The organism is Micromonospora sp. R311 (assembly GCF_056780015.1).
Map to the genome: position 1 here is coordinate 1 of NZ_JBSWCE010000038.1, position 57,671 is coordinate 57,671.

Annotated in this window: 49 protein-coding genes (1 of these 49 running past the window's edge); 25 read left to right on the forward strand and 24 right to left on the reverse strand. The window is 72.2% G+C overall.

The window, feature by feature from the left end; genetic code table 11:
* The first annotated feature begins 14 nt into the window (after positions 1–14).
* Positions 15–71: a helix-turn-helix domain-containing protein gene (locus AC1WTP_RS27255; protein ID WP_481652164.1), complete on the forward strand. Its 57-nt coding sequence runs from the start codon at positions 15–17 to the stop codon at positions 69–71.
* Positions 68–334, forward strand: a complete 267-nt coding sequence (locus AC1WTP_RS27260; protein WP_481652109.1) for a hypothetical protein — start codon at positions 68–70, stop codon at positions 332–334. The genes AC1WTP_RS27255 and AC1WTP_RS27260 overlap by 4 nt, the downstream gene beginning before the upstream one ends.
* Positions 335–448: 114 nt before the next feature.
* Here the strand turns inward: AC1WTP_RS27260 and AC1WTP_RS27265 are convergent, their stop codons facing one another.
* Complete coding sequence (locus AC1WTP_RS27265; protein ID WP_481652110.1) at positions 449–3,148, reverse strand: replicative DNA helicase; 2,700 nt, start codon at positions 3,146–3,148, stop codon at positions 449–451.
* Between the two features lie 380 nt (positions 3,149–3,528).
* Here AC1WTP_RS27265 and AC1WTP_RS27270 point away from each other — a divergent pair, with 380 nt between their 5' ends.
* Complete coding sequence (locus tag AC1WTP_RS27270) at positions 3,529–5,133, forward strand: hypothetical protein (RefSeq protein ID WP_481652111.1); 1,605 nt, start codon at positions 3,529–3,531, stop codon at positions 5,131–5,133.
* Between the two features lie 72 nt (positions 5,134–5,205).
* Here the strand turns inward: AC1WTP_RS27270 and rplI are convergent, their stop codons facing one another.
* From rplI to rpsF, 4 genes are all read right to left on the reverse strand, one after another.
* Entirely contained in the window at positions 5,206–5,652 is a 447-nt protein-coding gene (rplI, locus tag AC1WTP_RS27275) for a 50S ribosomal protein L9 (RefSeq protein WP_481652112.1), read from the reverse strand.
* Positions 5,653–5,666: 14 nt separating this feature from the next.
* Positions 5,667–5,906, reverse strand: coding sequence for a 30S ribosomal protein S18 (gene rpsR, locus AC1WTP_RS27280; RefSeq protein ID WP_007073789.1), 240 nt, complete (start codon positions 5,904–5,906; stop codon positions 5,667–5,669).
* Between the two features lie 41 nt (positions 5,907–5,947).
* Positions 5,948–6,475 (reverse strand): single-stranded DNA-binding protein, encoded by a 528-nt coding sequence (locus AC1WTP_RS27285; RefSeq protein ID WP_363762577.1) that lies wholly within the window; start codon positions 6,473–6,475, stop codon positions 5,948–5,950.
* A gap of 77 nt (positions 6,476–6,552) precedes the next feature.
* The gene (gene rpsF, locus AC1WTP_RS27290; RefSeq protein WP_076468436.1) at positions 6,553–6,843 is read right to left on the reverse strand and encodes a 30S ribosomal protein S6; all 291 of its coding nucleotides are present in this window, start codon (positions 6,841–6,843) and stop codon (positions 6,553–6,555) included.
* Between the two features lie 641 nt (positions 6,844–7,484).
* Between rpsF and AC1WTP_RS27295 the strand changes: the two genes are divergently transcribed.
* Entirely contained in the window at positions 7,485–8,276 is a 792-nt protein-coding gene (locus AC1WTP_RS27295; protein ID WP_481652113.1) for a deoxyribonuclease IV, read from the forward strand.
* A 395-nt stretch (positions 8,277–8,671) separates the two neighbouring features.
* Positions 8,672–10,639: a hypothetical protein gene (locus tag AC1WTP_RS27300; RefSeq protein WP_481652165.1), complete on the forward strand. Its 1,968-nt coding sequence runs from the start codon at positions 8,672–8,674 to the stop codon at positions 10,637–10,639.
* Between the two features lie 122 nt (positions 10,640–10,761).
* Here the strand turns inward: AC1WTP_RS27300 and AC1WTP_RS27305 are convergent, their stop codons facing one another.
* The 4 genes from AC1WTP_RS27305 to AC1WTP_RS27320 all read right to left on the reverse strand — a co-directional run bounded on the left by AC1WTP_RS27305 (position 10,762) and on the right by AC1WTP_RS27320 (position 18,518).
* Complete coding sequence (locus AC1WTP_RS27305; protein WP_481652114.1) at positions 10,762–12,258, reverse strand: glycosyltransferase family 87 protein; 1,497 nt, start codon at positions 12,256–12,258, stop codon at positions 10,762–10,764.
* Positions 12,259–12,352: 94 nt separating this feature from the next.
* Positions 12,353–14,848 carry a transglycosylase domain-containing protein gene (locus AC1WTP_RS27310; RefSeq protein WP_481652115.1) on the reverse strand — a complete coding sequence of 832 codons (2,496 nt, stop codon included), beginning with the start codon at positions 14,846–14,848 and terminating at the stop codon, positions 12,353–12,355.
* A 116-nt stretch (positions 14,849–14,964) separates the two neighbouring features.
* Positions 14,965–17,853, reverse strand: coding sequence for a transglycosylase domain-containing protein (locus AC1WTP_RS27315; RefSeq protein ID WP_481652116.1), 2,889 nt, complete (start codon positions 17,851–17,853; stop codon positions 14,965–14,967).
* A gap of 197 nt (positions 17,854–18,050) precedes the next feature.
* The gene (locus AC1WTP_RS27320) at positions 18,051–18,518 is read right to left on the reverse strand and encodes a DUF5318 domain-containing protein (protein ID WP_481652117.1); all 468 of its coding nucleotides are present in this window, start codon (positions 18,516–18,518) and stop codon (positions 18,051–18,053) included.
* A 174-nt stretch (positions 18,519–18,692) separates the two neighbouring features.
* Between AC1WTP_RS27320 and AC1WTP_RS27325 the strand changes: the two genes are divergently transcribed.
* Together AC1WTP_RS27325 and AC1WTP_RS27330 are read left to right on the forward strand one after the other, a co-directional pair.
* Positions 18,693–19,331 (forward strand): PadR family transcriptional regulator, encoded by a 639-nt coding sequence (locus AC1WTP_RS27325; RefSeq protein ID WP_481652118.1) that lies wholly within the window; start codon positions 18,693–18,695, stop codon positions 19,329–19,331.
* A 23-nt stretch (positions 19,332–19,354) separates the two neighbouring features.
* Positions 19,355–20,434, forward strand: a complete 1,080-nt coding sequence (locus AC1WTP_RS27330) for an inositol-3-phosphate synthase (protein WP_481652119.1) — start codon at positions 19,355–19,357, stop codon at positions 20,432–20,434.
* Between the two features lie 100 nt (positions 20,435–20,534).
* On the opposite strand, the gene AC1WTP_RS27335 is transcribed toward AC1WTP_RS27330, so the two are convergent.
* A complete protein-coding gene (locus tag AC1WTP_RS27335) occupies positions 20,535–21,014 on the reverse strand; it encodes a methylated-DNA--[protein]-cysteine S-methyltransferase (protein WP_481652120.1) in 480 nt (159 codons plus the stop codon).
* Positions 21,015–21,362: 348 nt separating this feature from the next.
* The gene (locus AC1WTP_RS27340) at positions 21,363–21,767 is read right to left on the reverse strand and encodes a hypothetical protein (protein WP_481652121.1); all 405 of its coding nucleotides are present in this window, start codon (positions 21,765–21,767) and stop codon (positions 21,363–21,365) included.
* Positions 21,768–21,843: 76 nt separating this feature from the next.
* Here AC1WTP_RS27340 and AC1WTP_RS27345 point away from each other — a divergent pair, with 76 nt between their 5' ends.
* Entirely contained in the window at positions 21,844–22,386 is a 543-nt protein-coding gene (locus tag AC1WTP_RS27345; protein WP_481652122.1) for a hypothetical protein, read from the forward strand.
* Between the two features lie 46 nt (positions 22,387–22,432).
* Positions 22,433–23,947, forward strand: a complete 1,515-nt coding sequence (locus tag AC1WTP_RS27350; RefSeq protein WP_481652123.1) for a flotillin family protein — start codon at positions 22,433–22,435, stop codon at positions 23,945–23,947.
* Between the two features lie 60 nt (positions 23,948–24,007).
* On the opposite strand, the gene AC1WTP_RS27355 is transcribed toward AC1WTP_RS27350, so the two are convergent.
* Positions 24,008–25,468 (reverse strand): CCA tRNA nucleotidyltransferase, encoded by a 1,461-nt coding sequence (locus tag AC1WTP_RS27355; RefSeq protein ID WP_481652124.1) that lies wholly within the window; start codon positions 25,466–25,468, stop codon positions 24,008–24,010.
* 127 nt (positions 25,469–25,595) lie between these two features.
* Here AC1WTP_RS27355 and murJ point away from each other — a divergent pair, with 127 nt between their 5' ends.
* The 7 genes from murJ (at position 25,596) to AC1WTP_RS27390 (ending at position 34,118) form a co-directional block, all read left to right on the forward strand.
* Positions 25,596–27,341, forward strand: coding sequence for a murein biosynthesis integral membrane protein MurJ (gene murJ, locus AC1WTP_RS27360; RefSeq protein WP_481652125.1), 1,746 nt, complete (start codon positions 25,596–25,598; stop codon positions 27,339–27,341).
* A 428-nt stretch (positions 27,342–27,769) separates the two neighbouring features.
* Complete coding sequence (locus AC1WTP_RS27365; RefSeq protein WP_481652126.1) at positions 27,770–29,371, forward strand: protein kinase family protein; 1,602 nt, start codon at positions 27,770–27,772, stop codon at positions 29,369–29,371.
* A gap of 37 nt (positions 29,372–29,408) precedes the next feature.
* Positions 29,409–30,194 carry an RNA polymerase sigma factor SigM gene (gene sigM / locus AC1WTP_RS27370; protein ID WP_481652127.1) on the forward strand — a complete coding sequence of 262 codons (786 nt, stop codon included), beginning with the start codon at positions 29,409–29,411 and terminating at the stop codon, positions 30,192–30,194.
* Positions 30,191–31,234, forward strand: coding sequence for a hypothetical protein (locus tag AC1WTP_RS27375; protein WP_481652128.1), 1,044 nt, complete (start codon positions 30,191–30,193; stop codon positions 31,232–31,234). The genes sigM and AC1WTP_RS27375 overlap by 4 nt, the downstream gene beginning before the upstream one ends.
* Before the next feature lie 180 nt (positions 31,235–31,414).
* Complete coding sequence (trxB, locus tag AC1WTP_RS27380; protein WP_481652129.1) at positions 31,415–32,368, forward strand: thioredoxin-disulfide reductase; 954 nt, start codon at positions 31,415–31,417, stop codon at positions 32,366–32,368.
* Positions 32,369–32,401: 33 nt separating this feature from the next.
* Positions 32,402–32,725 (forward strand): thioredoxin, encoded by a 324-nt coding sequence (gene trxA, locus AC1WTP_RS27385; RefSeq protein WP_088996685.1) that lies wholly within the window; start codon positions 32,402–32,404, stop codon positions 32,723–32,725.
* Positions 32,726–32,954: 229 nt separating this feature from the next.
* Positions 32,955–34,118 carry an N-acetylmuramoyl-L-alanine amidase gene (locus AC1WTP_RS27390; protein ID WP_481652130.1) on the forward strand — a complete coding sequence of 388 codons (1,164 nt, stop codon included), beginning with the start codon at positions 32,955–32,957 and terminating at the stop codon, positions 34,116–34,118.
* Positions 34,119–34,205: 87 nt separating this feature from the next.
* On the opposite strand, the gene AC1WTP_RS27395 is transcribed toward AC1WTP_RS27390, so the two are convergent.
* Positions 34,206–34,874, reverse strand: a complete 669-nt coding sequence (locus AC1WTP_RS27395; protein WP_481652131.1) for a GNAT family N-acetyltransferase — start codon at positions 34,872–34,874, stop codon at positions 34,206–34,208.
* 294 nt (positions 34,875–35,168) lie between these two features.
* On the opposite strand from AC1WTP_RS27395, the gene AC1WTP_RS27400 reads away from it, so the two are divergent.
* Positions 35,169–36,482: an aminotransferase-like domain-containing protein gene (locus AC1WTP_RS27400; protein ID WP_481652132.1), complete on the forward strand. Its 1,314-nt coding sequence runs from the start codon at positions 35,169–35,171 to the stop codon at positions 36,480–36,482.
* Between the two features lie 7 nt (positions 36,483–36,489).
* Positions 36,490–37,488: a D-alanine--D-alanine ligase family protein gene (locus AC1WTP_RS27405; protein ID WP_481652133.1), complete on the forward strand. Its 999-nt coding sequence runs from the start codon at positions 36,490–36,492 to the stop codon at positions 37,486–37,488.
* A gap of 410 nt (positions 37,489–37,898) precedes the next feature.
* Here the strand turns inward: AC1WTP_RS27405 and AC1WTP_RS27410 are convergent, their stop codons facing one another.
* The 9 genes from AC1WTP_RS27410 to rpmH all read right to left on the reverse strand — a co-directional run bounded on the left by AC1WTP_RS27410 (position 37,899) and on the right by rpmH (position 47,394).
* Positions 37,899–38,828: a hypothetical protein gene (locus AC1WTP_RS27410; RefSeq protein ID WP_481652134.1), complete on the reverse strand. Its 930-nt coding sequence runs from the start codon at positions 38,826–38,828 to the stop codon at positions 37,899–37,901.
* Between the two features lie 2,381 nt (positions 38,829–41,209).
* Complete coding sequence (locus tag AC1WTP_RS27415) at positions 41,210–42,220, reverse strand: ParB/RepB/Spo0J family partition protein (protein WP_481652135.1); 1,011 nt, start codon at positions 42,218–42,220, stop codon at positions 41,210–41,212.
* A 27-nt stretch (positions 42,221–42,247) separates the two neighbouring features.
* On the reverse strand, positions 42,248–43,534 hold the full coding sequence (locus AC1WTP_RS27420) for a ParA family protein (RefSeq protein ID WP_481652136.1): 1,287 nt from the start codon (positions 43,532–43,534) through the stop codon (positions 42,248–42,250).
* 372 nt (positions 43,535–43,906) lie between these two features.
* Positions 43,907–44,689, reverse strand: coding sequence for a 16S rRNA (guanine(527)-N(7))-methyltransferase RsmG (gene rsmG, locus AC1WTP_RS27425; RefSeq protein WP_481652166.1), 783 nt, complete (start codon positions 44,687–44,689; stop codon positions 43,907–43,909).
* 34 nt (positions 44,690–44,723) lie between these two features.
* The gene (locus AC1WTP_RS27430; protein ID WP_481652137.1) at positions 44,724–45,314 is read right to left on the reverse strand and encodes a Jag family protein; all 591 of its coding nucleotides are present in this window, start codon (positions 45,312–45,314) and stop codon (positions 44,724–44,726) included.
* A gap of 212 nt (positions 45,315–45,526) precedes the next feature.
* Entirely contained in the window at positions 45,527–46,516 is a 990-nt protein-coding gene (yidC, locus tag AC1WTP_RS27435; protein ID WP_481652138.1) for a membrane protein insertase YidC, read from the reverse strand.
* Positions 46,517–46,519: 3 nt separating this feature from the next.
* The gene (gene yidD, locus AC1WTP_RS27440; RefSeq protein WP_481652139.1) at positions 46,520–46,759 is read right to left on the reverse strand and encodes a membrane protein insertion efficiency factor YidD; all 240 of its coding nucleotides are present in this window, start codon (positions 46,757–46,759) and stop codon (positions 46,520–46,522) included.
* A 44-nt stretch (positions 46,760–46,803) separates the two neighbouring features.
* Positions 46,804–47,220: a ribonuclease P protein component gene (gene rnpA / locus AC1WTP_RS27445; protein WP_481652140.1), complete on the reverse strand. Its 417-nt coding sequence runs from the start codon at positions 47,218–47,220 to the stop codon at positions 46,804–46,806.
* Positions 47,221–47,256: 36 nt separating this feature from the next.
* A complete protein-coding gene (gene rpmH / locus AC1WTP_RS27450) occupies positions 47,257–47,394 on the reverse strand; it encodes a 50S ribosomal protein L34 (protein ID WP_007073824.1) in 138 nt (45 codons plus the stop codon).
* 623 nt (positions 47,395–48,017) lie between these two features.
* Here rpmH and dnaA point away from each other — a divergent pair.
* The 5 genes from dnaA (at position 48,018) to AC1WTP_RS27475 (ending at position 54,483) form a co-directional block, all read left to right on the forward strand.
* A complete protein-coding gene (gene dnaA / locus AC1WTP_RS27455; RefSeq protein WP_481652141.1) occupies positions 48,018–49,865 on the forward strand; it encodes a chromosomal replication initiator protein DnaA in 1,848 nt (615 codons plus the stop codon).
* An 835-nt stretch (positions 49,866–50,700) separates the two neighbouring features.
* Positions 50,701–51,834: a DNA polymerase III subunit beta gene (dnaN, locus tag AC1WTP_RS27460; protein WP_481652142.1), complete on the forward strand. Its 1,134-nt coding sequence runs from the start codon at positions 50,701–50,703 to the stop codon at positions 51,832–51,834.
* A 46-nt stretch (positions 51,835–51,880) separates the two neighbouring features.
* Entirely contained in the window at positions 51,881–52,753 is an 873-nt protein-coding gene (gene gnd / locus AC1WTP_RS27465; protein WP_481652143.1) for a phosphogluconate dehydrogenase (NAD(+)-dependent, decarboxylating), read from the forward strand.
* A 16-nt stretch (positions 52,754–52,769) separates the two neighbouring features.
* A complete protein-coding gene (gene recF / locus AC1WTP_RS27470; protein ID WP_481652144.1) occupies positions 52,770–53,903 on the forward strand; it encodes a DNA replication/repair protein RecF in 1,134 nt (377 codons plus the stop codon).
* Positions 53,893–54,483, forward strand: coding sequence for a DciA family protein (locus AC1WTP_RS27475; protein WP_481652145.1), 591 nt, complete (start codon positions 53,893–53,895; stop codon positions 54,481–54,483). The genes recF and AC1WTP_RS27475 overlap by 11 nt, the downstream gene beginning before the upstream one ends.
* A gap of 2 nt (positions 54,484–54,485) precedes the next feature.
* Here the strand turns inward: AC1WTP_RS27475 and AC1WTP_RS27480 are convergent, their stop codons facing one another.
* Positions 54,486–54,713, reverse strand: a complete 228-nt coding sequence (locus AC1WTP_RS27480; protein WP_481652146.1) for a hypothetical protein — start codon at positions 54,711–54,713, stop codon at positions 54,486–54,488.
* 96 nt (positions 54,714–54,809) lie between these two features.
* Here AC1WTP_RS27480 and AC1WTP_RS27485 point away from each other — a divergent pair, with 96 nt between their 5' ends.
* Entirely contained in the window at positions 54,810–55,295 is a 486-nt protein-coding gene (locus tag AC1WTP_RS27485) for a MarR family winged helix-turn-helix transcriptional regulator (protein WP_481652147.1), read from the forward strand.
* Here AC1WTP_RS27485 and AC1WTP_RS27490 read toward each other — a convergent pair.
* Positions 55,280–55,834 carry a hypothetical protein gene (locus AC1WTP_RS27490; protein WP_481652148.1) on the reverse strand — a complete coding sequence of 185 codons (555 nt, stop codon included), beginning with the start codon at positions 55,832–55,834 and terminating at the stop codon, positions 55,280–55,282. The two genes, AC1WTP_RS27485 and AC1WTP_RS27490, sit on opposite strands and share 16 nt — an antisense overlap.
* A gap of 516 nt (positions 55,835–56,350) precedes the next feature.
* Here AC1WTP_RS27490 and gyrB point away from each other — a divergent pair.
* On the forward strand, positions 56,351–57,671 hold the 5' portion of the coding sequence (gene gyrB, locus AC1WTP_RS27495; RefSeq protein WP_481652149.1) for a DNA topoisomerase (ATP-hydrolyzing) subunit B. 626 nt of this gene lie beyond the right edge of the window; only the first 1,321 of its 1,947 coding nucleotides appear in the window; it begins with the start codon at positions 56,351–56,353; the stop codon falls past the right edge of the window.

The following is a 57,671-nucleotide window of genomic DNA, read 5'->3' on the forward strand; positions in this document are numbered from 1 at the left end:
GCACCCTGGAAGCCATGTGCCGGGTGCTCGACTGCCAACCCGGCGACCTGCTCGAGTGGGTCGACGAATGAACCACCACGACGACCCGCCCCGCACCGACCACGTCGACCAGGTCGACCCGCCCACCGGCACGATCGACGGCGGGGTTCGGCCGCCGAAGGGAGATCCCATGAAGTACGTCATCGCCGTCGCCGCCATCCTCGCCGTCGCGCTCGGCGTCGCCGGCGTCGTGTACGGGGAGGCCGACGACTCGCCGGGCCTCCAGCTCATCGGCGTCGCGCTCGTCGTCGGGGCGGTCGTGTTCGGCGTGCGGGCTGTGCGGCGCAGCAGGTAGCGGCACCCGGGGTTCCGCTCGGGGACCGGCGCGCGGCCGCGAATGCTCAGCCAGGGACACCGGCCCGGGCTGCGAAGTCGTCGCGCTGCTCGCGTCGAGCGTGGTGGAGACCCCTCAGACGATTGCCATGTCGACAAACCGGGAGAGGTGCAGCTGCGCCGCGACGGTGACCGTATCCGTCGGCCCGTTCCGGTGTTTCGCGACGATGAAGTCCGCCTCACCGGCCCGCGGCGACTCCTTGTCGTAGTAGTCGTCCCGATGCAGCAGGATCACCACGTCAGCATCCTGCTCGATCGAGTTGTGGGTTGCGATGCCGTTCGCGATGAAGTTGTGCGTCCCCATTACGGTCGCGTCGAAGACCTCTCGCAAACCGAGCGACTCAATCGAGACGATCTCGTCCCAGAAGATGTCATTCGTGGCATGCAGGTCAAGGTCGGCGGCATCGAGGACAGATGCGATCTTGGCGAGCCTGGACCGACTAGGTGCGTGCTTCCACAGCGTGCTGCCGCAGAATTGGGTACCGATCGCAGCAGCGAAGTCGCGATGACTCATGCTCTGCTCGGCGAGGATCTGCCGAACTCTGGTCCACACCTCGCGGGGCACCGTATCGACGTTGGCGTTACTCTCCATCACCTCCAGCGAAGCGAGCAGGTCGACGCAGTTGCGTGACCTCTCGCCGTGCACACCGACCTCACGCAGGAAACGCAACTGGTCGTCCCGCCCCGAGATGTCGAGCGTGTACTGCGGCCGATGACGCGCTACAGGTACGGCCTTCAGGCGTGCGGTGATGCCATACCTGAGTAGAAGGCGGGAGATGTCCTCGAGCATCCTGCGGCTCGTCGAGGAGAAGTACACCCGCCCACCGCGGCCCGACTTGTTGACGGTCACCGAGCCATCCGTTGCCCACAGGTGCCGCAGAAAGCTGGTTACCTGCGCCTTCGGCAGGCTGAAGACCCCCTGCGGAATGAACTTCTCATGCGGCCTGAGACCGAACAGGCCCAGGCCGTCCAACCACTCAGCGATCGGGTTGCGCCGACCACGGGCCAAGCGGTAAGGAGCGGGCAGGCGAAGCGTCGTGACTCTGGCGGCTTCGTAGTCGTCACGTACGGCGGAGACGCCGAAGTGCTTCGCCGCCTCCGAGACCGCGTCAAGGTTCGCCTCGTCCCGGCTGGCGTACCGGATCGGCTGCCGACGCACGAAAGAGCCGTCGCCGAGCAGGTGCGCCAGCAGCACGACCTCCGCCTCCGCCCAGGATCGGACGGCGAGAGGTGGTGGCACGTGCCGCGGCGTGGCGAGCCGAGTCCCGGGGGCTAGTTCGGCGAGCGGCATCCAGCCGCCGAAGGTGAGGAACGGGTGATTGGCCGTCGCGTCGATCTGCTTGCCGGACGCCAGCGTCATCCGGAAGACCTCCCGAATGCCGCTGGGGAAGGCATGGGTCATGGTGCGCGGCGTGTATCGAAGGCTCTCGTCGAGTGCCCACACGGGGATGTCCCTCGCTCCGGACGTGAGCAGCTCACCGAGGGTGACCTCTGAGTTGTCGTCAGCCCGAATCAGCCGCGTCTCAGCGGTCAGGCATCCCGACTCGCGCAGGTCGGACAGCTGAGGGCGCTTGTCGGTGCGCTGTTCCGGGCCACGGTTCAGCTGACTCACCGCGATGACCGGGCACTCGACCTCCTTGGCCAGCAGCTTCAGGCCACGGGAGAGGTCCGCGACCTCCTGCTGCCGGCTCTCCGTCCGCTTCGGCGAGGTCATCAGCTGGAGGTAGTCGACCACGATCATCTTCAGGTCGTGCCGCTGCTTGAGCCGCCGCGCCTTGGCCCGGATCTCCATCAGGTTCATGCTCGGCGTGTCGTCGACGAAGAGCGGCGCCTCGCTGATCTCACCCATGCACCGGGCCAGCTTAGTCCAGTCGTCGTCGGAGAGCTGCCCGCTGCGCAGCACGTGCAGCGGCACCCGGGCCTCTGCCGAGAGCAGTCGCATGACGATCTCGACCTTGCTCATTTCCAGGGAGAAGATGGCGGCAGCCTGGTTGGCGCGGATAGCGGCATTTCGAGCGAAGTCCATACTCGCGGTCGACTTGCCCAGGCCAGGCCTTCCGGCCACGATGATCAGTTGCCCCGGGTGCAAGCCGTTGAGCAGCCGGTCCAGGTCGGTGAATCCGGTCGGCACGCCGGTCATCACCCCGCCCTGGGCGCCCACCGCCTCGATCTCGTCGAGGGTCGGCTGGAGCATGTCGGCGAGGACGGCGAAGTCCTCGCTGACCCGGCGCTCGGTGACGTCGTAGACGGCCTGCTGGGCGAGGTCGACGATGTCGTCGACATCCCGGCTGCCACCGTTGGCGGTGCCGTAGCCGAGCTGCACGATTTTGGTGCCGGCCTCGACCAGCCGCCGCAGCACCGCCCGCTCGCTGACGATCCGTGCGTAGTACGCGGCGTTCGCCGCCGTCGGCACGCTCGCGATCAGGGTGTGCAGGTAGGGAGCGCCGCCCACCCGGACCAGGTCGCCCGAGTCGGCCAGCGCCGCCGCCACGGTGATCGAGTCGGCCGGCTCGCCCCGGCCGTAGATCTCCAGGATGGTGTCGAAGATGGTGGCGTGGATCGGCCGGTAGAAGTCGTTGCTCTTGAGGATCTCGACGACGTCGGCGATCGCGTCCTTGGAGAGCAGCATGCCGCCCAGCACGCACTGCTCGGCGGCGACGTCCTGCGGCGGCGTGCGGTCGTACTGCCCGTCGGGCTGCCCCGGGGCCGGCGGCGGCCCTCCGGAGCGCGACTCCGACCGCATGTCATCGGTGACCGACACCGGGCCCCCCTCCACTGCGTCGGATCCTCATCCAGCTCTACCGCCGGGGTACGACAATCTCCGACCGGCCGGGTCGATCGGGGGTCATCGGGCGGTCGGTCGGGGGGTAACCATACGGAAGCGGAGGTCAGGCACTCAACCGCGCCGGTGGACGAGCCTCGGGACAACCTGTGGACGCCGGTGGACGAGCATGTGCGCAGGGTGTGCACAGGCTGTGGACAATGGTTGGGGAATTCTCGGCCACACCGCTCTGAGCTGCGGAAACACGATCCCCACCCTGTGGAGGAGAAGTTTTCGGTCGAACCGTGGGGTCGATCGTCCCGTACTATCTCCAGCGAACGGCTACACCTGGACAGCGGATTGCGCTATCGGTTGAGAAGGGTCACGCTCCGGCCGTGAGTTACCGGGACTGGGGACGCGGAGAGGACGGTCCGCGCGAGCGACGGTCGGTCGCCCGCTGGGACGACCCCGCCGACCCGCTCCCGGCCGATCCCTACTCGTCCGGCGTCGACGGCTACCGGACGCCGAGCCGCCGCCGGGCCATCGAACGCGGCCAGCAGGAGCCGGTCGAGACGTACCTTCCGCGCTGGGCGCTGGAGTCCGGCGTGGGCAGCCCCGACGGCGGTGGCCGGCACGCCGCCCCGGACGACGACGACCTCGACCCACCCTCCTCCAGCGGCTGGCGGACGGCCGACGCCACGGGTGACTGGCGGGCGACCGGATCCGCGGCCGACTGGCAGGCGGGCGACGCCGCGAGCGACTGGCGGTCCACCGGGTCCTCGGACGACCGGCGGGCGACGGAGAGCACGAGCGGCTGGCGCCGCGTCGCCGAGACCAGCTGGCGCGAGGTGCCGGCGATCGCCGCCGCACCCGAGTCGGACCACACCCGCGAGTGGACCTTCGACCGCCCGCAGGAGCAGGGCTACGTGGGGAGCCGGCGTGCCGAGGACGAGCCGATCTCCGGAGCCGCGCCGCAGAGCCGTCCCCGCCGCACGCCGTCCCGCCGTCCACAGGTGATTTGGTCCGGCGGTGCGGAGGAGACCGGGGCTGCCGAGCCCGAGGTGGAGCGGCCGACCCGACGCGGCCGGGCGGCGTCGGCGGAGTCCTGGGCCCGGCCGGCCGTCGACCCGTGGGAGCGGGACGCGGCACCGGACGAGGCGGCCTACCGCCCGGCGGTGGATCCGTGGGACGCCTCGGGGATGCACGCCTGGCAGCCGGCCCCCGGCCCGGACCGTTCGGACCGCACCTCCGGCGGCGCCCGGTGGGAGGAGCCGGACAGCACCGGCCAGTGGCACCAGCCCGACAGCACCGGCCAGTGGGACCGGTACGCCGACGGCGGTTGGGACCGGACGGAGCCACCGCGGTCGGGCGGCGCCGCGGGGGCGTGGCCGTGGCCGGGGCAGGAGGGGCCGGAGGAGGGTTTCTGGTCCGGCACCCGGCTCGCCGGCGACGACCCCCGCTGGGTTGATCCGCCGGTGTCGGCGCCGCGCTCACCGGTGGTCGCGTACACCGCGCCGCGCCCGCGCTCCGCGCCGCGCCGGCGCGTCGATCCGGTCGCCACTCCGGGCGGAGCGGCCGTGCGGCGGCGGGTCGACCCGGTCGGCGGGGGGACCTGGGCCCGGCGGATCGAGGACGACCTGCTCGACCCGGATCAGGGCGGATCGCTGCGGTCGCTGCTCTACACCGCGGCCTGCTACCTGCTGCCGGCGGCGATGGTGTTCGTCTGGTTGCTGACCCTCGACGGTCAGGCACCGGCCGGTTGTGTCACCGACATCAGCGGTGGCGGCTGCGACTCGCCGCGTTCGCGCGCGCTCGGTTCGATGCTGGAGGGCATGCCGCGCTTCGGGCTGGCGTTGGCCAGCAGCCTGGTGGTCGCGCTGCTGCTGCGCCGGGTGGGGACCACCTGGCGGTCGACCACGGTGGCGCTCGCCGCGGCGGTGGTCGGCGGCGGCCTCTCCACGGTGATGATCAGCGCGATAACCGGCCAGCCGATCGGCTGACGTTTCCCGACGACGCGGCAGGGCCCGCACCGGTTACCACCGGTGCGGGCCCTGCCGTGTTGCTGGTGGGTGTCAGCCCTGGACGACGTTGAGGTCGAACTTGGCGGTCACCTCGGGGTGCAGCTTGATCCGCACCGGGTAGGAGCCGGTCGACTTGATGTGACCGGGCAACTCCAGCCGACGCCGGTCGAGGACCGGACCGCCGGCCGCCTTGACGGCGTCGACGATCTCGGCCGGGGTGACCGAGCCGAAGAGGCGGCCACCGTCGCCGGCACGGGCCTTCAGGTTGACCTTGAGGCCCTCGAGCTGGCCCTTGACCTCGTTGGCGTGACCGAGGTCGCGGATCTCCCGGGCGGAGCGGGCGCGCTTGATGAGCGTCACCTGCTTCTCCGCACCCTTGGTCCAGGCGATCGCGAAGCCCTGCGGCAGCAGGTAGTTACGGCCGTAGCCGTCCTTGACCTCCACGATGTCGCCCGGGGCACCGAGGCCGGACACCTCCTGAGTAAGGATGATCTTCATGTCGGTGCCCCCTCTCAGCGCGCCGTCGCGGTGTACGGCAGGAGCGCCATCTCACGGGCGTTCTTGACCGCACGGGCGATCTGCCGCTGCTGCTGCGAGGTGACGCCGGTCACCCGCCGAGCGCGGATCTTGCCGCGGTCGGAGATGAACTTGCGCAGCAGCGCGGTGTCCTTGTAATCGATGTAGGTGATCCCGTCCTTGTCGAGCGGGTTCACCTTCTTCTTCGGCTTGCGCAGTGCCGCAGCCTTGGCCATTGCTCTTGCTCCTGGTTTGCGATCGCGGGCGCTCGGCGCCATTAGAACGGGGGCTCCTCGTCGAAGTTTCCGCCGCCCGAACCGGAACGGGAGGGCGCGGGGGCAGCCGAGGCCCAGGGGTCGTCGAAGTTGCCTCCGCCGCCCTGGCCACCACCGCCACCGAAGCCGCCGCCACCGCCGCCGGAGCGGGACATCTTCTGCACCTTCGCCGTGGCGTAGCGCAGCGACGGGCCGATCTCGTCGACCTCGAGCTCGATGACGGTGCGCTTCTCACCCTCGCGGGTCTCGTAGGACCGCTGACGCAGCCGGCCGGACACGATCACGCGGGCGCCGCGCTGAAGCGACTCCGCGACGTGCTCGGCGGCCTGCCGCCAGACCGTGCACGAGAGGAACAACGGCTCGCCGTCCTTCCACTCGCCGGACGCCTTGTCCATGAACCGGGGCGTCGAGGCGACCCGGAACTTGGCGACCGCGGCACCGGAGGGGGTGAACCGCAACTCGGGGTCATCGGTCAGGTTGCCGATGACCGTGATGGTGGTGTCTCCTGCCATGACCATCTCCTCGCGCACTCATCTGTTCTGCCGTACAGGTTCTCAGAACCCTCCGACAGGCCGATGAGGCTGATCCGGGCGTTACCGGGGAATGCTCAGCGCATCTCCGGCCGGATGACCTTGGTGCGCAGCACCGACTCGTTGAGTCGCAGCTGACGGTCCAGCTCGGCCACCGCCGCAGGCGTCGCCTGCAGGTCGATGACGGCGTAGATGCCCTCGGCCTTCTTGTTGATCTCGTACGCGAGGCGCCGGCGGCCCCACACGTCGGTCTTCTCCACCGAGCCACCCGCGGTCCGGATCACGTTCAGGTACGTGTCGAGCGACGGGGCGACGGTGCGCTCCTCGAGGCTGGGGTCGAGGATCACCATGATCTCGTAATGACGCAAGACGTGCTCACCTCCTGTGGGCTAAGCGGCCACGGTCCTTCCGTGGCAGGAGGTCGTGCGTCGTGGCCCGCTCCGAGGTTGGGGGAACCCACCCGGACGCGGACAACCGGACCAGGATACCCGGTCCGGACGATCATGCCCGGGCAGGTCGCGACGGCCGGCCCGGACGCGGTGACGGGGACCCGCTGCGACATCACTGTCGTGGCGGGCCCCCGTCACCGAGGCCGCGGGGCGTCCCGTCCGCATTCCTTGGGTGGGACCTGGGGAGGAACGACCACACCGATGAGGTTGGACCGGAGACGCCCCGCGGAGCTTTATCGTGTTGTTACCCGACGATACGTCGGAAGTTGGCGCTAGTCGGGGTAAATGGCTGAATCTCCGACAATTCTTTTGGGAGGGCCTCCGGCGGTGCCGGCGGCCGGTGGGGCGGGCCCCCGTCGCGCCGGGCCGCGCAACGGGGGTGCCCCCGCTCTGGCGACGGCCCGCGGTGGCGGGCGGTGCGGGTGTGCCGCGACCTGCCGGAGAGCCGACCGTCGATCCCACTCGCCTCAACGAGCGCCGACCCGTCCGGTAACGCGGACGGCCCGAATCGACGGCGGGCGTCACCCCGGCTGTCAGGGACGCGACGTAGGCTCCCCTGCATGCGTATCGGAGCCCACGTCGATCCGGCCGACCCGCTGGCGGAGGCGACCGCCCGAGCGGCCGAGGCGGTGCAGTTCTTCCTCGCCGACCCGCAGGGGTGGAAGGCCCCCAAGCCCCGGGAGGACGCGGAGCGGCTGCGCGCCGCCGACGTCGACCTCTACGTGCACGCGCCCTACGTCATCAACGTCGCCACCCTGAACAACCGGATCCGGATCCCCAGCCGCAAGCTCCTGCTCGGGCACGCGCAGGCAGCCACGGCGATCGGTGCGAAGGGGCTCATCGTGCACGGCGGGCACGTCAACGCCGGCGACGACATCGCGGTCGGGTTCGACAACTGGCGCAAGACCTTCGCGTACGCGGCCGAGTCGGGGGGCTTCGGCGTGCCGGTCCTGATCGAGAACACGGCCGGCGGCGACAACGCCTGCGCCCGCCGGCTGGACGCGCTCGCCCGGCTCTGGGACGCCGTCGGCGACTACGGCGTGGGGTTCTGCCTGGACACCTGCCACGCCCACGCCGGCGGCGAGGAGCTGCTCGGGCTGGTCGACCGGGTCAAGGCGATCACCGGCCGGATCGACCTGGTGCACGCCAACAACTCCAAGGGCGCGTTCGGCTCCGGCCAGGACCGGCACGACAACCTCGACGGCGGCACGATCGACCCGGAGCTGGTGGTGGCGGTGATCCGCGCGGCCGGCGCACCGGTGATCGTGGAGACCCCCGGTGGCGTCGCCGGCCAGGCCGCCGACATCGCCTTCCTGCGGGAGCAACTCGGAACGGAGAGCCCGGCGGCATGACGACGGACCAGTCCGCCGGCGGACGGCAGCCCACCCGCCCGGACGCGACCGACACCGACCGCTCCGCCGGCGGGCCCGCCGGCCCGGCGACGGACCGGACCGCGCCGACCGGATCCGGCCAGCCCGGGCCGGGCGGGCCCGGCGGCGGGACGGACGCGGCGGAACGGCCCGGGTCGGGCCAGGGCCCGGCCGGCGTCGACCCCAAGGTCGGCTCCGGCCGGGAACCGGCGGGGTCGGCCCGGGCCGGCGGTGCGCCGGCCGGGAACCCGACCGACGAGGACGAGCCCGGCCGGAAGGCGGCGGAGAAGTCCGCGGCCGACGAGGCCGGGCCGGACAGCGGCGCCGCCGGCCCGACCACGACCGGCGTGAGCGAGCCCGCCCGGGCCACGACCGGCATGAGCGAGCCCGGCAAGACCACGGACAGCAAGAACGAGCCCGCCGAGACGACGGACGGCAAGAGCAAGCCCGACAAGACCACGGACAGCAACAACGGACCCGGCGCGGCAACGGACGGCAAGGCCGAGCCGGACAAGGCGACGGACCGCAAGGGGGAGGCCGGCAGGGCGGGCGGCGAGAAGGACGCCGAGGCGGACCCCTGGGCCGCCTTCGCACCGGCCCCGGAGCCGGTGCCGACCCGGATCCGGCGGATCGGGCGGGCCGTCGGCCGGAGCCTCATCCACGAGTGGACGCTGGCCACCGTCGGGTCACTGGTGCTGGCGGTCCTGCTGACCTGGCCCACCCTGCGCTACCCGCGCCACACGCTGCCGCAGGACTACTGGGACCCGAGCCTGCAGGCCTGGCAGCTGGCGTGGTCGGGGCACATCCTGCTGACCAACCCGGCGCAGCTCTGGCACGCCAACACCTTCTTCCCCGAGTCGTGGAGCTTCGCCTTCTCCGACACCCTGCTCGGCTACGCGCCGGCCGGGATGATCGGCACCGGCCCCGAGGCCGCCGTGCTGCGCTACAACATCATGTTCGTGCTGGCGCACGCGCTCGCCACGCTCGGGGCGTACGCCCTGGCCCGGCAGCTCGGCGCGGGGCGGATCGGCGCGGCGGTGGCCGGGGTGAGCTACACCTACGCGCCGTGGCTACTGGCCCAGGCCGGCCACCTGCACGTGGTCTCCAACGGCGGCATCCCGCTGGCGCTGGCCATGCTCGCCCGCGGGCACGGCTATTCGCTCCGCCACGGCTACCGCCCCGAGTGCCGCCACGACGGCTGGGTCTACACCGGCTGGTTGGTGGCGGCCTGGCAACTCAGCCTCGGTTTCGGCATCGGGCTGCCGTTCGCGTACTTCCTCGGCGGCGCCGTCCTGGTCTCGGCCGTGACCTGGTTCCTGCGCCGCTGGGTGGTCCGGCCGGTGAAGCGGCCGTTCGGGCGCCGGCTGCTGGTCGCGGACCTGGTCGGCGGGATGCTCTTCGCCGGGGTCGGCCTGCTGATGGCGATCCCCTACTTCAAGGTGGCGGAGCTGCACCCGCAGGCGGAACGCACCGTCGGCGACATCGGCATCTTCTCGCCGCCGGCCAGCGGCTTCCTCACCGCGCCCGCCGAGTCCCGGGTCTGGGGCAGCCTGCACGAGGGCGCCCGCGCCACGCTCCCCTGGCACCCGGAGATGACCCTGCTCCCCGGCTACGTGCTCTACGCGCTCGCCGTCGGCGGGCTCTTCTTCTCGGTCTGGAAGCTGCGTCACCGGCTGCTGCTGCTCGCCGGGGTGGTGGTCACCATGGTGCTCGCCATGGGCACCCGGTTCTTCGACGGCACCTTCACCTACGTGCCGCTCTTCGAGCACCTGCCCGGCTGGAACGGCCTGCGGACGCCCGGCCGGCTGATGCTCTGGACGACGCTGCTGCTCGGGCTGCTCGCCGCGGGGGCGGTGAGCGCGTTCGCCGCCCGGGTACGCGAGATCTCCGCCGAGCGGATCCCGTCCTGGCCGAGCCCGGGGCTGCGGCTGGCCACCCTGGTGCCGCTGCTGCTGGTGCTGGTCGAAGGACTGAACACCACCCCGCACCCGGTGGTGCCGCAGCAGCCCGCCGCGATGCGGACGGTGGACGGGCCGCTGCTGGTGCTGCCGAGCAACCAGAGCTTCGACCAGCCGGTGATGCTCTGGTCGACCAGCCGGTTCCAGGACGTGGTCAACGGCGGCAGCGGCTTCACCCCGCGCCAGCTCGACGAGGTACGCCGGGTCTCGGCCGCCTTCCCGGACCAGACCAGCGTCGACTACCTGCGCACCCTCGGGGTCCGCAACGTGCTGTTGATGCGCGACCAGGTGGCCGGCACGCCGTGGGAGATGACCGTCGACGCCCCGGTGGACGGGCTCGACATCACCCGTGAGGAGATCGGCCAGGTGGTGGTCTACCGGCTCTGAGCCGGCCTGGCGCGGTGCGGGTTGTGGGCAGCCCAGCCGGCTCCGGGCGGTCGGGCTTGATCCCTCCGCCGGGCGGGCTGCCGCAACCCCTGGCGACGCCAGGCCGGCTCGGACGTCCAGATCTAGGTCGTGGCGGGCTCGGCATCGACCGGGCGGTGTCGCCAGTGGGCGAGCCACCCGGCGTCCGGCGCGCCGTCGAGCACCCCGCCGTCCGGGTCGTCCCGGTAGGTGGCGCGGACCGGGTCCAGCTCCGGCCGCATGATCTCCCGGACGATCAGCGCGCAGAGCACCACCACCGTGGTCAGCCGCAGCGTGGCGGCGAGCACGAAGACGCCCTCCGGGAACACCGGCCGGGCGGTGGCGGCGCCGAGCAGTTCGCCGTAGAAGGCCACGAAGTAGCAGACCTCGGCCACCTGCCAGGCCAGGAAGGCGCCCCACTTCGGGCGGGCCAGCACGGCCAGCGGAAGCAGCCAGAGCACGAACTGCTGCGACCAGACCTTGCTGAAGATCAGGAACGCGGCGACCACCAGGAACGCGAGCTGGGCGAGCCGGGGGCGGCGCGGTGCCGCCAGCGCCAGCGCGGCCACCCCGAGGCAGGCCAGCCCGAAGAGGGCGTACGAGAGCATGTTCAGCGCGGGGATGTTGACGTTGAGCCACTCGAAGGGGCCGAGGTCACCCGGGTCCGGGCTGCCCACCTTGCCGTCCAGGTAGCGGCCGATGTACCAGAGGGTGCCCCAGTCGATGGGCCGCTCGCTGTTGAGTTCGAAGAACCGGTCCCAGTTCTCCCAATAGGGCACGGCGGCCGGCAGGTTGACCGCCACCAGGGCGGCCACCGCGGTGCCGATGGCGGTGAACGCGGCGCGCAGCCGTCCGGCGCGCAGGGCGAGCACCAGCACCGGCCCGAGGATGAACAGCGGCCACAACTTGGCCGCCCCGGCCAGGCCGAGCAGGGCGCCGGCCAGGGCGGGTCGGCTCCGGGCCCAGGCGAGCAGCCCGAACGCGGCCAGCCCGACAGCCAGCAGGTCCCAGTTCACCGTGGCGGTGAGCAGCAGCGCCGGCGCCAGCGCGAAGAGCGCGGCGTCCCAGGGTCGTCGGCGGCGCAGGGCGAGGATCACCGCGACGGTGGCCACCGCCAGCGCGCCGAGCACCAGCGCGTTCAGGTTGTAGAACCACTGGCCCTGGTTGAGCTCGGGGTCGCCGTCGCCGAGCGCGTGCACCGGCAGGCCCAGCGCGCCCATGAAGTAGCCGGTCAGCACCGGGTACTCGACGGGGTGGTCCTGGTAGGGGACCTTGCCCTCGTTGAGCCCCTCGGCGTAGTAGAGCGCCAGCACGTCGGTGTAGCAGAACCGGGTGTACTGCACGTTGTTCTGCCAGGCGCCGTCCTGGCAGGGCGACTTCTGCACCCAGTGCAGGGCCAGGGCCAGGCAGGCCAGGGCCAGCACGATCCGGGCCGCCGTCCAGAACCGGCGCTCCCGGCCGGCCGGCCGGTCCAGCGCGGCCGCGTGGTCACCCAGCGGGCCGCCGATCAGTCCGGAGACCCCTCGGACGAACCCGTCGGAGCGGGACGGGTGGTCGGGGGCACCGACGTCGTCGATGCCGGGCGTCGACTGCGTGCTCATGAACGAGCATCCTGCCGTACGCGCCGGCCCCGCGTCCCGTCTCGCCCGGGTTGTCGTACCCGAAACGCCGCCGGCCGCCGGCGGCGTCCCGGGGTCAGGACGGCGCTGTGCCGCGGAGTGGGGTGCTGGGCACCAGCCCAGCACCGACCGGTGGCGGGGTGGCCGGGTTGGTCGGCGGGCCGTCGCCGTTGTTGTTGCCACCGCCGTTGTTGCCACCGTCGGTGGGGCAGGACGGGTCCAGCAGGTTCGGGCAGCCCGGCGGCGGCTGCTGGGTGGGCGGCGGCGCCGGCTCGGTGCCGTTGCCGGCGGTCTCGTCGCCCATGCCGGTGACGCTCGGCAGCTCGGAGCGCTCCTTGCCCTTCAGCGCGTCGTCCATGTACCGCTTCCACAGCCTGGCCGGGAAGCTGCTGCCGCCGATGTCGTTGCCGTCGTCGTCGACGATCGTCGGCTTCTTCGGGTTGCGGCTGCCGATCCAGACCGCCGTGGCGAGGTTCTCGTCGTACCCGACCATCCAGGCGTGGGCGTTGCGGGGGGTGCCGTTGTGCTCCCAGGTGCCGGTCTTGCCGGCCGCGTCCCGCCCGCCGTCCAGGTTGGCGTTGTTCTTCTCGGGGATCTCCTTGAGCACCGCGGTCACCTCGCGGGCGACCTCGGGCCGGATGACCTGCCGGCCCCCGGCCTTGTCCAGCTTCTCCCCGGTGCCGGGAACCTTCACCCACTCGCCGGTGGTCTTGTCCTGCTTCTCCACGGAGAGGACGAAGTGCGCCCTGTTGTACTTCCCGTCGTTCGCCATGGTGGCCAGGCCGTTGGCGTGGTCGAGCACCGTGATCGGGTACTGGCCGTAGCCGACCACCCGGTCGAACCTGCTCGGGGCGAGGTCCTTCGCCTTCGACTGGGTGAGGTCGTACGGCTTGGGCGGGTCGACGGTCCACATTGTGCTGACGCCGGCCCGCCGGGCCATGTCGACCACCCTGTCCGGGCCGATCTTCTCGGTGACGTGGAAGAAGGGCACGTTGTACGACCGGATCGTCGACTCCTCCAGCGTGCACCACTTGCCGCACACGCCCGCGCCCCGGCCGGCGTTCTGCACCTTGTCCTTGAAGCCCTTCGGGGTGAAGGGCGTGGCGTCCCAGTGCGACCTGACCGAGATGTCGGCGTCGATGGCGGCGGCCAGGGTGTAGACCTTGAACGACGAGCCCGGTGGATGACCGCCGACGATGTCGCCGTTGGCGTTGGTGTTCTTGCCCGCGTAGTCGAAGTCGGCTCCGCTGTCGCCGCCGTAGTAGGCGAGCACCCGGCCGGTGCCCGGGTGGATGGAGACCGCCGCCGCCATGAGGTTCTTCGGCTGCCCGTGGAGCACCGAGCCCTCCCGGTCCGGCTGGGCGGCCTTCTCCAGCGCCATCTGCATGTCCCAGTCGATGGTGGTCTTCACCTTGTAGCCGCCGTCGCGCAACTCGTCGACGCAGGTCGGCTTTCCGGGCGCGCCGGAGTCGGAGCAAATCCCCCACTCCTCCAGCTCCTGCCGGACGTAGTTGATGACGTTGCCGCGGGGGGTCTGCACGCCGAACCCGTTGCCGTCCTTCTTCGGCGGCGGGAGCTTCGGGTAGGCGGTGGGCCGTTCCGGACGGCCGGGGACGCCCAGCCAGCCCTCGGCGACCATGCCGTCGATGACGTACTGCCAGCGGGCCTGCGCCTCGGTCGGGTTGACCGCCGGGTCGTAGCCCTGGTGGGTCTCGCTGGGCACGGGCTGCTTGATGACGGCGGCGAGCACGGCTCCCTGGGCCGGGGTCAACTTCTGCGCGGGGATGCCGAAGTAGGCGTGCGCCGCGGCCTCGATGCCGTACGCGCCCCGGCCGAAGTAGATCACGTTCAGGTAGTGCTGCATGATCTGGTCTTTGCTGTACTTCTCGTTCAGCTTGGAGGCCAGGACCGCCTCCTTGACCTTCCGGGCGTACGTGTCGTCCTGGAGGTTGTCGAACGCGTTGCGGGCGTACTGCTGGGTGATCGTCGAGGCACCCTGCTTGTCGCCGCCGGTGACGTTGTTCCACGCCGCCCGGGCGATGCCCTTGTAGTCCACACCCGAGTGCTTGTAGAAGTTCCGGTCCTCGGCCGCCGCCACCGCGTCCCGCACGTGCTGCGGGATCTGGTCGATGGTGACGAAGGTGCGGTTCTGGCTGCCGAGCTTCGCCACGATGTGCTTGCCGTCCTTGGCGTACACGGTGGTGGAGAGCGGCAGCGGGACCTCGGCGGGCAGCACCACCTTGGTGGAGTAGTAGGTGAAACCGACGACACCGAGGCCGGCCAGCATGATGAGGACCGCGAAACCGGCGATCAGCGTGTTCAGCCGCCGGCGCCGGCGAACCCGACCCGGGCCGGCCGGCCGGCCCGGCCCCGCTGGCCCGCCCGGCCCTTCGGCCCGCGGCACCGACGCTCGGCCACCCACCGCCGCCGGACCGACCCGGGCCCGCCCGGCCGGCCCGCCCGACGCGGGCGGAACCGGGACCGACGCCCGGCCGGAGCCACCGACCGGGGCGCGTCCGCCGGCCGAGGCCCGGCCCACCGGTCCGTCCGCCTCCCGTCCACTGGTGCTCATCAAGCTGCATCCTGCCGTACGAGCGGGGTGCGCGGGTCCCCTCTCACGACTGACCGGTACGGGAGACGCCGCCGGCGGCCGGACCTGTCGTCCGGCCGCCGGCGGCGTTCGTGGGCTCAGTACAGCTCTGTCGTGCGGGGTGGGGTGGTGGGCAACAGCCCGCCTCCGTTCCCGCCGTTGCCACCCGGCCGCGGGTCGAACGGGTTGGTGTTGCCGTCGTTGTCGCCACCGCCGTCGTTGCCGCCGCCGTTGTTGCCGTCGCGCGGGCAGAACGGGTTCAGCGGGTTCGGGCAGCCCGGCGGGTTCTCCGGGGTGGTCGGCGGCGGGGCCTCGCCGTTGCCGGAATCCGGGTCACCGACGTTGGCCGCCGGCGGGAAGTCGAGCTTCTCCCAGTCCTTGACCTTGTGCGCCTCGTCCATGAACCGTTCCCAGATGGTGCCCGGCAGGTTGCCGCCGCTGATCCGGGTGCCGTCCTTCATCTTGAGCGGCTTGCGCTGGTTGACGTTGCCCACCCAGACCGCGGTGGCGATCTGCGGCGTGTAGCCGATCATCCAGGCGTCGCCGTTCTCGGGGCTGTCCGGCTTCTGCTCCCAGGTGCCGGTCTTGGAGGCCGCCTTGCGGCCGTCGTCGAGCCGGTGGTTGACCTGGGCCGGGTACTGCTCCAGCACCGAGGTCACGTCGGCCACGACGTCCTTCGGGACCCGCTGCTCGCCCTTCAGCTTCTCCCCGCCGCCGGGGACCTTCACCCACTTGCCGGTGTTCTTGTCCAGCTTCTCGACGCTGTAGAGGAAGTGCGCCTTGTGGTAGACGCCCTGGTTGGCGAAGGTGGCGACGCCGTTGGCGTGGTCCAGCACCGTGATCGGGTACTGGCCGTAGCCGATGACGTGGAAGAACGGGCTCGGCGCGAGCTTCCGCGGGTCGGTCCTGGTGAGGTCGTACGCCTTCGAATCCTTGGTGTCCCACATCATGGTGACACCGGCGTCCTTGGCCATCTGGACGACCTTGTCCGGCCCGATCTCCTCCGTCACGTGGTAGAACGGCACGTTCAGCGACTTGAGCGTGGAGACCTTCAGCGTGCAGGAGTTGCCGCAGGAGGGGTTGTCGACGCCGGCGTTGCTGACCTTGAACTTGGTATCCGGCGGGGTGAAGGCCCGGCCCTTCCAGCGCGACTCGAGCGCCTTGCCCTCCTTGAGCGCCGCCGCCAGCGTGTAGATCTTGAAGCTCGAGCCCGGGGAGTGGCCGCCGGTGACGTTGCCGTTGGAGTCGGTGTTCTTGCCGGCGTAGTCGGTGCCGGTGCCGTTGTCACCGCCGTAGTAGGCGAGCACCCGCCCGGTCTTCGGGTCGATCGCCACCACCGCGGCCATCAGGTTCGTCGGCTGGCCGTTGAGCGCCGAGCCCTTGGCCTTGCGCTGGGCCGTCTCGACCGCCGCCTGCTGGATCTTCATGTCGATGGTGGTGCGGATCCGGTAGCCGCCGGCCATCAGCGCCTGCGAGCAGAGCGGCTTGGCGTCGGTGACGTCGGCCTCGTTCTCGACGCAGAGGCCCTTGTCCCGCATCTCGTCCCGGACATAGTTGATCACGTTGCCCTGCGGCGTGTTGACCCCGAAGTCGACCCCGACGCCGCCTTTGTTGGGCTTCCTGATGTTCTTCGGGTACTCGGCCGGCCGCTGCGGCCGGCCGGGGGCGTCCAGCCAGCCCTCCTCGACCATGCCGTTGATGACGTACTGCCAGCGGGCCTGCGCGTCGGTGGGGTTCACCGCCGGGTCGTAGCCCTTGTGGGTCTCGGTGGCCTGCGGTTGCTTGATCAGCGCGGCCAGCACCGCGCCCTCGGCGACGTTCAGGCTCTTCGCCGGCTTGCCGAAGTAGGTCTGCGCCGCCGCCTCGATGCCGTACGCGCCGCGGCCGAAGTAGATGATGTTCAGGTAGTGCTGCATGATCTCCGGCTTGGACTTCTGATCATTCAGCTTGGAGGCGAGAATCGCCTCCTTCACCTTCCGGGCGTACGTGTCGTCCTTCAGGTTGTCGTAGGCGTTGCGGGCGTACTGCTGGGTGATCGTCGAGGCACCCTGCTTGTCACCGCCGGTGAAGTTGTTCCACGCCGCCCGGGCGATGCCCTTGTAGTCCACACCGGAGTGCTTGTAGAAGTTCCGGTCCTCGGCCGCGGCCACCGCGTCCTGCACGTGCTGCGGGATCTGGTCGATGGTGACCAGGGTGCGGTTCTGCTCGCCCAGCTTGGCGATGATCGTCTTGTTGTCGTAGGCGTAGATGGTGGTCGCCTGCGGCGGGTCGGTGTCCTCGGGCAGCACCACGTTGGTGGAGTAGTAGGTGAAGCCGACGACACCCAGGCCGGCCAGCATGATGAAGACCGCGAAACCGGCGATCAGCATGTTCATCCGCTTGCGCTTGCGCGCCCGGGCCGCCGCGGCCGGGTCACCAGCGCCCCGCGCACCCCGACCGGGACCGCCGGGACCGCCCGGCCCGCCGGGACCGCCCGGCCCGCCGGAGACCGGCGACACGCTGGCCCGCGCCACCGACGCCCGCCCGCCGACCGGGGCCGCGCCCACCGAGGCCCGCCCGGCCGACGCGGCGCCCACCGCGGCGGCACCCACCGTGGCCCGGCCGGCGGGCCCGCCCGGTGCCGGGGAGACCGGAACCGAGGCGCGACCCGCACCCGCCCGGCCCACGCCGGGGGCCGGGGAGACCGGGACCGAGGCCCGGCCGGCGCGCCCGGCGGACGCCGAGCCGACCGAGGCCGAACCGGACGTCGAGCCGCCGCGCGGAGGCACCGCCGCCGAACCGCCGACCGGGGCCCGGCCACCGGCCGCGGCCCGCGGACCCACCGCGGCCCGACCCGCCGGGGCCGCACCCTCCGCAGCTGACCAACCGTTTCCGCGCGGCTCACCACCGGAGCGGCCGTACGCGTCGTCCGCCCGTCCCGGGTCGCCGTTCTGGCCCGGGATCTGGGCCCGCCCACGCGAAGAACTGGGATCGCCGTACGAGTTCATTCCTCACACCCTGCCGGTCGCGGTGGAGCGCGGCTGCGCCGCCACCGGGTTGCCGTGAGTTGAGACACCCGCCACGGCGGCACGCCAGTGCCCGCCGGCCGGTGTCACTTCCGTATCAATCGGGCCAATCAGACCAACGAGCCGTCGGTTGCCCCGTCCCTCCTCCACGATGCCGGGGTCAACCGAGCGAGCTGGGATCACCGTTGCGCCTCTCGCCTCCGCCGATCGGCCGGAGCGGCCCCGGCGGCGTGCCCGCCGCCCACCGCGTCCTGTTCCGGCCCGCCCTCGCCACCGCCGGTCAGCCCGTCCCGCCCGAGCAGGAACTGCTCGACGAGATGGTTCCAGTCACAGCCGAGGCACACCTCCACCACGAAGACCTGGAACTCACGCAGCGTCATCGCCAGTACGGGCAACTCCGCCAGCGTCCGGGCCTGGCCGGCGGACTGCTTGAGTTCGTCCCCGTAAATGTAGTGGACGTGGATCAGGTTCTCGCTCCGGCAGATCGGGCACCGCTCGTCGGTCGGCTCGCCGTGGAAGCGAGCGGCGTTCTTCAGGTACGGCGAGGCGTCGCAGACGTCGTAGGTGCCGACCCGCCCGGCGAGGAGCTCACGCAGCACCGCTCGCTTCTGGAGCGAGTAGTCGACGACCTGGCGCTGCGTACGCATGCGGAAGAGGGTACGCGGTCTCGTCGGACGAGGCGACCGTGGTGACGATGCGTGACGGCGGGAACGCGGATTGGGGGTTTGCCCTGATCACGGTGAACCGCTAACGTGCGATGTATCGGTCCGATACATCGCGGCGGTTAGCACTCCCCGCACAGGGTAAGGGAAGGGTGGCCCGTGCTCGAGTTCGCCATCCTCGGCCTGTTGCAGGAGTCTCCGATGCACGGCTACGAGCTGCGCAAGGAGTTGACCGCGAAGCTCGGCGCGATCCGGGCGGCGATCAGCTACGGCTCGCTCTACCCGACCCTGCGCCGGTTGCAGGCGGCGGGTTGGATCACCGAGGCCGCCGAGACACCCGCCACCGCCGAGGAGGTTCCCGCGCTGACCAGCCGACGAGGTCGGGTGGTCTACAAGATCACTGCGGAGGGCAAGGAACGCTTCGCCCAACTCATCGCGCAGGCCGGGCCCGAGACGTACGACGACACGGGCTTCGGCGTGCACTTCGCGTTCTTCGCCCGGACCGATCAGGCGACCCGACTGCGCATTCTGGAGGGTCGCCGCCGCAAGATCGAGGAGCGTCGCGAAGGGCTTCGTGACGTGCTCGGCCGGGCGGCCGAGCGCCTCGACGCGTACACCCTGGAACTGCAGCGCCACGGGCTGGAGGCCTGTGAGCGCGAGGTCCGCTGGCTGGAGGAGCTCATCGCCAACGAGCGCTCCGGCCGTGCCCCGACGGTCCCGCAGCCCGGGACGGCCGGCGGCCGACGAGAAGACACCAGCCCGCCTCCGCCTGGAGAGTCCAGGAAAGAGCGGCCGTGATGAAGAAGAAGGAGGCAGACGCTATGGGCTCCGTCCGCGTCGCCATCGTCGGTGTGGGGAACTGCGCCTCGTCCCTGGTACAGGGCGTGGAGTACTACCGGAACGCCGACCCGAACGACCGCGTCCCGGGTCTCATGCACGTCACCTTCGGCGACTACCACGTCTCTGACGTGCAGTTCGTCGCGGCGTTCGACGTGGACGCCAAGAAGGTGGGCATGGACCTCGCCGAGGCGATCGTCGCCAGCGAGAACAACACCATCAAGCTCTGCGACGTGCCGCCGACCGGCGTCACCGTGCAGCGCGGCCCGACCTTCGACGGTCTGGGCCAGTACTACCGCGAGATCATCGAGGAGTCGGACGTCGAGCCGGTCGACGTGGCCCAGGCGCTGCGCGACGCCCAGGTCGACGTCGTCGTCTCCTACCTGCCGGTCGGTTCCGAGCAGGCCGACAAGTTCTACGCCCAGGCCGCGATCGACGCCGGCTGCGCGTTCGTGAACGCCCTGCCGGTCTTCATCGCCTCCGACCCGGAGTGGGCCAAGAAGTTCTCCGACGCGGGTTTGCCGATCGTCGGTGACGACATCAAGAGCCAGGTCGGCGCCACCATCGTGCACCGGGCGCTGGCGAAGCTCTTCGAGGACCGCGGGGTCGAGCTGCTGCGCACGTACCAGCTCAACTTCGGCGGCAACATGGACTTCATGAACATGCTGGAGCGCAACCGCCTGGTCTCGAAGAAGATCTCGAAGACCCAGTCGGTCACCTCCCAGATCCCCCACGAGATGAGCAAGAGCGACGTGCACATCGGCCCGTCCGACCACGTGCCGTGGCTGGACGACCGCAAGTGGGCGTACATCCGGCTGGAGGGCCGCTCGTTCGGTGACACCCCGCTGAACGCCGAGCTCAAGCTCGAGGTGTGGGACTCCCCGAACTCGGCCGGCGTCATCATCGACGCGGTCCGGGCCGCGAAGATCGCGCTGGACCGCAAGATCGGCGGCCCGATCCTGTCGGCCTCGTCGTACTTCATGAAGTCCCCGCCGGTGCAGTACGCCGACCACGACGCGCACGCCGCCGTCGAGGCGTTCATCGCCGGCGAGGTCGAGCGCTGACGCGCTGACCACAGCATCGAGGGCCGGGTCCGAGCGGACCCGGCCCTCGCGCGTCCGCGCACCCCGCGGCGGTACGGCGGCGCCGCCTCGGGTGCCGGGGTCACGACCAGGCGCGTTGCAGGGCGACCCGCGCCTCCAGTTCCAACAGCGTCACCTTGCGCGGCAGTCCGCCGCCGAAGCCGACCAGCTTCCCGCCCGCCCCGACGATCCGGTGGCAGGGCACGATGACCGGGATCGGGTTGCGGTTGCAGGCCACCCCGACCGCCCGGGCGGCGCCGGCGTCGCCCACTCGGCGGGCCACCTCGCCGTAGGTGAGCGTCTCGCCGTAGGGGATGCGGGTCATCTCCCGCCACACCGCCCGTTCGAAGTCGGAGCCCCTGGGCACCGACAGCGGCAGGCCGAACTCGGTCAACTCGCCGGCGAAGTAGGCGCGCAGTTCCGCGACCGCGCGCCGGGAGAACTCGTCGGTCGGCTCGTCGGCGGCGCCGGCGACCCGGCCGAAGTGCGTGCCGCGGACGCTGCCGCCGTCGGTGGCCACGGAGAACTCCCCGATCGGCGAGTCGAGCACGGTCCAGCGCATCCACCCATTGTCGCCCACCGGTCCGACAGGTCGGGCTACGGCGGCGGCTCCCCGGTGACCACCGCCACCGGGTCGGGGACGGCCCGGGCCGAGGACGGCCGCCGATGATCCGGCCATGAGCGCATCCGGCGGTGAGCCCGGGCCGTACCCCCCGTTCGGCCGCCCCGCCCCCGCGCCGTGACGGCCGCCAGCGTGCTGCTCGGGCTGGCCGGCGTCGCGCAACTGGCCGTGCTCCCGCTGACCTACTGGCACCAGGAGTTCTAGGTGCCTGGTACGTCCAGCCGGGCGACCCGGTTCCGATGCCGCCCGGGCTGACGCCGCGACCCGGGATCGCCGGCCCCGAGGGGCTCAGAGCAGGTTGACGCCGAGCAGCAGCGCGCCGGCGCCGAGGCAGGCGCCGCCGGCCACGGTCAGCCAGATCAGCTTGTTGGGCCGGGTGTCCTGCGGCCGGACCACCGAGAGGAAGAAGCCGAGCGGCATCAGGATCGGCGCCGCGACCAGCAGCGACCGGATCAGCGTGCGGGTGCCGTCGGACGCGTCGGCCTGGTCGACGTAGGGCAGCACAGCGAGCGCGAAGAGGACCAGCACCCCGGCGTGGGCGTGACCGGCGGTCCAGAGGCCCCGGCGGACCGGGTTGTCCAGGTAGCCGGCCTTGCGCCTGGCCAGGTGGGTGAGCAGGGTCAGGCCGCCGTACCCGACGGCGACCACGGTGATCAGCAGGATGCCGGCGGTCGTGAGGGTTGCCGAGGACATGGGGACACCTCCGTCTTGTCGGTGTCAAGATTGGCCGCCCCGGGTCATCTTGTCAATAGCTAGATTCCCGGCCGGCATGTTGCACGGCGTCGATACCGTGCGGATCGTGGCCACGGGGACGCTGCTCTTCCTCATCATCGGCGGCATCGGCGTCGCGGTGCTGGCGCTCGCCCTGCTCGGCGCCGAGCTGCTCCACTTCGGTCAACCCGACCTGGACGGGCCGGTGTCGGTCGAGGCGGTCGCCGGGTTCACCGGCGCGTTCGGCTTCGGCGCCGCGATCGTCAACGAACTGCTCGGTGCGGGCGGCCCCGGCGCGATCGCGGCGGCGGTGACCGGCGGGGCCCTCGCGGCCGTGCCCACCGCGTGGGTGGCGGCCCGGCTCAGCCGGGCGGCCCGCGACATGCCCACCGACGCGACCCCGAACCGCCACCACCTGGTCGGCGCGCTCGGCCTGGTGGTCACCCCGGTGCCCGTCGACGGCTACGGCGAGGTCCGGGTACGCGTGGCCGGCCAGCCGGTCAAGCTCAACGCCCGGGCCGACCGGCCGATCCCGGTCGGCGCCCAGATCTTCGTGGTCGAGGCGCTGAGCGAGACCAGCGTGCACGTCGAAACCTACTGAACCCCCACCTACTGAACCCCCACCTACTGAAGATCAGGACGGTTACATGCCACTTCTCATCGCCGTCGGCGGCGCGGTCCTCCTCGTCCTCGTCCTCGTGCTCTTCGTGCTCTCCCGGATCAAGGTCGCCGGGCCGAACGAGGCGTTCATCGTCACCGGCCGCAAGGGCCGCACCACCCAGACCGCCGACGGCAGCCGGTCGACCGACATGTCCGGGCAGAAGGTCGTGCTCGGCGCCTCGGTCTTCGTCCTGCCGGTGGTGCAGAAGCTCCAGTCGCTCGACCTGTCCAGCCGGCGGATCGACGTCGGAATCAAGGGCGCGGTGAGCAAGCAGGGCATCCGCACCGAACTGCACGGTGTGGCGATCGTCAAGGTCGGCGGCACCGAGGACGCCATCCGCGCCGCCGCCCAGCGCTTCCTGCACCAGCAGGACGAGATCGAGGACTTCACCCGGGAGGTGCTCGCCGGCGCGCTGCGGTCGATCGTCGGCCGGCTCACCGTCGAGGAGGTCATCCGCGACCGGGCCGCGTTCGCCAGCGCGGTGGCCGAGGAGGCCGAGCACTCGATGACCAACCAGGGCCTGGTGCTCGACACCTTCCAGCTCCAGGACATCCTGGCCGAGGGGTCCTACCTGCAGGACCTCGGCCGGCCGGAGGCGGCCCGGGTGCTCAAGGACGCGGCCATCGCCGAGGCCCGGGCCCGGCAGCAGGCCGAGCAGGAGCGGCTGCTCGCCGAGGAGGCGATCGCCGAGGCCAACCGGAACCTGGCGCTCAAGCAGGCGGGCATCCAGGCGGAGATCGACGCGGCCAAGGCGAAGTCGGCGGCCGCCGGGCCGCTCGCCCAGGCCGAGCGGGACCAGGCGATCCTCTCCGAGCAGCAGAAGGTGGCCGAGCGCAACGCCGAGCTGAAGCAGCGCCAGCTGGACACCGAGGTGCGCAAGCCGGCGGACGCCGCCCGGTACAAGGTCGAGCAGGAGGCCGAGGCGGCCCGCAACGCGGCGGTGCTCTCGGCCGACGCGCAGCGGCAGGCGGTCATCGCCGCCGCCCAGGCCGCCGCCGAGCAGGCCCGGCTCACCGGTGAGGGCGAGCGCGCCCGGCGGGCCGCGCTCGCCGAGGCCAACGCGATCGAGGGCGCCAAGGAGGGCGAGGCCGAGCAGCGGCGGCGCTCCGCGATCGCCGAGGCGATCGAGCGGGAGGGCCAGGCCGAGGCCGCGGCCATCCTCGCCAAGGGACAGGCGGAGGCGGACGCGATGGCCCGCAAGGCCGAGGCGTTCGCCGCGTACGGCGAGGCAGCCGTGCTGGACCTGCTGGTCAAGGTGCTGCCGCAGGTCGTCGAGGCGGCCAGCGCCCCGATCGGCGCGATCGACAAGATGACCGTGATCTCGACCGACGGCGCCTCCTCGCTGACCAGGTCGGTGGCCGGCAACGTGGCGCAGGGCCTCCAGCTCGGCAGCGACCTGACCGGCATCGACCTGGCCGGCCTGCTGGCCCGGCTCGGCTCGGCGTCGTCGCCCGGCAACGGCAAGGCGGCGGTGGACGCCACCGCGGTCGAGGCGAAGTAGCGCCGACCGTACGGCGAAGGGCGTCGCTCCCGGTGCGGGGGCGACGCCCTTCGCGTCGGATCAGTCGACGACGCCCTCGGCGCGGGCCCAGCGCAGCAGCTCGGCCTCGGCCGTGTCGCGGTCCAGCGGGCCGCGCTCCAGGCGCAGGTCCTTCAGGTACTTCCAGGCCCGCCCGACCACCGGCCCCGGCGGTACGCCGAGCAGCTCCATGATCGCGTTGCCGTCCAGGTCGGGGCGGACCCGGGCCAGGTCCTCCTCGGCGGCGATCCGGGCGATCCGCTCCTCCAGCGCGTCGTAGTCGGCCGCGAGCTGGGCCGCCTTGCGCCGGTTGCGGGTGGTGCAGTCGGAGCGGGTCAGCTTGTGCAGCCGGGGCAGCAGGTCGCCGGCGTCGGCGACGTACCGGCGCACCGCCGAGTCGGTCCACTCGCCCCGGCCGTAACCGTAGAAGCGCAGGTGCAACGCGACCAGCGCGGTCACCTGGGCGGTGACGTCCTTCGGGTAGCGCAGCGCCTTCATCCGCGCCTTGGCGAGCCGGGCGCCGACCACCTCGTGGTGGTGGAAGCTGACCCGGCCGTCCGGGCCCACCGCCTTGGTCGCCGGCTTGCCGATGTCGTGCATCAGCGCGGCCATCCGCAGCACGAAGTCGCAGCCGTCCTCCTCGTAGGAGACGGCGTTGCCCACCACGGTGAGGGTGTGCTCGTAGACGTCCTTGTGCTGGGCGTGCTCGTCGATCTCCAGCTTCAGCCCGGTGAGCTCGGGCAGGAAGCGCTCGGCCAGCCCGGTGTCGACCAGCAACCGCAGACCGGTGATCGGGTCGGCGCCGCAGAGCAGCTTGGTGAACTCGTCACGGATCCGCTCGGCGGTGATCCGGTCGAGGTCGGCGGCCATCCGGGTCATCGCCGTGTGCACGTCGGGGTGCACCGCGAAGCGCAGCTGGGCCGCGAACCGGGCGGCGCGGAGCATCCGCAGCGGGTCGTCCCGGAACGACTCCCGCGGCGACGCCGGGGTACGGATCACCTTGGCCGCCAGGTCGGCGAGCCCGCCGTGCGGATCGGTGAACCGGTGCTCCGGCAGGCTGACCGCCATCGCGTTGATGGTGAAGTCCCGCCGCTTCAGGTCCTCGGTCAGGTCGGTGCCGTAGGTGACCACCGGGTTCCGGGTGACCTGGTCGTACGCCTCGGCGCGGAAGGTGGTGATCTCCAGCCGCAGCCCGTCGCGCTGGGCGCCGATGGTGCCGAACTCGCGACCGGTCTCCCAGATCGACTCGGCCCAGCCCCGGACGATGCGCAGCGTCTGGTCGGGGTGGGCGTCGGTGCAGAAGTCGAGGTCCTCGCCGAGCCGGCCGAGCAGGGCGTCCCGCACCGAACCGCCCACCAGGTGCAACTCGTGGCCGGCCTTCGCGAACCGGCGACCCAGTTCGTCGGCGACCGGCGAGACCCGGAGCAGTTCGGCGACGGCGTTGCGCTGCGCGGCGGTGAGGTCGCGGCGGTCGGCGGCATGGGGAGCGGAGGCTTCGGACATGGGATCGCCAGCCTATCGGTCCCGGTGCGGTTGTGGTCCGCCGGGCGCGGGTAGCGGGTGCGCGTTGACTATCGTCATCCTCGTGCGGGCCGGTGCCGGTCCCGACATACCCCTTGGAGGCCAGAAGATGAGCGGCGGGCTCTACCGCAGCGCGAACGCCATGGGCGACGGCGGTGGCCGGCCCCCGGCGGACGGCGCCACGTTCATCTCCGCCGAGCCGCTCAACCTGCCCGCCGTGGAGGCGGCGGCGCCGCCGCAGGAGCAGGTCGCCGAGGGCAGCGCCGCGGCCAACAGCGCGGTGATGGCGATCGGCAGCCTGGTCAGCCGGGGTACCGGGTTCCTGCGCACGCTGGCCCTGACCGCCGCGCTCGGCGGCGCGCTGGTCGGCGACGCCTACACCACCGCGCAGATCCTGCCCGGGATGGTCTACGAGTTCCTGCTCGGCGGCATCCTGACCAGCGTGCTGATCCCGGTGCTGGTGCGCCGGCGCAAGGTCGACGCGGACGGCGGTCAGGCGTACGCCCAGCGGCTGCTCACCCTCGCGGTGGTGACCCTCGCCGCGGCCGCGCTGCTGGCGACGCTCTCGGCAATCTGGCTGACCATGCTGTACACCAGCGACAACCGCGGCGACGAGTACCGGGAGCTGGTCACCTACCTGTCGTACCTGATGTTGCCGATGATCTTCTTCACCGGCCTCAGCGCGCTGATCAGCGCGGTGCTCAACACCCGGGGGCACTTCGCCGCACCGATGTGGGCGCCGATCCTGAACAACCTCGTGGTGATCGCCACCGCCGGGCTCTACATCGCGATCTTCGGTGCGGAGATCATCCGCCCGGAGGAGATGACCACCGGGCGGATCCTGCTGATCGGCGGCGGCACGCTGCTCGGTGTCGCGATCCAGGCCGCCGGCCTGCTGCCGGCGCTGCGCAAGGTCGGCTTCCGGTGGCGGTTCCGGTTCGACTTCCGCGCCCTCGGCCTGCGCGAGCTGGGCCGCCTCGGCGCCTGGATGTTCTGCTACGTCGCGGTCAGCCAGGTCGGCCTGATCGTGCTCTTCAACCTGCTGAACCGGGCGGGCGACGGGGACGCCGGCGCACTGATCTACAACAACGTCTTCCTGCTGCTGATGATGGCGCACGGGATCATCGCCGTCTCGATCATCACCGCGCTGATGCCCCGGATGAGCGCGGCCGCCGCCGACGGGCGGTACGCCGACCTCGCCGCGGACCTGTCCCGCGGCACCCGGACCGTCTCGGCGGTGCTCGCCCCGATCGCCGTCTGCTACGCCGTACTGGCCACGCCGCTGTCGGTGACGCTGTTCCGCTACGGCGCGTTCAGCGACGACAACGCCGCCGACACCTCGCTGGTGCTGCTGGTCGCCGCGCTGGCGCTGGTGCCGTTCGCGATCAGCCAGCTCTTCACCTTCGCCTTCTACGCCCTCCCGGACACCCGGACCCCGGCGCTGATCAACATTCCGGTGGTGGCGCTGCGGATCGGCGTCCAGATCGTCCTCTTCGCCGCCTTCGCCGCCCACTTCGCCGCCGCCGGGATGATGATCGGCAACGCGGTCTCCTACCTGGCCGCGGCGATCGCCTCGGCCTGGCTGCTGCGGCCCCGGGTCGGCCGGATCGGGCTCGGCGGCATCATGCGCACCCTCGGCCGGGTCGCGGTCGCCGCGCTCGGCGCCGCGCTGGTCGGCCTCCTGGTGGTCGCCCTGCTGCCCGGCGACGACACGCCGAGCTGGGGCGAGGCGGCCGTGCAACTCGTGGTCGGTGGCGCGGTGATCGGCGGGACCTACCTCGGGCTGGCCATGGCGCTGCGGATCGGGGAGATCACCGAGGTGGTCGGCATGGTCCGCCGCCGGCTGGGCCGCTGACCGCGTCCTACCCGTCGGTACGGTGCGTGACGGTGGATCACCAGCCTGGGGACGCACCTGTGGATAACTCCGCGATTCCCCGCTCAGTCACCGGATCGTCCTGTGGATAACCAGCCGGACGGCTGAGCATGGTGGCCGATCGTGGGGGAACCCCTGGGCGTCGGCGTGGGCGCCACAAGAGTCGGCCCCTGCGTCGAACCCTTGCGGTCTACCTCTAGATTGGTTAGTACATGTGCCAGCAACGTGGCTGACAACGGTCGTAACCGGACGAGTTCGTCTACTCCCGAAACCCCGCCGGGCTCGGCGGGAAGATGACATGTCGGGGAGACGGTCCCGGCGGGTAAGGTCGCTCTCGACGGGTACGGCACGCACCGGCGCTCGCGTCGACACCGGTCGGCCGGCTCCTTGAAACACAGAGCGGAAGCCACATGCCCAGCAGCGCGGGTCCATCGATCGACACGATCACCGAGGGAGGACGGGTGACCCAGGTCGGCGAGGGTCAGGACGCGGACGAGAGCGCTCCTCCGGTCATGACCTTCGGTGCTCCCACGGCCGGTGAGATCCTCGCCGAGCGGTACGAACTGGTCGAGCACATCAACAACGACAGCGCGGGCCGGCTGGTCTGGCGCGGGGTCGACGTGGTGCTGCGCCGTCCCGTCGCGGTCGTGCTGCGCTACCCGGGTGGCGACTCCGCCACCGAGATGCTCCAGGCCGCCGTCGCGGCCAGCCGGGTCATCCACCCCAACCTGGTCGGCGTCTACGACGCGATCGACGAGGGCGAGCGGGCGTACGTGGTCCGCGAGTGGGTCGACGGGCGCTCCCTGCGCGACCTGGTCACCGACGGTCCGCTCGACGCGGCCCGGGCGACCACCATCGGCAACGCCGTCGCCAGCGCGCTGGCCGCCGTGCACGCCACCGACATGGTGCACGGGAACGTCCACCCCGGCACGGTCATGATCAGCGACGACGGCCGGGTGGTGCTGGCCGACGCGCGTACCGACGGCGACGACAGCCAGCAGAACGACATCCGGGCGGTCGGCGGCATCCTCTACTTCGCGCTGACCGGGCACTGGCCGCACACCGAGGCGCCGCTGCGCGGCGCCACCGCCGGTCACGGGCGGGCCGCGATCCCCGACGCCGTCCGGGACGCCGCCGGCGCGCTCGCCGCCCCCCGGCAGGTCCGGGCCGGCGTGCCGGCGTACCTCGACGACCTGACCATGGACCTGCTCGACGCCGAGGTCGCGCCGCCGTCGTCGGACGTGCTCGCGGCGGAACTGGCCCGGCTGGACGTCCCCGCCGACGAGCAGTACCTGGACAACACCGGGCCGCTGCGCTTCGCCGCCGACAGCGAGGAAGAGCCGTCGCCGCTGGCCGCGGCCGGTGGTCGCAAGGTGGCCATCGGCATCGCCGGCCTGCTCGCCGTCGCCCTGGTCGGCCTGCTGATCGGCATCAGCGCACTGGGCGGCGACGACAAGGACCCGCAGACCAACCCGGTCGCCGCGCCCACCTCCAGCGCACCGTCCGACGCCAACCCGCCGGCGGCGCCGGTACGGTCGTTGAAGATCGCCGACGCCCGCATCATCGATCCGGACAGCAAGCTGCGGGACGAACTCGAAGGCGCCGACAAGGTCGCCGACAACGACGAGGACGAGGGCTGGGGCACCGACACCTACACCACCGCGCAGTTCGGTAACCGGAAGTCCGGCATGGGCATCTGGATCGACCTCGGCGCCGAGCACAACGTGAAGTCGGTGCAGGCGATCCTCTCGGCCAGCGGGGCGTCCGCCGAGCTCTACTACGGCACGATCAACCCGCCGTCGAGTTCGGCCGGCGACAAGGACCTCGTGGCGAGCTACAAGAAGACGCCGGTCGGCCGGGCGTTCGAGGAGCACGACGGCACCACGATGACCTTCAACGGCTTCAACGCCGACCAGAAGTACCGGTACCTGCTGTTGTGGATCACCAAGCTGCCCCCGAACGACCGGGGCTTCCAGATCGACGTCCAGGAAATCAAGGTCCAGGGTTCGTGAACCGGCCGCCGCGACCCCAAGGCATCCACCGGACGTGATGATGGACGCACGCGGCGGGCGGTCGGGCGCCGGGCCGGCGGGCCGGACGGACGGCCGGCCACCCGCCTCGGCACCGGCCGAGGCGACCGACCTGGACCTGCTGCACGCCCACGTGGCCGGTGACCGGGACGCCTTCGCCGAGCTGTTCCACCGGCACCGTGACCGGCTCTGGGCGGTGGCCCTGCGCACCCTCGGCGACCGGGAGGAGGCCGCTGACGCCCTCCAGGACGCGCTGCTCTCGGCGCACCGGGCGGCGGGCCGGTTCCGGGGCGACTCGGCCGTCACCACCTGGCTGCACCGGATCGTGGTGAACGCCTGCCTGGACCGGATCCGACGCCGGCAGGCCCATCCGACCGTGCCGCTGCCGGACGGGGTCCGCGACCGGGAGTCCGGCACCGCCACCGGGGGCGTCGAGCCGGCCGCGCCGGCGCCGGACCACGACACCGCGCTGGTCGTCCGGGAGGCGCTCGCCGCGCTGCCGGTCGAGCAGCGCGCCGCGCTGATCCTGGTCGACGTGCAGGGCTACCCGGTGGCCGAGGTGGCCCGGATCCTCGGCGTCGCCGAGGGCACGGTGAAGAGCCGGTGCGCCCGCGGCCGGGCCCGGCTGGCCACGATGCTCGGCCACCTCCGGCCCCGAACCACCACCCAGCCGGCACGCCCGGCCGATCCGGGCACGCAAGACACGGACGTGCCCGGCGTCACCCTCGGGAACCCCCGGGCTCCCGAGGGCGTCGGATCGGGGTCGGGACGTTCCCGGCGGGATGCCAACCAGGAGGACGCGTGAGCGCCGGGGGCTTCAGCGAGGTCGACCACGACCTGCTCGCCGACTACGTCGGCGGGGCGCTGGACGACACCGCCGAGGCGGCCACCGTCGCCCGGTTGGTCGCCGAGGACCCGGCCTGGTCCGCGGCGTACGCCCTGCTGGCCCCCGCCGTCGCCGACGTCCGCGCCGGCCTGGCCGGCTGGGGCGAGGCCCCGGAGCCGATGCCGCCGGCGGTGACCGACCGGATCCTGGCCGCGCTCGCCGCACAGCCGATCGAGGACCCGGCCGGGGCGACGCGGGCGCGCACCGACGAGGAACCTGCCGACCCCGCCGCGACCGGCCCCGCTCCCGCCGATCCGGGCGTACCCGCCGGGGCCGGAGCCGTCGTCGTGCCGGCGCAGCCGGTGGGTGGCTCCGGGCGGCGGCCCGCCGGCGTACCCCGGTCCGAACCGGGACGCGGCGCGGCGACCGGCCCGGGCCGGCGGCGGCGCCGGCTCACCCGGCTCGCCGGTCCGGTCGCGGTCGCCGCGGTGTCGATCGCCGCGGTCGGGCTGGGCGTCAACCAGCTCGCCGGGGGCCGGTCCGAGGAGGGAGCGGCCGGAACGGCGATGAGCGACAGCGCCGAGACCCGGGCCACGCCGGAGGTGGCCGGGCCGGCGGCGGCCGGCGCTCCGGACCGCACCACCGCGGCACCGCTGCGCAGCGGGACGGACTACACCCCGGAGACGCTCGGCGGCGCCCTCGCGACGAAGGCCCAGCAGTTCCAGAGCGGCGCCCCGGCGCGCCTCGACGCGGAGGGCGGCCGGATGGCCGGCCCGGGCAACCTCGACCGGCTCGGCGACCAGGCCGCACTGACCGCCTGCCTGGGCGAGATCGGCACCGAGCACGGGGCCGGGCCGCTGGTGGTCGAGGTGGTCGACTACGCCCGGTTCCTGGGGCAGCCGGCGCTGGTGGTGCGCTTCACCGACGACGCCGGTGCCCGGTGGGCGTGGGTGAGCGGCCCCGAGTGCGGTGTCCCGGGATCCGGCGCGGACACCCGGTACCGCACGCGGGTAGGGTGAAAACGCGGTCACCGGGCGTTTGACCGTCCACGTGACCTGACCCACCGGATGACCGGCTCGGGAATCCCCGGTTCGTACGATGACGTTCTGGAAGTAGCTGCCGGTGCCGCCGAGGCGTCGGCACTCGGATCGGCGTCGGTGCGCGTGCCGATGGCGAACACACACAATCGGGAGACGGCAGTGGACGAGGTCCGCAACCTGATCATCATCGGCTCCGGGCCGGCCGGCTACACGGCGGCGGTCTACGCCGCACGCGCCAACCTCAAGCCGCTGGTCATCGAGGGCGTGCAGTCCGGCGGCGCGCTGATGACCACCACCGAGGTGGAGAACTTCCCCGGCTTCGCCGACGGCATCCTCGGTCCCGAGCTGATGGACAACATGCGCAAGCAGGCCGAGCGGTTCGGCGCCGAGTTCCTCACCGACGACGTCACCCGGGTCGAGCTGGTGGACACCGGCGACGCAGGCTCGGGGGCGACCAGCACGGTCTGGGTCGGCGAGACGACCTACCGCGCCCGCGCGGTCATCCTCGCCACCGGCTCCGCCTGGCGTCCGCTCGGCGTGCCGGGTGAGCAGGAGTACCTCGGCCACGGTGTCTCCTCCTGCGCCACCTGTGACGGCTTCTTCTTCCGTAACCAGCACATCGTGGTGGTCGGCGGCGGCGACTCGGCGATGGAGGAGGCCAGCTTCCTGACCCGGTTCGCCGACTCGGTGACCATCATCCACCGCCGGGACTCGTTCCGCGCCAGCAAGATCATGGCCGCGCGGGCGATGAACAACGAGAAGATCAAGGTCGAGTGGAACACCGTGATCGAGGAGATCCTCGGCTCCGACGGCAAGGTCTCCGGCGTCCGGGTCCGCAACGTGCACACGGGTGAGGCGAAGGTGCTCGACGTCACCGGCGTCTTCGTGGCGATCGGCCACGACCCGCGCAGCGAGCTCTTCCGCGGGCAGGTGGAACTCGACGGCGAGGGGTACGTGAAGGTCGAGGCGCCCAGCACCCGGACCAGCGTGCCCGGTGTCTTCGCCGCCGGCGACCTGGTCGACCACACCTACCGGCAGGCGATCACCGCGGCCGGCACGGGCTGTGCCGCCGCCCTGGACGCCGAGCGCTTCATCGCCACGCTGCAGGGCTGAACAACAGATACACATCCCCGGAGGAGGGTCATAGTGGGTGCAACCAAGTCGGTCACCGACGCGAGTTTCGCGGCCGACGTGCTGAAGTCCGACAAGCCGGTGCTGGTGGACTTCTGGGCGGAGTGGTGCGGGCCGTGCCGCAAGGTCTCGCCGCTGCTCGAGGAGATCGCCGGCGAGATGGGTGACCAGGTCACCATCGTCAAGCTCAACATCGACGAGAACCCGGAGACCGCCCGGACCTACCGGGTGATGTCGGTGCCGACCCTCACCGTGTTCAAGAACGGCGAGCCGGTGCAGTCGATCGCCGGGGCCAAGCCGAAGGGCGAACTGGTCAAGCTGATCGAATCCGCCCTCTGAGCAGCACAAACGACCTTTTCCGACCCCGCGCCCGGCGTCCGCCCGGTGCGGGGTCGGCTTTTTCCCGGCGGGCCGCACCTCGGCGTCGGAGAACGCATAACCTCAAGCCGGGGCCGCCGTCGGCCGGCACGCCCCCGGTAACCGTCAACGAGGCGAGCACCTCCGTCGGAGTCGCGGTCCAGCGACCGCGGGGCCCGGCCAGCCAGCATCCGCGCAGAGGGGGTCGTGCGTGCGTCCGATCCGACCCGGAGACCGTGGGCCCGCGGTGACCGAGATCCGTACGGTGTTGTCCGGCCTCGACCTGCTCGCCCCGGCACCCGGCCCGGGCGACGAGTTCGACGCCCACACCGAACGTGCCGTGCGGGCCTTCCAGCAGTCCCGAGGGCTGAGCGTGGACGGGCGGGTGGGTGCGGAGACCTGGCGCGCCCTGGACGCGGCCCGCTGGCGGCTGGGCGCCCGCACCCTCTACCACGCGGTGCCTGAGCCGCTCACCGGCGAGGACGTCCGGTCGCTGCAGGAGCGCCTGCTGGAGATGGGGTACGACGTGGGCCGCGCGGACGCCATCTACGGCATCCGTACCGCCCGGGCGGTCGCCCAGTTCCAGCGCGAGGTCGGGCTGACCCCGGACGGCTCCTGCGGGCCGCACACCATGGACGCGCTGCGCCGGCTGGGCCGCAAGGTGGTCGGCGGTCGGCCGCAGTGGTTGCGCGAGTCGGACGCGATCCGGCAGTCCGGGCCGACGCTGGTCGGCAAGACGGTGGTCATCGACCCCGGGCACGGTGGCACCGACCCGGGCGTCGTGGTGCTGGACGGGTCGTTGCGCTGGACCGAGGCGGAGCTGGTGCACGACCTGGCCAGCCGGCTGGAGGGGCGGCTCGCCGCGTCCGGGGTCCGGGTGCAGCTCACCCGCGGGCCGGCGCCGCGGACCTGCCTGCCCGACGTCGACCGGGCGCAACTGGCCAACTCGCTCGGCGCCGACGTGTTCATCTCGCTGCACACCGACGGGCACGCCAACCCGGCCGCCGAGGGGGTGGCCACCTACCACTACGGCACCAACAACGGGGTGACCTCGGCGACCGGCGAACGGCTGGCCGGGCTGGTGCAGCGGGAGATCGTGGCGCGCACCGGGCTGCGGGACTGCCGTACCCACGCCAAGGCGTGGGACCTGCTGCGGCTGACCAGGATGCCGGCCGTCCGGGTCGAGGTCGGCTACCTCACCTCGCCGGCCGACCGGGCCCGGCTGGTGGACCCCCGGTTCCGGGACCGGCTGGTCGAGGCGATCGTGGCCGCGGTGCAGCGGATGTACTTCCCGATCGAGCGGGACGTGCCGACCGGCTCGATCGACGTGAGCGAGCTGCGAGCCGTGGTCGCCGCGGGCACGGTGACGGACTGACCGTGGGGCGGGCCGCCGCCGGAGCGCGCCGGTGGCAGACCACCTGCCGTCGTTCGTCGCGGCCGCGGTGACCGGACGGGACGGTGGTCAGCCGGTGACGGAGGAACGGGTGGCCGGGGCCGGGCGGACCGGTCGCAGCAGCGTCTCCGGGCTCATCGAGCCGAGCAGCTTCTCCAGCGCGTACTCGACGTCGGACTTCCAGCTGAGCGCGGTGCGCAGTTCCAGGCGGAGCCGGGGGAAGCGTGGATGCGGACGAACAGTCTTGAAGCCCACCGAAAGGAAGAAATCGGCCGGCGCCACGCAACTGCCGGCCGGATCGGCGGCGTCGCCGAACTTGGCGTCGCCGAACGCCTCGATCGCCTTGATGCCGCGCTTGGTGAGATCCCGGGCGACGCCCTGCACCAGCATCCGGCCCAGCCCGCCGCCGGCGAAGGCGGGCACCACGTTGGCGGTCATCAGCAGCGCCGCGTCCGCCGAGACGGGTGAGGTGGGGAAGGCCATCGAGCGGGGGACGTAGGCGGGCGGGGCGTACATGACGAAGCCGGCCGGCATGCCGTCGACGTACACCAACTTGCCGCAGGAACCCCACTCCAGCAGCGTCTGGGAGACCCAGGCCTCCTTCTCCAGGCCCGGGTCGCCCGCCGCGCAGGCACGGTCGGCGGAGACCGGGTCGAGCTCCCAGAAGACGCACTGCCGGCAGGGACGGGGCAGGTCCTCCAGCGTGTCCAGGGTCAGACTGACCAGACGTCGCGACATTGGCGCATCCCCACACTAGGCTCGGTGGTGAACCGGCACGGAACGACCCCGCCGCCTTCCTGCCCCCGACCAGCGATCGTACGCCGCGAACGGACGGCAGGGGAGAGGACGCGCGAAAGCCCACCTCCGGTGCACCGGCCACCGGGTCCGGCATGTGGAAGCCCGCCACCGCGGCGGCGCCATCCGGGCGGCGGCCGACTACGATCAGCAGTCGGCGTCCCGTGCCGCCATGGTCGCCGGTGTCCCGGGTAGTACCGGGACGGGAGCCGCCCGAGCAGCCATCGAGGTGATGTCATGACCGGCACGACACTCGACGACTACACCGACCGGTACGCCCGGCGGGTCCGGGGCATGACCGCCTCCGAGATCCGTGCGCTCTTCGCGGTGGCCAGCCGGCCGGAGGTGGTCTCCCTCGCCGGCGGCGCCCCCTACATCGCGGCACTGCCGCTGGACGCGGTCGGCGAGATGCTCGGTCGGCTCGGCGCCGAGCACGGCGCCACCACCCTCCAGTACGGCATCGGGCAGGGCACCCCGGAGCTGCGCGAGCGGATCTGCGAGGTGATGGCGCTCTCCGGCATCGACGCGGCGTGCGGCGCCTCCCCGGAGGACGTGGTGGTCACCGTCGGCGGGCAGCAGGCGCTCGACCTGGTGGCCCGGCTCTTCCTCGACCCGGGCGACGTGGTACTCGCCGAGGGGCCGACCTACGTCGGCGCGCTCGGGGTGTTCCAGGCCGCCCAGGCGCAGGTCGTGCACGTGCCGATGGACGACGACGGGCTGATCCCCGAGGCGCTCGAGGTCGCCATCGCCGAGCAGGCGCGTGCCGGCCGCCGGGTGAAGTTCCTCTACACCATCCCCACCTACCAGAACCCCACCGGCGTCACGCTCACCGAGGAGCGGCGGGAGCGGGTGCTCGACATCTGCGAACGCGCCGGCCTGCTCGTGGTCGAGGACGACCCGTACGGCCAACTGGGGTTCGAGGGCGAGGCGCCGGCACCGCTGCGGGCCCGCCGCCGGGACGGCGTCTTCTACCTGAGCACGTTCTCCAAGACCTTCGCGCCCGGGCTGCGGGTCGGCTGGATCCTCGCGCCGCACGCGGTCCGGGACAAGCTGGTCATCGCCAGCGAGGCGCAGATCCTCTGCCCCAGCGGCTACGCCCAGGCGGCCGTCGCCACCTACCTGTCGACCATGCCCTGGCGGGAGCAGCTCAAGGTCTACCGGGAGGTCTACCGGGAGCGGCGGGACGCGATGCTCACCGCGCTGGAGGACCTGATGCCCGCCGGCACCACCTGGACCACCCCGGGCGGCGGTCTCTTCGTCTGGGCCACCCTGCCCGACGGGCTGGACTCCAAGGCGATGATGCCGCGGGCCATCGCGGCCCGGGTGGCGTACGTGCCGGGCACCGGCTTCTACGCCGACGGCACGGGCACCGGCAACATGCGGCTCAACTTCTCCTTCCCGCCCCCGGAGCGGATCCGTGAGGGCGTACGCCGGCTGGCCGGCGTGATGGAGCAGGACATCGCCATGCGCAAGGTCTTCGGCGCGGTGGGCCGGCCCGGCGTGCGGCGCGGGCAGGCCGGCTCCGACACCCCGGGACCTGACTTGGCATGATTTCGGCATGAGCGCCACCGCTGCCGAACATCCCGTCGTGACCGGCTCCCCCGTCACCGCCGACCTGCACGTGCTGGTGCTCGCCGGCGGCCTCTCCTACGAACGGGACGTCTCGCTGCGCTCCGGCCGGCGGGTGCTCGACGCGCTGCGCGCCGTCGGCGTCGAGGCCGAGCTGCGGGACGCCGACATCGCCCTGCTGCCGGCGCTGGCCGCCGACCCGCCGGACGCCGTGGTGATCGCCCTGCACGGCGCCACCGGCGAGGACGGCTCGTTGCGCGGGGTGCTCGACCTCTGCGGCGTCCCGTACGTGGGCTGCGACGCCCGCGCCTCCCGCCTCGCCTGGGACAAGCCGTCCGCGAAGGCGATGCTCCGCGAGGCCGGCATCCCGACCCCCGACTGGGTCGCGCTGCCGCACGACCGGTTCTCCGAGCTGGGCGCGGTGGCGGTGCTGGACCGGATCGTCGACCGGTTGGGGCTGCCGCTGATGGTGAAGCCCGCCCAGGGCGGTTCCGGCCTGGGCGCCGCGGTGGTCCGGGACGCCGTGTCCCTGCCGGCCGCGATGGTCGGCTGCTTCGCGTACGACTCGACGGCGCTGGTCGAGCGGTACGTGCCGGGCATGGATGTGGCCGTCTCCGTGGTCGACCTGGGCGACGGCCCGCGGGCCCTGCCGGCGGTGGAGATCGTGCCGCGCAACGGGGTGTACGACTACGCCGCCCGGTACACGGCCGGCCGGACCACCTGGCACACCCCCGCCCGGCTCGACCCGGCGGTGGCCGGCGCGGTGGCCGAGGTGGCGCTCGCCGCCCACGCCGCGCTGGGCCTGCGCGACCTGAGCCGGGTCGACCTGATCGTGGACGCGGACGGGCAGCCGCACGTGCTGGAGGTCAACGTCTCCCCCGGGATGACGGAGACCTCGCTGCTGCCGCTCGCGGTCCAGGCCGCCGGGCTGGACTTCGGCCGGGTGCTCGGATCCCTGGTGACCCGGGCGGCGACCCGCCGCGCCTGACGCCCCGGCCGCCTCGTCGGGCTGACCGCCTCGTCGGGCTGACCGCCTGGGGACCGGCCGCCTTCGCCCGGCTGCCGCGACGTCCTGCACCCGGTCGCTGACCCAGGCCAACCCGTCCAGGTCCCACCGGGGCACCCGGCTGCTCGCCGACCGGAAGGGCATCGACCAGCTCTGTTGGCCGGTGATGGCCAGCTCTGTTGGCGGCCTGGGCGGTGATGCCTGGCCGGTGGCGGCCTGGGCGGTGACGGCCTGGGAGCGGCGTCGGGCGGATTCCGATGAACGAGGGCCGGTCGGTCCGGCGGCGCGGCATCGAGACACCGAGGCGCCGGGCGACCTCGTAGGGAGCCAGGAGCTGCCTGCGGTCGCCCGTCGGGACAGCACACCCCGGCGACCGCTCGGCTGTCGGCGGTCTAGCCCTCGGCGTGCTTACTGTCGACGGGCTTGATGCCGGTTGGGCGGCCGTTCGTCACGCCGACCCCGGAGGCGGCGGCACCGGGCTCCTCGGAGGTCTCCACGCCCCCGCCGTTCGCGGCCACCGCCGGAACGCCGGCGGCAGCAGCGGACGCCTCACCGTCACCCGCGCGGTCTCCCGCGGTCCCGGTGGCTACGGCGGTCCCCGTACTCGTCGCTTCGGCGCCGGTGTCGGTGTCGGTGTCGGGTGCCGGCTCCGGGATCTCCGCAGCGGCCTCGATCACCGAGGTCATCTCGTCCTCCACAGCCTCGTCGGTCGCCGGAACCCCGTCCGTGAAGCTGGAGGGCGCCTGCCACTGGATGCGCGGCGGCTCGGCCAGCGGTCGGCCACCGAACTCGGCGAGCCAGGCGGCCACCATCGCCAGGTTCTCGCGCCACTGGGCCTCGGAGATCGGCGGCAGGATCGAGTCCCAGAGGGAGAGAAAGGTGCCGCGCAGTTGGAGCCGGCCGTACGGGCGGGCCAGGAACCACATGTGCAGGTGGGCCGAGCCGTCGCCCCAACGGTTGACGTGCACCCGGGCGACGCCGTCCAGCGACCGGATGGCGCGCTCCAGCCGTACCGTCATCACGCCCAGCTCGGCGGCGAGCAGGTTGGGCAGGTCGCCGAGGTCCAGGTGCGAGCGTGATTCGAGGATCAGCACCATGGGCAGCCCGGTGGGGCGGTCCATGGCACGTACCCGCCAACGCTCGCCCACCCAGATGTACGCCTCGTCGGGCGCATTGCAGGCGGTGCATTCCCGGAGTCCCTCACCCTTGCGAGGCGGTTCGACCGGGACCGGATCGTCGAGTTGCTTGACCCGGAGGTCGCCCTCGAAGGGGAAGGACGGCCACTGGGTGAAGTCCGGAACTGAGGGAGGGGTGTCCTGCACGACGCTGACCCTAACCGAGTCCGGCACCGCTGTCCCTACCTGAACCGGGGGCCATTTCCGCCCGGTCGAGCGGCCCGACGTCGATCGGCCGGCAACGTCGGCGAGGGCCGCCCACCGGATGTCCACAGGTCGCCGAGACCCAGAACACACCCCGTCATCCACAGGCACACACCTTGTTCCACACGGGGTTTCACGTGAAACGGGGCCGCCTGTGGAAAACCGGTGTGGATAACTTTTGAGCGCTCGGGGCGGCGTGTTCAGGGCTGGGCGGGGCAGGTTTCTGTGCCGCCGTGTCGATCTGCTCTTGACCGACCCTCCCCGAGCCAAACGGGTGCCGGGGCGGCCAGCCGGGGCGAGCACCTCGGCGGCGGACCCTGTCGGCCGCGGCCGCGCCATCCTGATCCCGCCACGTGACGGCGCGGACCCAGAGCCGGTCTACGTGCGGTGCGACCGGTCGTTTCACGTGAAACCTCGAGATCCCGAAATCGGCAGGAGCGGAGGTGCCCGCCACCCGAGGTCGGCCCTTCCGCTTGCGATGACACGGCGACCGGACGCATGCCGGGAACTGCGAGGTGCGTTCGTCCGTTTGGGTTCAGGCTCGGCGGGTTCAAGCTCGGCGGGTTCAGGCTCGGCATCGGTGGGGCATGCAGCGGGCCGACGAACTGCCGGTTGGTGAGCCCGCGGGCGACGGCCCGGTGCGACGGCAGGTGGTGCGACGGCCGGCGCCGATAGCGGGTGGCGGGACGGTTGGTCACGGGTGGCGGAAGGCCGGCGGCCAGCGGCGGGCGGCGGGCGGCGGGCGGCGGGCGGCGGGCGGATCCTGACGACCGGCCACGACGCTAGTAGGCGCCGGATGCTGAGGCGAGCGCCTGGGAGCGCCTGGGGCTGAAACTCGCCCCACGCCTCCCGCGCCGGTCGTGTTGGTTGGTGGAAACGCCACCGCCGACTGCGCACCGGGGCGAGAGCGGGCTGCCGTCGAGTCGCCGTCGCCCAGTCGCCCCTTCCCAAGGGCACTGGTTCAGGGCCGTGCAACGACCAGGGGGCCACCGCGGCGGTCTGGAGTACTCGGCGAGGGGGATACGGACGACAGGTCCCATCCGCGAAGGAGACGGGTACCCAGCGGCGCGCCAGCGCAGTGAAGGCGGGAGGAGGAATGGCCCGACGACGATTGCTTGGCTATGCGCGGCGACCCGGCCGCTCGTGGTTGGCGCCCTGCCACCCCTCCCGTCCTCGAGCATCAGCGCGCGTTCATGGCCACGGCATCACGGCACCACGGCACCACGGCACCACGGCACCACGGCACCACGGCACCACGGCACCACGGCACCACGGCACCACGGCACCACGGCACCACGGCACCACGGCACCACGGCACCACGAAAGATGGTCGGTCATCCGGGGTTGTACCGCGACGCCCTTCCCGAGCGTTCCAAGCGGCGGCTGTTTCACGTGAAACGACGGGCCACGGTTGAGCGTCCGCCGTGGCGAGGTGCCGCTGCGGTCCGAGCCTGTGGGTTTGGGCCACCAGGAAGGGGACGGCGGCGGAACCGCCTTCGCCCCGCCAATCGGTCGCCGGGCCCGTCCCAGTGCCGCAGGCGTTTCACGTGAAACGGCGCCGGTCCAGCTCTACGACTGCTGCCCCCAAGGAGCAAAGCCGGGGGCTGTCCAAGAGTGGCCGAGAACCGGCGTGCCCGCTCGGCGGCACGTCCTGCGTCGCGTCGCTGGCGGGCCAGGTCAGAACAGCCAGTCGCCGAGGATCGGCGAGGGTAGCCGGTGAAGGTGATCTGCTCCCAGACCTGACCGGCCCGCGCGCCGGCTGCGGTGCCCTGTAGCGCTGCCAGGGTGGACCAAGGCAGGTGTTGCCGGAGACGTCGACCGCGGCTACCCACCTCGCCGCAGCGTCAGCCGATGGGACACGTCCCTCGGGCCGCGCCGGCCCGGCCACGTCCGGAAAATGAAGTCACCGGGCCGAGCCTCTCCGCCGGGCTACCGGGGCAAGCCGCTGGGCCGCCTCATGGCAGGACGCCGTCCTGGCAGGCGGCTGTTGCAGCAGGCTCGTATCGCGGTCCCGCTCGCAATAGGCCGTGGCACGACCGAATCACAGGAGCCCGCGTGCGGGCTGCCCCCGGAGAGGCGCTCGCGGTTCGGGCCGGAGAGCCGCCTCGCTTGGCAGGAGCGCAGCCGGACATAAGGCCGAACCCGCGCTGCGAGCGCCCTGCGGCGGGAACGCCGCCGCGAGGGGCCCCGGTGGACAGGAGAAGAACGTAGGGCCCGAGGGTCAGATTCCGGAAGGCCGACGACGGGCCTGGGCACGGATTGACCTCGGGCACGAAAACGGCCGCGGCCCCGGTCGGGTGCGCGCGGCCGTTCGACGTACCGGGTCAGGCCTCGGATTCCTCCCGCTCGACCCCGATGATGCCGACGATCCGCTCCAGGTCGTCGACCGTGGCGAACTCGATCGTGATCTTGCCCTTGCTCCGGCCGATGTCGACCTTCACCCGGGTGTCGAAGCGGTCCGAGAGCCGGTCGGCCAAATCGGTGAGCGCCGGCGCGTGCGGCTTGGGCCGCCGCCGAGCCGCCTCCTTCTTGGTCGAGCCATCGCTCAGCGCCAGCGCAACGATCTCCTCGGTCGCCCGGACGGAAAGCCCCTCGGCGACGATCCGGAGGGCCAACTGGTCCTGCGACTCCGCGTCCTCCAGGCTGAGCAACGCCCGGGCGTGCCCGGCGGAGAGCACGCCGGCCGCGACCCGCCGCTGCACCTGTGCGGGCAGGTTCAGCAGCCGGATGGTGTTGGAGATCTGCGGCCGGCTCCGCCCGATCCGCCGGGCCAACTCCTCGTGGGTGGCGCCGAACTCCTCCAGCAGCTGCTGGTACGCGGCCGCCTCTTCGAGCGGGTTCAGGTTGGCACGGTGGATGTTCTCCAGCAGCGCGTCCCGGAGCATCGCGTCGTCGCGGGTGTCCCGGACGATCGCCGGAATGCTGTCCCGGCCCACCGCCTGCGCGGCCCGCCATCGCCGCTCGCCCATCACCAGCTCGTACTTCTCGTCGTCGAGCTGGCGTACCACGATCGGCTGGAGGAACCCGACCTCGCGGATCGAGGTCTTCAGCTCCTCCAGCGCCTCCTCGTCGAAGACCTGGCGGGGCTGCTTCGGGTTCGGCACGATGGCGTCGACCGGGATCTCGGCGAACCGGGCGCCCGGCACCGGGCTGAGCGCTTCGCGTGCAGGCGCGGGCTCGGGCGCGCTCGGCGATGCCGGTGGCGCGGCCGCCACGGCCCCCGCACCGCCGGTGCTGTCGATGCCGCCCACCACCGCTTCGGCGGCCGGCGCCGGCCCGGTCGGGATCAGGGCCCCCAGGCCACGACCCAGCCCGCCCCGAGGACGGTTCTTCATGCCACGCCTCCCAGCGCCTCGTCCGCACTACGCATTCCGGCTCACCGGCTCCTTGACGCCCCGCTCGGCGATCTCCTGGGCGGCCTCGAAGTAGCTCGTCGCCCCCCGCGATCCGGGATCGTAGGTCATCACCGACTGGCCGTAGCTGGGTGCCTCGGAGACGCGGACGTTACGTGGGATGACCGCCTCGAGCACCTTGTCGCCGAAGTGGTTCCGGACGTCCTGCTCGACCGCGTCGGCCAGCCGGGTGCGCCGGTCGTACATGGTGAGCAGGATCGTGGACACCTCCAGCCGCGGGTTGAGGTGCTGGCGGACCAGGTTGATGTTCTGGATCAGCTGGTTGAGGCCCTCCAGCGCGTAGTACTCGCACTGGATCGGGATGAGCACCTCCTGCGCCGCGACCAGAGCGTTGACCGTGAGCAGGCCGAGCGACGGCGGGCAGTCGATGAAGACGTAGTCGAAGTGCCCCGGGTACGCCGTGATGGCGCGAGCCAGCCGGGACTCCCGGGCGACCACCGAGACGAGTTCGATCTCCGCACCCGCCAGGTCGATGGTGGCCGGTACGCACCACAGGTTCGGGATGCCCTCGACCTCCTGGGCGACCTCCTCCAGCGGCACGCTGTTGATGAGGCAGTCGTAGACGTCCGGCACGCCGGTGTGGTGCGGCACGTTCAGCCCCGTGGAGGCGTTGCCCTGCGGGTCGAGGTCGACCACCAGCACCCGGTTGCCATGCAGGGCGAGCGCCACCGCCAGGTTGACCGTGGTCGTGGTCTTGCCCACGCCGCCCTTCTGGTTCGCGACGCACATGACCCGGGTCCGCTCCGGCCGAGGCATCGTCACCTCGCCACTGGGGTTCAGGATCTGCACGGCGCGCATCGCCTCCATAGCCAACGGTGGGTCATCCTCTTCGCGCATCGGGGTTTCACGTGAAACGTACGCGGGCTCGACAGGCGCGGTCCCGAACGCCGCTGTCGTGTCGGGGACCGGTGCGGGGGCCGCATCCGGCGCCGCTTCGGGAGTCGGCTGCTGCGGGACCGTCGGCTCGAACCGAGCCGACGCGTTGCGACGGATCGGGATGACCCGCGCACCCCCGTCAGCCGGCTGGGCCCCGCCGGGCGTCCGCGGGTTGGCCTGCCCCGCGCCGGTCGCCGACGGGTCCCGGCGTACCAGGGACTCGAAGTCCGGCGGCCGGGTCGACGGGCTCTGCGAGGACGCCCCGGAGGGCGGCCAACTCTGGTAGTCGGTTTCACGTGAAACAGGACCGCCCGTTGGACCCGTCACGCGTGGATCGTCGTACCTGCCGTCGTCATGCACCTGTCATCCCTGCCCGCTTCGGATGGTCGGTCCGCACCCCGTCATACCCGGCCGTACGCGTACTCGCACCGCGCGAGCGTCCGGCCCGGCGGGAGCGGTCGGGACCTGGTACGTCCGTGCCGCCCGCTCCACACTATCGACGCGCGGCCAGCCTACGGCTCACGGGCGCAGCGGGTCCACGTCGGGTTCGCAACCCTCAGCCTCCACCCACCCGGGTTCAACGACGCAGGTGCCGGGCGGGAAGCCGGTAGCGGCGAGCTGAGCACCAGATCAGGGAGGTTCCGTCCGACACGGCGACCACCAAAGGCATCGACAGACGTCGAAATAGCCGTTCGACGAGGACGGTCGACGCGCGCCCCGCGGGATGCCGGCTCAGCGACGGCGGGACCGGCCGCCCCGGGACTTCTTGGCGGCCGGCCGCCGGACCGGCCCCACCACCCGCTCGCGCACGATCTCCACCACGGTGGTCGGCGGGTCGAGCACACCCTCGCCGCACCGGTGCACCGTCGGCTCACCGCCGCCGAGCCGCGCCACCGCCGCGGCGTGCTCGGTGATCTCCTCGCCGGCCGACGCGCCCTTGAGCGCCACCAGACGTCCCCCGGGCACGGCCAGGGGCAGGCACCAGGCGGCGAGCCGGTCCAACGGGGCGACCGCACGGGCGGTGACCACGTCGCCGCTCAGCGGCCCGGAACTCGCGCCGCCGGCCGCCGCCTCCTCGGCCCGGCCCCGGAACACCCGCACCGTCTTGGCGAGGCCGAGCCCCTGCACGGCCTCGATCAGGAAAGAGGTCCGGCGGGCGAGCGGCTCGATCAGCGTCACGGTCAGGTCGGGCCGGGCGATCGCCAGCACCAGGCCGGGCAGTCCCGCGCCCGAGCCGACGTCGAGCACGACCGCGCCGTCGGGGATCCGCTCCGCCACGGCCGCGCAGTTGAGCAGGTGCCGGTCCCAGATCCGGGGCGCCTCGCGGGGGCCGATCAGACCGCGGACCACGCCGTCGGTGGCCAGCAGTTCGGCGTACGCGGCGGCCAGGTCGAGCCGGCCGCCGAAGAGGGTACGGGCGGCGCCGGCCAGTTCCGGCGGCAGCACCGCGTCGGCCGGCGACGGCGTGGGGCGGACAGCCGACGGCCCGGGCGGCGTGCCACCCGGGCCGGCCACGGCGCCGGCCGTGGTGTCGTCGTTCGTCACGCGGTCAGTCCGCCGGCCGGACGACGATGCGCCGGTTCGGCTCGACACCCTCGGACTCGCTCTCCACCCCGCTCATCGCGTTGACCACGTCGTGCACGCACTTGCGCTCGAACGCGGACATCGGCTCCAGGCGCACCGGCTCGCCGTACTCCTTGACCTTCTCCACGGCGTTCTTGGCCACCGCGGCGAGCTCCTTGCGGCGGGTGGCGCGGTAGCCGCCGACGTCGAGCAGCAGCCGACTCGGCGCGCCGGTCTGCCGGAAGACGGCCAGGCGGGCCAGTTCCTGGAGCGCCTCCAGGGTGGCGCCGCGCTGCCCGACGAGGTTCTGCAGCCGGGCACCGACCACCTCGACCACCGGACGGCCGCCAGAAACGAGCTCGTCGATGTCTCCGTCGTAGTCCAGGATGTCGAGCAGGCCCTCGACGTAGTCCGCGGCGATCTCGCTCTGCCGGAACAGCTCGCTCTCGCCCGCGGCCTTCTTCTCCCGCGGGCCCTCCTCGGTCTCCTCGGCCTCGGTGTCGTCGTCCGCCGTGGTGGGGGCGAGGCTCTCCTCGTCCAGTGACTCGTCGGCGCGGGGGATGCTGGTGTCCGTCACGGTCTCATCTCCGTACTCGCTCGGCCGGACCGTCGGGTCCGCTAGTTTCCCGGGGCCGGCGGGAGCTCGCCGGTGCCCACGGGCACGTCTGTAGGGCAGTGTCGCCCGTGGCCGCGTCCCGCGCGGCCGTTCCGCTCCGGCGCCGGCCGTACGGCGGCTGCACGGTGCGGAAACGGGCCGCCGCCGGTCTCCCGGACGGCGGCCCGGACGGGTCAGCCCTGCCGCTTGGCGGGGCGGCCCTTCTTCGGGTTCACCGGCTTGGCGCCCGGCTTCGGCGCGGCGACCTTCGGCGCGGCGGGCTTCGCCGGCGCCTGGGCGGCCGGCTTGCCGCGGCTGAGCAGGCCGCCCGACTTCGCCGGCTGCACCGGGCCGCGGGTCGTGGTCGAGGCGCCCGGCCGGGTGCTGACGTTCGGCGGCGGCGGGAACTTGCGCAGCACCCACTGCTGCTGGCCGAGGGTGAAGAGGTTGTTGGTGACCCAGTAGATGATCACACCGATGGGGAAGATCGCGCCGGAGACCAGGAGCGACAGCGGGATGCCGTAGAGCATCAGCCGCTGGATCATCCGCTGCTGCGGGTCCTCGGCCCAGCCGGTCTTGAGGATCATCTGGCGGCTGGTCAGGTAGGTGGTGCCCATCATGACCAGGACCAGGATGCCGGCGATGACCTTGACGGTGGTGCCGTTGGCGCCGAGCCGGGCCAGCTCGTCGGCGGTCGAGCCGAACTTGCCGGCGATCGGGGCGGTGAAGAGCTTCGCCTGGGAGGCGCTCTCGAACTGGGCGACCGTCCAGCCGTAGAGGGTCTTGCCGCCGTTGGCCGGGTCGAGCCGGCGGAGCACGTGGAAGAGACCGAGGAAGACCGGGATCTGGAGGAACATCGGAAGGCAGCCCATCAGCGGGTTGGCCTTTTCCTTCCGGTAGAGCTCCATCATCTCCTTCTGGAGCGTCTCCCGGTCACCCTTGTGCTTCTCCTGCAGCGCCTTCACCTGAGGCTGGAGCGCCTGCATCGCCCGCTGGGACTTGATCTGCTTGACGAAGATCGGGAACAGGATCACCCGGACGGTGACCACCAGGAAGACGATGGCGAGGATCCAGGCCCAGTTCGTGCCGATCACCGCGCCGTCCGACACGCCGATGGCGTCCCAGGCCGAATGCCAGGCCAGCAGGATCCACGAAATCGCGTAGTAGATCCAGTCGAGACTCAATTCTCAGGCTCCAGTCACATCGGCACGTCGGCGACCGACCGGCTCCGGCACCGGGTCGTGTCCACCTGGGTGGAATGGGTGGCAGCGCAACAACCGCCGGACCGTGAGGCCGGCTCCCCGGAGCGCGCCATGCCGGGCCACCGCCTCGAGGGCGTACGCACTGCACGACGGGTAGAACCGACAGCGGGCCGGCAGAGCCGGGCTTATCCACCGACGGTACGCGATGATGGGCCCGGTCAGCACACGGGCACCCGTTGTGGTGGGCGGGGGGACGGCTGGTCCGGTGCTCACCGGGACCGCCGCCCTCGGGGCGAGCGCGCGGCGGCGATGGCGGCGTCCAGGTCGGCGCCGAGCCGCGGGTAGGACGCCTCGGCCGCGGCGGGCAGCGCGCGTACGACCAGGGTGCTCCCGGGCGGGAGGTCGGCCAGCCGCTCGCGGACCAGGTGCCGCAGCCGGCGGCGGACCCGGTTGCGGACCACTGCCGGCCCGACGGCCTTGGACACGACGAAGCCGGCGCGGGTCGGTGCGGAGGTCTGCTCCGCACCGGCGTCCCGCGCCGGCTTCGGCGAGGTCGGTGCCGTGGGTTCGGGCCCGGTGGGCTGGGTCAGGTGGACGACGACGGCGCCGCGGCCGGCGCGCCGGCCACCCCGGACCGCTGCGGCGAAGTCAGTGCTGCGCCGCAGTCGCTGTGCGGCCGCCAGCACGACTGCCCACGTCCCCCGGACCGGACCCGGTCGGCCTCAGGCCGACAGGCGGGCGCGGCCCTTGGCGCGACGGGTCGACAGGATGGCGCGGCCGGCCCGGGTGCGCATGCGCAGCCGGAAGCCGTGGGTCTTCGCGCGCCGGCGGTTGTTCGGCTGGTAGGTGCGCTTGCTCACGTCAGGCTCTCCGTTGTCGTACGCCCCGGACGAGGGGACCCCCGGGGTCGTGTGGTGGTCCGGACCACCTCGGCGGTGGCCCCGATCGGTGCTGCCCGGCGATGCGGGACCCTCGGCGATGCGGGGAGCGACCGCGGACAGCAAGCACCCATCACCCTAGCAGAGGGCGACAGAGCAGCCGCTCCAGCCTACGCAGGGGGGCAATGACCGTCAAACACACCAACAGGGCGGAGACCGGCGACCGAAGCGGCGGTTTTCGCTGATGTTGACAAGGCCCGCCGCGCGTCGCCGGTTGATGGCGCGTGGACAACGCTGTTACCGTGCCCGATTGCGGTCAGCGTCGGGGGTCCCGGTGTCGTCGGCAGGCAAGACCGGACCCGGTAGTGAATCGTTCGGCACGGTGAACCCGCTTCAGCGCCCGTTCAGGCAGGGGGCAGGTCCGACCCGCGTCCGGCGGGCGGCCACAATCGGTCGGTACACAGGCTGTGGATAACTTGTGGATGACGACCGGTCGGCCGTTCGGGTGGGTGGGGGCCCACCCGCTCGAGTGCGGCGGGCCCGGGAGGCCGACCGGGGGAGAACGGGCGGCGTCCGGGAGCAGAGGCGAGGGGGGTGGCACGACGGTGACCGGTACGACCGACCTCGCCGCGGTCTGGACGGCGACGACCGACGAGCTCGCCGACGAGATCATTTCAGCACAGCAGCGGGCGTACCTGCGGCTGACCCGGCTACGGGCGATCGTCGAGGACACCGCGCTGCTCTCCGTCCCGGACGCGTTCACCCGGGACGTGATCGAGTCGCGGCTGCGCCCGGCGATCACCGAGGCGCTCACCCGTCGACTCGGCCGCCCGATCCAGGTGGCGGTCACCGTACGGGTGCCCGAGGGTGGCGCGGGCCGTCCGGCCGGCACCGTCTACCGCTCCGGCCCGGAGACCGGCGGGGCCGATCACGACGGCGGGCCGGTCGACTTCGGCGCACCGGCGGGCTTCGACGGCGCGCCGACCGACCTCCGGGACGACGACCGCGTCGACGCCGGTCGGCAACAGCCCCCGCTCATCCCCGAGCAGGCGCACCCCGATCGGCGGCTCGACCAGCCGTCGGCGGCCACGCAGCCGGCCGACATCCAATCGGATCCGGCCGGCCCGGGCGGCCAGGAGGCGCTGTTCAGCGCCGCGTTCGCCGAGCCGCCGCAGGCCGACCGCCCGGTGCCGTCCCGGCGTACGCCCCCCGGGCGCGGCTTCGACGAGCAGGCCGCCCGGCTCGACCCGCCCGGCGCCGACGCCCGCCCCTACGAGCCGCGTTACCCGCGGGACGCCGGCTCGCCCCGGGACCAGCACGTGATCCGCGCGCTGCCCCGCGACGGCGGCCCGGACAGCGGCCCCGGACGGGCGGACCACCGCCCCGGCGGCCGGGACGAGCGGCGACTGCCCGCCGACGCGGGCGGGAACCGGCTCAACCCGAAGTACATGTTCGAGACGTTCGTCATCGGCTCGTCCAACCGGTTCGCCCACGCCGCCGCGGTCGCGGTGGCGGAGTCGCCGGCGAAGGCGTACAACCCGCTGTTCATCTACGGCAGCTCCGGGCTCGGCAAGACGCACCTGCTGCACGCCATCGGGCACTACGCCACGACGCTCGGCAACGCCCGGTCGGTGCGGTACGTCTCGACCGAGGAGTTCACCAACGACTTCATCAACTCGCTCCGGGACGACAAGACCAGCGCGTTCCAGCGGCGCTACCGCGACGTCGACATCCTGCTGATCGACGACATCCAGTTCCTGGAGAACCGCGAGCGCACCCAGGAGGAGTTCTTCCACACCTTCAACACCCTGCACAACGCCAACAAGCAGATCGTGATCACCTCCGACCGGTCGCCGAAGCAGCTGGCCACCCTGGAGGACCGGCTGCGGACCCGGTTCGAGTGGGGCCTGCTCGCCGACATCCAGCCGCCGGACCTGGAGACCCGGATCGCGATCCTGCAGAAGAAGGCCGCGCAGGAGCGCCTGTACGCCCCGCCGGACGTGCTGGAGTTCATCGCCTCCCGGGTGTCGAACTCGATCCGCGAGCTGGAGGGGGCGCTGATCCGGGTGACCGCGTTCGCCAGCCTGACCCGCTCGACGGTCGAGCTGTCGCTGGCCGAGGAGGTGCTGCGGGACTTCATCCCGGACGGCGCCGGGCCGGAGATCACCGCGGACCAGATCATGGTCTCCACGGCCGACTACTTCGGGGTGAGCCTGGAGGACCTGCGCGGGCACTCCCGCTCCCGGGTGCTGGTCAACGCCCGCCAGGTGGCCATGTACCTGTGCCGCGAGCTGACCGACCTCTCGCTGCCCCGGATCGGGCAGGCATTCGGCGGCCGGGACCACACCACGGTCATGCACGCCGACCGCAAGATCCGCCAACAGATGGCCGAACGCCGGTCGCTCTACAACCAGATCGCCGAGCTGACCAACCGGATCAAGCAGAACACCTGAGGCGTACGCCCCGTTCGCTGCCCCGCCCGGCCAGGAAACCTGGCCGGGCGTTTCCGTGCCCGGCCACCCGGCGCCACGCCCGGCCGCTCCGACGATCTGGAGAACGCCGCCGGCCCGCGCCCTCGACCATCTTCCGCGCCCGGGCTTGACCCTCGACGAGGTGTAGACCACAGCATCGAGGCCGTGACCGTCCACCGCACCGCCTCGTTGTCCACAGCTCGTTGTCCACCGCCGGTGGACAACCACGCTCCGTCCGGACCCGGTTACCCACAGGCTGTGGAGAAACCCTGGGGACGACGCTGTGGACGCCTGGGGACAACGGCTTCGTTGTCCACCGCGGACGGTCGGCCTGTGGGCGGGCTGTTGAAGGTTCTGGGGATGACGCCCGTCGGGCCCCCGGCGCCGGTCCACAGCCCTGGGGAGAAAGTCGGTGGATTACCGGTGGACAACCGGTGGACAAGCGTGGACAACCCGGTGGACCGGGCGGCCTGTGGATCGGGACACGGGTTGTACCCCCGGTTCTCCACAGCGAAACCACCGGTGGATAACCTGTCTGACCTGCGCGGACGCCGGTTCTCCACAGTTTGCACAGGTGCGATGAAGACGATGAGTTATCTCTTCTGAAAGAACAAAAACCAATCATCACCGTTGGACTTTCTGTGGATCGGGCCGGAGACCGTCGTCGGCGGCCGGACCGGCACCGGAATCCACGGGGTCGGGCGCACAGCCGATGCCCACGCGCCCTAAGGTGCGATGGGTACCCGCACCGTCAGGCGGGTCGGCAGGCAGCGGTCGGCATGAGAGAGTTGTCGCTGACGTCGACGCGGAGGCATTGATGAAGTTCCGAGTGGAGCGCGACGCGCTCGCCGAGGCCGTGGCCTGGACCGCGAAGAGCCTGCCCAACCGGCCGTCCGTTCCGGTGCTCGCCGGCGTGATGCTCCGGGTCACCGACGGCAACCTGCAGGTCTCCGGGTTCGACTACGAGGTCTCCAGCCAGGTCACCGTCGAGGTGCAGGGGGACGCCGACGGGGCCGCCCTGGTCTCCGGCCGGCTGCTCGCCGAGATCACCAAGGCGCTGCCCGCCAAGCCGGTGGACATCGCCGCGGTCGGCGCCCACCTCGAACTGGTCTGCGGCAGCGCCCGGTTCACCCTGCCCACCATGCCGGTGGAGGACTATCCGTCGCTGCCCGAGATGCCGGAGAGCGCCGGCACGGTCGACGCGGCCGCGTTCGCCGCCGCCGTCGCCCAGGTGGCCATCGCCGCCGGCCGGGACGAGACGCTGCCGATGATGACCGGCGTCCGGATCGAGCTCTCCGGCAGCACGCTGGCCATGCTCGCCACCGACCGCTACCGCCTCGCCCTGCGCGAGATGCAGTGGAACCCGGACGACCCCGAGGTGAGCCTCAACGCGCTGGTGCCGGCGCGCACGCTGCACGACACCGCCAAGGCGCTCGGCCCGCTCGGCGGCGAGGTCACCATGGCGCTGTCCCAGGGCGGCGCCGGTGAGGGCATGATCGGCTTCGCCGGTGGCACCCGGCGCACCACCAGCCGGCTGCTCGACGGCGCCAACTACCCGCCGGTGCGCTCGCTCTTCCCGGCCAGCCACAACGCCGAGGCCCGGGTGCCGGTCAGCGCCCTGGTCGAGGTGGTCAAGCGGGTCGCCCTGGTGGCCGAGCGGACCACCCCGGTGCTGCTCAGCTTCAGCGCCGACGGCCTGGTGGTCGAGGCCGGCGGCACCGAGGAGGCGCGGGCCAGCGAGGCGATGGAGGCCACCTTCACCGGCGAGCCGCTGACCATCGGCTTCAACCCGCAGTACCTGATCGACGGCCTCGCCAACCTCGGGGCCCAGTACGCCGTGCTCTCGTTCGTCGACGCCTTCAAGCCCGCGGTGATTTCGCCGGCGGGCGAGGATGGCGAGGTCATCCCTGGGTACCGGTACCTCATCATGCCGATCCGCGTGTCCCGCTGATCGCAGCCCGGAGAAGACCCCAGCACACGCACGGAGGTAGGAGCAGATGCAGCTCGGCCTGGTAGGACTCGGCCGGATGGGCGGCAACATGCGTGAGCGGTTGCGCGCCGCCGGCCACGAGGTGGTCGGTTTCGACCACAACGCGGAGCTGAGCGACGTCGCTTCCCTCGCGGCACTGGCGGAGAAGCTGGAATCGCCGCGCGCGGTCTGGGTCATGGTCCCCGCGGGGGTCACCGACGCGACCATCGACCAGCTCGCCGACGTGCTCGGCGAGGGCGACATCATCATCGACGGCGGCAACTCGCGGTTCAGCGACGACGCGCCCCGGGCCGAGCGACTCAACGATCGCGGCATCGGCTACATCGACGTCGGCGTCTCCGGCGGTGTCTGGGGCCGGCAGAACGGCTACGCGCTGATGGTCGGCGGCGCCCAGGAGCACGTCGAGCGGCTCATGCCGATCTTCGAGTCGCTCAAGCCGGCGGGCGAGTTCGGCTTCGTGCACGCCGGGCCGGTCGGCGCCGGGCACTACGCCAAGATGGTGCACAACGGCATCGAGTACGGCCTGATGCATGCCTACGCCGAGGGCTACGAGCTGCTCGCCGCCTCCGAGCTGGTGACCAACGTGCCCGGGGTGTTCAAGTCCTGGCGCGAGGGCACCGTGGTCCGCTCCTGGCTGCTCGACCTGCTCGACCGGGCCCTCGACGAGGACCCGGAGCTGGCCGAGCTGAGCGGCTACACGGAGGACACCGGCGAGGGTCGCTGGACGGTGGACGAGGCGGTCCGGCTGGCCGTGCCGCTGAACGTCATCACCGCCTCGCTCTTCGCCCGGTTCGCCTCCCGCCAGGACGACTCGCCGGCCATGAAGGCGGTCGCCGCGCTGCGCCAGCAGTTCGGCGGGCACGCCGTGCGCAAGCGCTGACCGGCATCCACCGCCTGTGTACGTCCGCCGGCTCGAACTGGTCGACTTCCGCTCGTACGAGCGGGTCGGCGTCGACCTCGAACCGGGGGCGAACGTCCTGGTGGGGCCGAACGGCGTCGGCAAGACCAACCTGGTCGAGGCGCTCGGCTACGTGGCGACCCTGGATTCGCACCGGGTCGCCACGGACGCCCCGCTGGTGCGGATGGGCGCCGGCTCGGCGGTGATCCGCTGCGCCGTGCTGCACGAGGGGCGCGAGCTCCTGGTCGAGCTGGAGATCGTGCCCGGCAAGGCGAACCGGGCCCGGATCGGCCGGTCGCCGGCACGCCGCGCCCGCGACGTGCTCGGCGCGTTGCGGCTGGTGCTCTTCGCCCCGGAGGACCTGGAACTCGTCCGCGGGGACCCGGCCGAGCGCCGCCGCTACCTCGACGACCTGCTGGTCAACCGCCAGCCCCGGTACGCCGGGGTGCGCGCCGACTACGACCGGGTGGTCAAGCAGCGCAACGCGCTGCTGCGCACCGCGTACCTGGCCCGCAAGACGGGCGGTTCGCGGGGCGGCGACCTCTCCACCCTGGCGGTCTGGGACACCCATCTGGCCCGGCACGGCGCCGAGCTGCTCGCCGGGCGGCTGGAGCTGGTCGCCGCGCTGGCCCCGCACGTGACCAAGGCGTACGACGCGGTGGCCGCCGGCCGGGGTGCGGCCGGGATCGCCTACCGGCCGTCGGTGGAGCTGCCCGAGCCGACCACCGACCGCGCGGTGCTGGCGGAGGCGCTGACCGCGGCACTGGCCGAGTCCCGGTCGGCCGAGATCGAGCGGGGCACCACGCTGGTCGGCCCGCACCGGGACGACCTGACGCTGACCCTCGGCCCGCTGCCCGCCCGCGGATACGCCAGCCACGGCGAGTCCTGGTCGTACGCGCTGGCCCTGCGGCTGGCCGGCTACGACCTGCTCCGGTCGGACGGGATCGAGCCGGTGCTGGTGCTCGACGACGTCTTCGCGGAACTGGACGCCGGCCGGCGGGAGCGGCTCGCGGAGCTGGTCGGCGGGGCCAGCCAGCTGCTGGTCACCTGCGCGGTGGACGACGACGTGCCGGCGGCCCTGCGCGGCACCCGGTACGAGGTGGGCGAGGGGACGGTACGACGTGTCGGATGAGGCGGAGCCGCCGCGCGTACCGGCGGCCGAGAGCGGCGGATCAGGGGCCGGGGCGGCCGAGGGCGGTGCCTCCGGGCCCGAGCTGGCCCGCGCGGTGCTCGACGCGGCGCGCGCCCGCCGGGAGGCGGCGGCGCGGACCCGGCGGCGTACCACCGGGGGCGGCGGCGACGGCGCCGGCGGGCAGCAGCGACGGCTGCGCGGCTACTCCGGCCCGGGTCCGGACCCGCGCGACCCGCAGCCGCTCGGTGCGGTGCTCGACCGGCTGGTCAAGGCGCGCGGCTGGCAGCAGCCGGCCGCGGAGGCGACGGTCTTCGGCGCCTGGGAGCGGGTGGTCGGCCCGGAGGTCGCCCAGCACAGCCGCCCGGTCAAGCTGGAGGACGGTGAGCTGACCGTCGAGGCGCGGTCGACCGCCTGGGCCACCCAGCTGCGACTGCTCGCCGGGTCGCTGTTGCAGCAGATCGGCCGCGAGGTGGGCCACAACGTGGTGCGCAAGCTGCACATCCACGGCCCCGCGGCACCGTCCTGGTCCCGGGGCCCGCGTCGGGTCCGCGGCCGGGGGCCCCGGGACACGTACGGCTGACGTCAGCCGGCGGCGCGCCGGGCCTCCCGCTCGGCGCGTTTGCGTTCCCGCTGCTCGCGGCTCCACTGCTTACGCCGCTCCAGGTCCTGCTTCCAGCCCTCCCGGGCGTGGTTCGAGCCGCCCTGCACGGCGCCCTGCACCTCGGGCGGGCCGGCCAGGTGCCGGAAGGCCCAGGCCATCAGACGGCCGCCCTCGCCGGGGCCCTTGGGGGTCGGCTGCTCGTTGCTCATGGCTGGCCTCTCCTGCGTCGGCGGTTACAGTTGGTGCGCTAACAATTGGTACACCAATCGTTGGTAGGCTCGCAAGGACGACGAGGAGGTGCAGCCGTGTCCGAACAGCTCGACGGGGATCCCCTGGCGCTGGAGCAGCAGGTGTGCTTCGCGCTCTCCGTCGCGGCGCGGGGCGTCGTCGCGGTCTACCGCCCGTTGCTGGAGCCGATGGGGCTGACCCATCCGCAGTACCTGGTCATGCTGGCGCTGTGGCAGTACGCGCCGCTCTCCGTCCGGGAGCTGAGCCGGCTGCTCCAGCTCGACCCGGGCACGCTCTCACCGCTGCTCAAGCGCCTCGAAGCCGCCGGCTACGTCCGGCGGGAACGGGACGCCTCGGACGAACGCAGCCTCGCCGTCTCCCTCACCGCCAGCGGCCAGGCCCTCCGGGCACGCGCCGAGCAGATCCCGCCGGCGATCGTGGAGCGGCTCGGGCTGCCGCTGGCGGACCTGCGGCACCTGCACACCGTGCTGACCGAGGTGATCGCCGCGGCGAACCGGGCCGTGACGGCCGGCCCGGAGCACCCCGGTCAGGCGTCGGCGTAGACGGCGAAGCCGCGGTCGGCGCAGCGGCGGTAGAAGGCCGCCAGCACGCTCAGCTCGGCGCAGGTGAAGTTCCACTGCGGCGGGGCGCCGCTCTCGTCGCGCAGCGCGTCGAGCCGGCTGTCCAGCCAGCGCAGTTGCTGCTCGGCGAGGCGGCCGTCGGCGAGCAGGGAGCGCAGCACCTCGCTGACCGAGTCGAAGGTCACCGTCTCGCCGTGCTCGCGGTGCCCGGCGACGAACCGTTCGATGCCGCCGGCGACCCAGGCGCAGCCGTCCGGGTCGATCACCGGATCCTCGTCCTCGGCCGCGGCGTCCGTGGCGTAGAGCACACCTTCCAGGCCGAGCAGCAGGTCGACCAGTTCGGTGTACGCGGTCGCCCGGACCGTGCCGGTCTTGGCGATCAACTCGGCCAGCGCGGCGGTCGGCGCGGAGATCCGCGGCATGTCGACGATCTCGCCGAAGTCCACGAACTCGGCCGGCGCGACCGGGTCGTAGAAGCGGCCGGTACGCGGCCAGTGCACCGCGACGTTGTCCAGCCCCATCTGGCGTCACCTCTTAGCAGCACGAGTCGGGTCGATCGGGTAGATCGTCCGGTTCCGGCGGGGAAAGATCAAGGCCGGTGCCGGCGGCGCCGCAAACCTACGACATGGCGGGCCGGCCCGCGAGGTCGGTGCACCCCGGCCGTCGGGCGGCGCCGCCCCCGATCTGGGGCAGGCGTGTAGGGGGAGTCGCAGACAGCGCGATTCGGCCGGCTACGGCATTCTCAGCCGTCCTGCGGGGGTGCCGAGTGGTGGTTTAGTCGGCCGCGCACAGTAAGATTGACGCTGAGACGAAGACCCGGTGGGGAGCGACGAGACACGGGCCCGGTATGGCCCGCGATCATTGTCCACGTCGGGTTGAGCCGATCGCGATCCGCGGGCAACCGCGGCGACCGGCGCGTTCGACCCGTACCCCGGAATTGTCCCCGGTGCCGGTCCGCGTGCCGACGTCGCGTCCTGTCCGCCGAACCCGCGCCCGACGCGCCACCAGGCGCGGACGGCGCGAGAAAGTGGCCGAGGGTGGCAGCGCAGGACAAGCAGGAGTACGGCGCAGAGTCGATCACCGTTCTCGAGGGTCTGGAGGCGGTCCGCAAGCGGCCCGGTATGTACATCGGGTCGACCGGCGAGCGTGGTCTGCACCACCTCGTGTGGGAGGTCGTCGACAACGCGGTGGACGAGGCGCTGGCCGGGTACTGCGACATCATCGACGTGGTGCTGCTCGCCGACGGCGGGGTCCGGGTCACCGACAACGGCCGGGGTTTCCCGGTCGACCTGCACCCGAAGCTGAAGAAGCCGGGTGTCGAGGTGGCGCTGACCGTGCTGCACGCGGGCGGCAAGTTCGACGGCAAGGCGTACGCGGTCTCCGGCGGTCTGCACGGCGTCGGCGTCTCGGTGGTGAACGCGCTCTCCACGAAGATGGCGGTGGAGATCCACAAGTCCGGCTTCGTGTGGCGGCAGCAGTACGCCAACTCCAAGCCGACCCCGCTGGAGAAGGGTGAGTCGACCGACCGCACCGGCTCGGCGGTCGCCTTCTGGCCCGACCCGACCGTCTTCGAGACCGTCGACTTCGACTTCCAGACCATCTACCGCCGCCTGCAGGAGATGGCCTTCCTCAACCGCGGCCTCACCATCCACCTGCTCGACGAGCGGGTCCCGGAGGGCGAGGAGGGCAAGGTCCGCGAGGTCACCTTCTGCTACAAGGGCGGTATCGCCGACTTCGTCCGGCACCTCAACGCCTCGAAGAACCCGATCCACAAGACCGTGGTCGAGTTCGGCGCCGAGGAGGAGGGCATGTCGGTCGAGATCGCCATGCAGTGGAACGAGTCGTACGGCGAGTCGGTCTACACCTTCGCCAACACCATCAACACGCACGAGGGCGGTACCCACGAGGAGGGCTTCCGGGCCGCGCTGACCAGCGTGGTGAACCGCTACGGCACCGACCGCAAGCTGCTCAAGGGCGACGAGAAGCTCTCCGGCGAGGACATCCGCGAGGGCCTGGCCGCGATCATCTCGGTCAAGCTGGCCAACCCGCAGTTCGAGGGCCAGACCAAGACCAAGCTCGGCAACACCCCGGTGAAGAGCTTCGTGCAGCGGGTCTGCAACGAGTGGCTGGTGGACTGGTTCGACCGGAACCCGGCCGAAGCGAAGATCATCATCCAGAAGGCGTCCCAGGCTGCCCGGGCCCGGATCGCCGCCCAGCAGGCGCGCAAGCTGGCCCGGCGCAAGTCGCTGCTGGAGTCCGGCTCGATGCCGGGCAAGCTGGCCGACTGCCAGTCCACCGACCCGCGCGAGTCCGAGGTGTTCATCGTCGAGGGCGACTCGGCCGGCGGCTCGGCGAAGC

Excerpts from the sequence above, each read along its gene's own strand:
- AC1WTP_RS27260 (WP_481652109.1), top strand. The coding sequence starts at position 68 with ATGAACCACCACGACGACCCGCCCCGCACCGACCACGTCGACCAGGTC.
- rplI (WP_481652112.1), bottom strand. The coding sequence starts at position 5,652 with ATGAAGATCATCCTTACTCAGGAGGTGTCCGGCCTCGGTGCCCCGGGC.
- rpsR (WP_007073789.1), bottom strand. The coding sequence starts at position 5,906 with ATGGCCAAGGCTGCGGCACTGCGCAAGCCGAAGAAGAAGGTGAACCCG.
- AC1WTP_RS27295 (WP_481652113.1), top strand. The coding sequence starts at position 7,485 with ATGCGTATCGGAGCCCACGTCGATCCGGCCGACCCGCTGGCGGAGGCG.
- AC1WTP_RS27300 (WP_481652165.1), top strand. The coding sequence starts at position 8,672 with ATGAGCGAGCCCGGCAAGACCACGGACAGCAAGAACGAGCCCGCCGAG.
- AC1WTP_RS27305 (WP_481652114.1), bottom strand. The coding sequence starts at position 12,258 with ATGAGCACGCAGTCGACGCCCGGCATCGACGACGTCGGTGCCCCCGAC.
- AC1WTP_RS27310 (WP_481652115.1), bottom strand. The coding sequence starts at position 14,848 with ATGAGCACCAGTGGACGGGAGGCGGACGGACCGGTGGGCCGGGCCTCG.
- AC1WTP_RS27315 (WP_481652116.1), bottom strand. The coding sequence starts at position 17,853 with ATGAACTCGTACGGCGATCCCAGTTCTTCGCGTGGGCGGGCCCAGATC.
- AC1WTP_RS27320 (WP_481652117.1), bottom strand. The coding sequence starts at position 18,518 with ATGCGTACGCAGCGCCAGGTCGTCGACTACTCGCTCCAGAAGCGAGCG.
- AC1WTP_RS27330 (WP_481652119.1), top strand. The coding sequence starts at position 19,355 with ATGGGCTCCGTCCGCGTCGCCATCGTCGGTGTGGGGAACTGCGCCTCG.
- AC1WTP_RS27335 (WP_481652120.1), bottom strand. The coding sequence starts at position 21,014 with ATGCGCTGGACCGTGCTCGACTCGCCGATCGGGGAGTTCTCCGTGGCC.
- AC1WTP_RS27340 (WP_481652121.1), bottom strand. The coding sequence starts at position 21,767 with ATGTCCTCGGCAACCCTCACGACCGCCGGCATCCTGCTGATCACCGTG.
- AC1WTP_RS27345 (WP_481652122.1), top strand. The coding sequence starts at position 21,844 with ATGTTGCACGGCGTCGATACCGTGCGGATCGTGGCCACGGGGACGCTG.
- AC1WTP_RS27350 (WP_481652123.1), top strand. The coding sequence starts at position 22,433 with ATGCCACTTCTCATCGCCGTCGGCGGCGCGGTCCTCCTCGTCCTCGTC.
- AC1WTP_RS27355 (WP_481652124.1), bottom strand. The coding sequence starts at position 25,468 with ATGTCCGAAGCCTCCGCTCCCCATGCCGCCGACCGCCGCGACCTCACC.
- murJ (WP_481652125.1), top strand. The coding sequence starts at position 25,596 with ATGAGCGGCGGGCTCTACCGCAGCGCGAACGCCATGGGCGACGGCGGT.
- AC1WTP_RS27365 (WP_481652126.1), top strand. The coding sequence starts at position 27,770 with ATGCCCAGCAGCGCGGGTCCATCGATCGACACGATCACCGAGGGAGGA.
- sigM (WP_481652127.1), top strand. The coding sequence starts at position 29,409 with ATGATGGACGCACGCGGCGGGCGGTCGGGCGCCGGGCCGGCGGGCCGG.
- AC1WTP_RS27395 (WP_481652131.1), bottom strand. The coding sequence starts at position 34,874 with ATGTCGCGACGTCTGGTCAGTCTGACCCTGGACACGCTGGAGGACCTG.
- AC1WTP_RS27400 (WP_481652132.1), top strand. The coding sequence starts at position 35,169 with ATGACCGGCACGACACTCGACGACTACACCGACCGGTACGCCCGGCGG.
- AC1WTP_RS27405 (WP_481652133.1), top strand. The coding sequence starts at position 36,490 with ATGAGCGCCACCGCTGCCGAACATCCCGTCGTGACCGGCTCCCCCGTC.
- AC1WTP_RS27415 (WP_481652135.1), bottom strand. The coding sequence starts at position 42,220 with ATGAAGAACCGTCCTCGGGGCGGGCTGGGTCGTGGCCTGGGGGCCCTG.
- dnaN (WP_481652142.1), top strand. The coding sequence starts at position 50,701 with ATGAAGTTCCGAGTGGAGCGCGACGCGCTCGCCGAGGCCGTGGCCTGG.
- gnd (WP_481652143.1), top strand. The coding sequence starts at position 51,881 with ATGCAGCTCGGCCTGGTAGGACTCGGCCGGATGGGCGGCAACATGCGT.
- AC1WTP_RS27480 (WP_481652146.1), bottom strand. The coding sequence starts at position 54,713 with ATGAGCAACGAGCAGCCGACCCCCAAGGGCCCCGGCGAGGGCGGCCGT.
- AC1WTP_RS27490 (WP_481652148.1), bottom strand. The coding sequence starts at position 55,834 with ATGGGGCTGGACAACGTCGCGGTGCACTGGCCGCGTACCGGCCGCTTC.